Consider the following 57,671-nt stretch of genomic DNA (forward strand, 5'->3'; position numbering starts at 1 on the left):
TAAAAACGTCCGCTGTCGGCCGCAAAATGCAGCGCAATCCGGCCTGCCGCGAGTTCCTCACCGTACTGCGCGCCGAGGGTCGGCGCCAGCACCTTGCCGCGCAAGGCCGGATCGGGCGAATGCCAGTCGACATCGAAATGGCGTGCGTACGTGCTATGCCGGCCCCATTCGAGGATATCGAGCCACCATGCATTACTCGAGCCACCGACGCCCATATGGTTCGGCACCACGTCGACGATCAGCCCCATGTTGCGCGCGCGCAGTGCATCGACGAGGCGTTTCAAGCCCGCCTCGCCGCCGCATTCGGCATTGACCTGGGTGTAGTCGACGGTATCGTAGCCATGCATCGAGCCCGGCTCGGCCGTGGTGATGGGCGACGCGTACACATGGCTGATGCCGAGCGCGGCGAAGTATTCGACATGCTTGACGGCATTGTCGAAGGTAAAGCCTCGATGGAATTGGAGGCGAAGCGTGGAGCGCGGGACGGTCATGGCGTATCAGGCTCCGAAGACGCGTTGGAAGAAGCAGCAGGAACGGTTGCGCCGCGACGCGCGCGGTCGACAGCCAGCAGACGATCGCTGAAGGTGTCGTCCTCGAACAATTCGGCGATGGGCAAGGTCACCCGGCGGCGCCAGTTCGGATGCTCGTCGATCGAGCCCGGCAGATTCGGCTGCTCGACCAGCGCGAGCAGATCTTCGAGCGGGAACGTGACGAGCGGCCCGGGCGTCGCGGCGACGAAGGCGAGTGCTTCGTCCACGGGCGCCTCGTCGGGCGGCGGCGCTGCCACGTCCGGCGCGGCGACGCCGGCGTCCTGGAACGCGCGCCATAACAGCGCGCGATCGGCGGCGCGTTCTGCCTGCGCCACTTCCTCGGCGTCGCGGCCATCGGCACGCGCCATCGTCTGACCGATCCGGTTACGCCAGGTGATGTCGCTGCCGCGCCACCAGCCGGCCACCGTCGGCAGATCGTGGGTGGTCGTGGTGCCGACGGCGTTGCGGTCCCACGCGTGCGGCGGCTTGAAGCCCCTGCCGCTTTCCGCGCCTTCGAACCACAGCACGCGAATGCCGGCGAGTCCGTGCTCGTGGAGCCGCTCGCGAAAGCCGGGCGGCACGGTGCCGAGATCTTCGCCGATCACGATCGCGCGATGCCGCCACGATTCGAGCGCGATCAGCCGCAGCAGATCTTCGAGCGGATAGCGCAGATAGGCGCCATTACGCGCGCTCTCGCCTTCGGGCACGAGCCATAGACGCCGCAAGCCGAGAATGTGATCGATCCGGATGCCGCCCGCATGCGCGAATGCTGCGCGCAGCATGTCGATAAAAGCGGAGAAGCCCTGCGTACGCATCGCGCGCGGCGAGAAGGTGGTCAGGCCCCAAGCCTGTCCCGCCTGGTTGAACAGATCGGGCGGTGCGCCAACGGAAATGCCTTGCAGCATGTCGTCGCGGTACGACCATGCATGGCTGCCGGCACTATCGCACCCTACGGCCAAGTCTGCGATCAGCCCGACGGCCATGCCGGCATCGCTCGCCGCATGCTGCGCGTGCGACAAACCCTTGGCGGCAAGCCATTGCAGAAACAGATGAAAGTCGACTTCATGCCGATGCGCTTCGGCAAAGGCTTCGACTTCCGGGCTGCGCGGATCGCGCAACGCCTCGGGCCAGTTGCGCCAGTGGCCATTGCCGCCCTCTTGAGCTAACTGCACCGCCTGCAGCGCTTCGAAACGCGCATGATCTTCGAGCGCACGGCCGGCACGTTCGCAGAAGCCATGAAATTCGAGTGCACGTGGTGTGTCGTGTGCGCGTTCCTGCGAGCAGAAGTTCTCATAGAGCACGCGTAAGACCTTCAGCTTCAGCACGACCGCGTTCGGCCAATCGATCAGCGGTAAGTCTTCGAGTGTCGACCATGCGCCGGTGGCCTGCGCGGTGTCGAGCGCGGTGTCGAGCGCGGTGCGCGCGGCGTCCGCGCCGAACACCGCAGCGGGATCGATATGCGTGACGTTCAGCCACAAACGCGACGACGGCGAATACGGACTGAAGCGATTCGGCTCGGCGCTGAACATTGCGTGCGTCGGACTGACGGCGAGCGCATGCGCGCCGTGCTTCGCGCTTTCGGCGGCCATTTGCGCGAGAGCCGTATAGTCGCCGATGCCGCCATCACCCGTGCGTCGCAAGCCGTATAACTGCGCGGCAATACCCCATAGCGGCGGCGTTTGCGCCGCGGCGCCGTCGTGCAGCGTGCGCCATGCATCCGCGACGGTATAGCAGCGTGAGGGCGCCACGGCCAATGTCATGCGTTGCTCGTTGATCACCAGCGTGTGATAGCCCGGCTCGTCGATCGGCGCGAGCAACGCTTCCTCGCCTTTAGGCGCCGTGAAGCGGCCGTCGATGATCGAGCCGCTTTCGAGCTCGATCCGATAGTGACTGCCGGATTTGATCGCCGCAGCGGGCAGCGCAATGCCGCGCTCAACTTCAGCGGTCATCAACGGCGGCAGTTTTTTGCCGGACAGTTCGGCTTCGAGCGCAGCCGTGCTGTGCCGGATTTGCGTGGCGTTACCGCAAGGCAAGCCCATCCGTTCGAGCAGCACGGCGAGCGTGCTCTCCGGCACGTGCTGGGTCGTATGGTGCGCATCGCGCCACTCGACTTCGAAGCCGGCGCGAGTGGCAAGGGTATCGATCGTATCGGTGGGGCGTCGGGTACTCACGCGTGGCGCTCCTGTTGGCCTGCGATGCGAGCATCGTGGCCGATGGCATAGTCGCTGACGTCGCCGCTCACCCACGCGACGAACGCGTATGACGGCAACACCTTGACGTCGATCTGCTCGCGCACGCGCGGCGGCGTTTCGAAAATCACCTTGCCGGCAGGCAGATCGGGGAACGCCACGCTCTCCTTCGAGAGATTCAACGCGATTGACAAGGTTTCGCCGTCGCCGAGTTTCCAGCGGGCGATCAGCGCATTGGCGTCCCCGCCATTTGCGGCGGTCAGCACGGTAGAGCCGCGCGCTTTGGCATGTTTCAGGCGCGGTGTGATCAGCTTCGCCCGCACGGCGAGCGCGGATTTGTAGAAGTGCATCCAGTCGAGGCGGTCCTTCGCGTCGTCATCCGCGGCGGGGCCTTGAGCAGGCTCGGGCGGTGACGATGCGGCAAAGGTCTTCACGTCGTTCGGATCGGGAATCTGGGCCCGACGCTTTTCGTCGCTGAACGCCGAAAAGCGTGCGAATTCCCGGCGCCGTCCTTCGCGCACGGCGTCGGCGAGCTCGCCGGTGTGGTCGGTAAAAAACAGGAACGGCTGGGTCGAGCCGTACTCCTCGTCCATGAACAGCATGGGGATGTGCGGCGACAGCAGCAGCAAACCGGTGGCGGCGCGCAGGGCATTGTCCGACGTCAGCTTGCGCAGGCGCTCGCCGAAGGCGCGATTGCCGATCTGATCGTGATTCTGCAAGAACATCACGAACGAGGTGGGTGGCAGATGCTGGCTCGATTCGCCACGTGGCGCACCTTTGTGAATCGGCGACGCGTCGCCCTGATACGCGAAACCTTCCGACAGCACACGCGCGAGGCGACGGATCGGCTGATCTTCATACGCGTGGTAATAGCCTTCGGTTTCGCCCGTCAGCAGAACGTGCAGCGTGTTGTGCGCGTCGTCGTTCCATTGCGCGTCGAAATGGGTTTCCAGCAGGCTCGCGCTGTTGTGCTCGTTTTCCAGCACCAGATGCACATGCCGCCCGTGCTGCACTCTCGCGCGGATATGGTCGGACAATTCGCGCAGCCACGCATGATTGTCGATGGCATGCACCGCATCGAAACGCAGGCCGTCGAGGCGATATTCGTTAATCCAGTAGACGGCGTTGTCGGTGAAGAAGTCGCTCACTTCGCTACGGTTGAAATCGATCGCGGGGCCCCAGGGCGTGTGCGTGCCTTCGCGGAAAAACGAGCGGGCGTATTCGTGCAGATAATTGCCGTCCGGGCCGAAGTGGTTATAGACCACGTCGAGAAATACCATCAGTCCGAGGCCGTGCGCGGCGTCGATCAGCGCTTTCAGTTCTTCGGGCCGGCCGTACGCGGAATCGGGCGCATACGGCAACACGCCGTCGTAGCCCCAGTTGTGCTTGCCGGGAAAGTCGTTCAACGGCATCAATTCGATGGCTGTCACCCCGAGCGCGGCAAGCGCGGGCAAACGTTTCTGCACACCCGCATAGCCGCCCATTGCGCCGACGTGCAACTCGTACAACACCGTTTCTTCCCACGGGCGGCCATGCCAGTTCGTATGTTCCCAGCGATACGCGCGCGGGTCGATCACTTCGCTCGGACCATGCACGTCTTGCGGCTGAAAGCGCGACGCAGGATCGGGCACCGCGTGCTCACCATCGAGCCGGAAGCGGTACAGCGTGCCCGCGCCGCAGTCGACGGTCGCTTCGAACCAGCCGTTGCCGGCGGACGTCATGTCGTGCGCGCCTTGGGTCGGTCCGTTTTCGATCGCCACCTGGACGGTCTTGCACGAAGGCGCCCAGAAACGGAACCGGGTGCGCGGGTTCGCGCCCGTAGCGCCCAGCAGCTGTGCGCTGAACGGCAGGCAATGCGCGTGATGATGCGCGTGAGGATCAATCGGACTTTCGGACATGATTCATCACCATTCGGTTTTGCTTCCCGCCTACGTGGTCGGCGACGTATCGCTGATCGGCGGATGCGCACCTGGATCGGGCGGCAGGGCGGTCAACAGCCGCGGCCCGTGCTGCGCGCCGGCCTTCCAGCCTGCCTGCCAATCCGCTTCGCCGACGGGTTGCGCCGCCAGCATGACGAGGCTATGCGCGGCCACTTCGACCTCCGGCACCGCCAACCGGTGTGGCGCGCTTTCCGGCTCAGCAGTATCCAGCAGCACATGCCATTCCAGATGCGGTGCGGGTGGCGCGAAACGCACCGTTTCCGCCGAGGCGTTGAGCATCATCAACAATACTTCTGTTTCGCCATTCAAGCCTGGACCTGCGCGCCGCAGCGTGAACGCGCGGCCTTCGGGGTCCTGCCAGGCCTCGATGGTGAGTGGATCGCCGTGTTCATCGAACCAGCCGACATCGAACAGGCCCGGCAATACTTCGCGATCGCCGAACAGAAAGCGCGTTTCGCGCAGCAGCGGATGCTGTTTGCGCAGTGCGATCACGCGCGCGACGAAGGCGGTCATCTGACGGCCTTCGAGCGACTCCGCGCGCTCCCAGTCAAGCCATGATAGTTCGTTATCCTGGCAGTACGCATTGTTGTTGCCGTTCTGCGTACGCAGTGACTCGTCGCCTGCCAGCATCATGGGCGTGCCGAGCGCCATCAGCAGCGTGGTAATCAACGAGCGGGCCACGCGCTTGCGAGTTTCGAGAACGGCCGGATCGTCGGTTGGGCCTTCCACACCCCAATTGCGACTGCAGTTTTCGTTGTGGCCGTCGTTGTTGTCTTCGCCATTCGCCTCGTTATGCTTGTGTTCGTACGCGGTGACATCGGCGAGCGTAAAGCCGTCATGCGACGTGACAAAGTTGACCGATGCCCACGGCTTCCTGAACCGCCGGTTGAACAGATCGGCGGAGCCGGTCAGGCGCGCGGCAAGGTCGGGGCGCAGGCCCGCATCGCCGCGCCAGAAGCGGCGCACCGTGTCGCGGAAACGATCGTTCCATTCGGCGAAGCCCGGCGGATGATTGCCGAGTTGGTAACCGCCCGGGCCGATATCCCACGGCTCGGAAATCAGCTTGCGCTGCGACAGAATCGGGTCCTGGCGCAATGCGTCGAAGAAACCGGAGCCGGGATCGAAACCATGCTGCTCACGACCGAGCGTCACGCCGAGATCGAAACGGAAGCCGTCGATATTGAACTTGGTCGACCAGTAGCGCAGCGAATCCATCACCATCTGCAGCACGCGTGGATGCGCCAGGTTCACGGTGTTGCCGCAGCCGGTGTCGTTGATCTGGTGGCGTTCGTCGCCGGGAATCAGGCGGTAGTAACTCGCATTGTCGAGGCCGCGCCATGCGACGGTCGGGCCCATCTCGTTGCCTTCGCAGGTGTGGTTGTAGACCACGTCGAGAATCACTTCGATGCCGGCCGCGTGCAATTGACGCACGGCGATGCGCATTTCATCGAGCCGGTGCGTGCTCAGATACGACGGCTCCGGTGCAAAAAATGCCGCGGTGTTGTAACCCCAGTAATTGCGCAGGCCGCGCTCCACCAGAAAGCGGTCATTCAGAAACGCATGCACGGGCAGCAATTCGACAGCGGTCACGCCGAGTTTCAGTAAATGGTCGATGAATTCCGGCGAAGCCAGTGCGGCAAACGTGCCACGTTCGTGCTGGCGCAAATCGGGGCGCAACATCGACACGCCGCGCACATGCGCCTCATAGACGACGGTTTCGCCCCAAGGCACATTCGGACGCTTGTCGTGCGACCAGTCGAAGGCTTCGTCGATCACGACGCACTTCGGCATGGCCGGCGCCGAATCGCGGCGGTCGATGGAAAGGTCGGCTCGATTCGAATGCACGCGATAGCTGAACAGCGCGTCGGACCAGCGGAACTGCCCGACCAGTTTGCGTGCATACGGATCGAGCAACAGTTTGTGCGGATTGAAGCGATGCCCATGTTGCGGCTGATACGGCCCATGCGCGCGAAACCCGTACGCGGTGCCGGGGTGCGCATTGGGCAAATAGCCGTGCCAGATTTCGTCGGTGCATTCGGGCAGCGTGAAGCGTCGGATCTCTTTGCGACCGGTGGGGTCGAACAGGCAAAGCTCGATTTTCTGCGCATTCGCCGAGAACACTGCAAAGTTGACGCCGAGGCCGTCCCAGCTGGCGCCGAGCGGATAGGGCGAGCCGGGCAGAAGCCGGTCGGGCAGTGCATGCGACATGATTCCCCTTCCTTGTTCTGTTTTATGAACGCTATCGTGGGACTTCATGCAACGAGCGCGCGGCCTGGCGGCCGCGCGCTTGCCTTACAACACATCCATCAATCCGCGCGCAAAACGATCGTCGCCAAAGGCGGCAGCGTCAGCGCAGCGGAATGCGGCCAGCCGTGGTTCGAGATTTCGTCGGTATGAATCAGGCCGCCATTACCCATGTTCGAGCCACCGTACACGCCGGCATCCGTATTCAGCACTTCCACCCAGCGGCCGCCGCGCGTCATGCCGATCCGGTATCCGATCCGCGGCACCGGCGTCATATTGCACACGACGACGAGTTCGCGGCCTTCGCCATCAGTGCGGCGGTAGGCGTACACGCTGTTGCCGTTGTCGTCGCCGACCAGCCATTGGAAACCGCCCGGCTCGCTGTCGAGCCGATGTAGCGCAGGTTCCTCGTTATACAGATGGTTGAGGTCGCGCACGAGTTTCTGAACGCCGTGATGGTTCGGATCGTCGAGCAGATGCCAGTGCGGCGACGTGTCGTGATCGAACTCGGCCATCTGGCCGAATTCGCCGCCCATGAACAGCAGTTTCTTGCCCGGATGCGTCCACATGAAGCCGAAGTACGCGCGCAGATTGGCGAACTTCTGCCATCTGTCGCCGGGCATCTTGCCGAGCAGCGAGCCTTTGCCGTGAACGACTTCGTCATGCGAGAGCGGCAGCACGAAACGCTCGGAATACGCGTACACCATCCCGAACGTCATCATGTGGTGATGGTATTGGCGGTAGACCGGGTCCTCTTCCATGTAATGGAGCGTGTCGTGCATCCAGCCCATGTTCCACTTGAACTGGAAACCGAGGCCGCCGTCTTCGATGCGCGCCGTCACGCCAGGCCACGCGGTCGATTCTTCGGCGATCGTGATCGCGCCCGGTACGCCCGGCACATAGCCGACTTCATGATTCAGCCGCTTCAGAAACGCGATCGATTCGAGGTTTTCGCGCCCGCCGTAGATATTCGGCACCCACTGACCAGGCTCGCGCGAATAGTCGCGATATAGCATCGAGGCGACCGCATCCACGCGCAGGCCGTCGACGTGATAGCGCTTCAACCACGCGAGACCCGATGCCACCAGGAACGCGCTCACCTCGTTGCGACCGAGGTTGTAGATCATCGTGTTCCAGTCCTGGTGATAACCTTCGCGCGGATCGGCGTGCTCGTAGAGCGGCGTGCCGTCGAAGTCGACCAGGCCATGCGCGTCGTTCGGAAAGTGCGCCGGCACCCAGTCGAGAATCACGCCGAGACCGGCCTCGTGCGCCTTGTCGACGAACAGGGCGAATTGCTCAGGCTTGCCGAAGCGTGCGGATGGCGCGAACTGTCCGAGCGGCTGATAGCCCCACGAACCGCCGAACGGATGCTCGGCAACCGGCATGAACTCCACGTGCGTGAAGCCCATGCTTTTCACGTAAGGAATCAGCCGCTCGGCGAGTTCTTCCCAGGTGAGCCCGCGCTGACCTTCTTCGGCGACGCGCAGCCACGATTCGGCATGTACTTCGTAGATCGAGATCGGCGAGCGAGGGGTTTGTTTGGCGGCGCGCGACTGAATCCAATCGTGATCGGTCCATGCAAACTGTTCGATCTCGTCGACGTGCGCGACCACTGACGCAGTGCCCGGCGGCTTTTCCGTTTGCATCGCGCACGGATCGGCTTTCAACGGCAGCGGATGACCGTCGCGCGACAGCAACTCGTATTTGTAGCGCGTGCCCGGACCGACGCGCGGTACGAACAATTCCCATACACCGGCTTGATGACGCAGCCGCATCGGATGACGGCGACCGTCCCACGAATTGAAGTCGCCGACCACCGACACGCGCCGCGCGTTCGGCGCCCATACGGCGAAGCGCACGCCCGGCACGCCGTCCACTTCCATTGGGCGCGCGCCGAGGCATTCGAGCACCGCGTACGGGTCGCCACCGGCGAGGCGGCCCAACGGCTCGTCGCCGAGAACGGGGCCGAACGAATACGTGTCCTCGATTTCCTGCACGGTGCCGTGCCAGTCGATGCGCAAGCGATAGGGCGCCGCCGACGTGACGCGCCCCGCAAACAGCCCCGGCCTGAGTTGCTTGAGCTCGCCGAGCGTGGCGCCATCCGCGCGTGAAATCACCGTGACGTGCGAGGCGTTGGGTAACAGCGCGCGCACCACCGGACCCGCATCCGTCTGATGCATGCCGAGCTGCGAGAAAGGATCGGGGTGACGCGCTTCGACGAGCGCGTCGATTTCGAGCGGTTGAAGGCCTGCGGCCGGATCGTGCTCACTCATAGTCGCCCTCGGCCGGAGTAGGCGGTGTGGCGGCGCCTGGCGCCTGGGTTGATGGATCGTGCTGCGAGTGGCCGGTGTCGCCGAGCAACCGGCTGGTGAGCGCGGCGAGGCCGCGTACCGGCAAACTGAGCCACGTCGGACGGTTGGCCGCTTCGTAACGGATTTCGTACGCGGCTTTCTCGATCAGGAACAGATCGAGCAAGGATTGTTCGGCTTCGGGCGCGACCAGTTGCGTCGGCGAATCCGCGACGGCGGCGCGGTACTCCTTCAGGAACGTTTCGGTCGCGTGGGCCCGGAAGCGGTCGAACAGCACGCGTTTGCGATCGGCAGTTTGCTGCGGCGCGCTTTCCATCGTGGACTGCGCCGCTGCGCTCGCATACGAGAGCGAGCGCATCAAGCCGGCCACGTCGCGCAACGGGCTCGACTTCTGACGCCGCTCCTCGAGCGTGCGCGCCGGCTCGCCTTCGAAGTCGATCAGATAGGCGTCGCCCTGCGCGACCAGCACCTGACCCAGATGGAAGTCGCCGTGAATGCGAGTGCGCAGTGCGCCCGCATCGCCCGACACCAGCTTGCTGACCGCGGCGACCAACGCGGCGCGGCGGTCGATCAGGCTTTGCGCCAACGCTTTCGTGTCCGGATCGCTCATCTGCTCGATGCGCGGGGCGAGCAGATCGAGCGCGCCGGCGAGCATGGACTGCGTGCCGTCGACCCACGCCTTCACCTGGTCGGCGCTGGCGAGTTCCGGTGCGAATGCCGGGTCGTCGGAAGGTGACGCAAGCGCCATGTGCAGTTCGCCGAGCCGCTTACCGATGGTGCCGGCCAGCGCGCTGTAGCCTTCCATGAGAATCGCTTCGTTGTCGCGATCCGGCGATTGCCCGTCCGTGTCGACGGCGATGGCGAGTTCGTCCACCGAGCGGCGCAGGTAGTCGAGCGACCAGTTCCAGGCGTCGCCCTGATTGTCGATATAGCCTTGCAAGATAGCGAGCGTATGGGGCACGCCTTCGGGATCGACGCGCACCACTTCACCATACAGTGGCGCGGTGTTCGCGTAGCCGAGCTGGGTCAGATAGCGGCTGATTTCCGCTTCCGGATGAATGCCGCTTACCAGACGCCGCACGAGTTTGAGCACCGCGGCATCGGCGATGATCAGCGAGCTGTTGCTTTGTTCGGCTGCCAGCCAGCGGATCTCAGGCCGTTCGCCGAGATCGTCGAGTTCGGAGAAGCGCTCGGTCGGTATGAACCTGATTTCGCTCTTCTGCACGGTCGGAATGACCGCGCGTTCGCGCAGTTTGCGCAGCACGCCATGCGCGAAGATCGGCAGCGCGAACGCGTCCGTCAGATGGCCGACGTTGCGGCCGCGGCGCACGCGCGCCAGCGCCAGTTGCATGAACAGCGGTGTAGTGGTTTCGCCGCCCCACGTGATTGCGATCGGCACCACGTAGCGCTCGGTGTGATCGCCCACGTCCGCTTCGATCTCGGTAAATGCGAAACCGCCGTTCGGGATCGTGGTCAATGCGGCAAGGTGCACGGCGTGCATCTTCTGATCCTTCGATGCAAACCAGCGGCGCCGGCTCAGCCATGACGGCAGCACTTCGGATTCGAGCAGGCGGACGTTTTCCGGCGTCGGGCCGGCCTGGCCCTCGCGGATCACGATCGTAACGAATTCGGGTAGCGGCTCGGAATGTGCCTGCGCCCAGGTCGGACGCTGGCCGCCCGGGCACAGCATGAACCACAGGAAACCGTACGGCGGGAAGGTCAGCAGATAAGTGAGCTGGCCGATTGCCGGGAACACGGAATCGGCGGTCATTTCGATCGGCACCGAGCCGTTGAATTCCGATAGATCGAGTTCGACCGCTTGCGGTGCGCGCGACAGGTTGGCTACGCACAATATCGGCGGCTCGCCTGGCAGTTCGCGCAGATACGCAAGGATCTTGCGGTTTTCCGGTTTCAGGAAGCGGATCGTGCCGCGTCCGAAGGTTTGTTTCGCGCGACGCGTGGCGAGCATGCGCCGGGTCCAGTTCAACAGCGAATGCGGGTCGCGGCTTTGCGCTTCGACGTTCACGGCGTCGAAGCCGTACAACGACCCCATCACCGGCGGCAGCACCAGTTGCTCAGGATCCGCGCGCGAGAATCCGCCGTTGCGATCCGACGACCATTGCATCGGCGTGCGCACGCCGTCGCGATCGCCGAGGTGAATGTTGTCGCCCATGCCGAGCTCGTCGCCGTAGTAGATCACGGGCGTGCCGGGCATCGACAGCAGCAGCGAATTGATCAGCTCGATGCGCCGGCGGTCGCGCTCCATCAGCGGCGCGAGGCGGCGGCGAATGCCGAGGTTCAGGCGCGCGCGCCGATCGCTCGCATAGGTGTTCCACAGATAATCGCGCTCGGAATCCGTGACCATTTCCAGCGTCAGTTCATCGTGATTGCGCAGGAAAATCGCCCATTGGTTCGTTTCCGCGAGGTCCGGCGTCTGCCGCATGATGTCGGTGATCGGGAAGCGATCCTCGCTCGCAATCGACATATAGATGCGCGGCATCAGCGGGAAGTGAAACGCCATGTGGCATTCGTCTTCGTCGCCGAAATATTCCTTCACGTCTTCCGGCCACTGGTTTGCTTCGGCGAGCAGCATGCGGTTCGGATACTCGGCGTCGATGGTCGCGCGGATCTTCTTCAGTACCGCATGCGTTTCCGGCAGGTTCTCGTTGTTGGTGCCTTCGCGTTCGACCAGATACGGCACCGCGTCGAGCCGCAGCCCGTCAATGCCCATGTCGAGCCAGAAGCGCATCACTTGCAGCACTTCCTTCAGCACGGCCGGATTGTCGAAGTTCAGATCGGGCTGATGCGAATAGAAGCGATGCCAGTAGTAAGCGCCCGCGACCGGATCGTGCGTCCAGTTCGACGGCTCCGAATCGATGAAGATGATGCGCGTTTCCTGGTACTTCTGATCGGTATCGGACCACACATAGTAGTTGCGATGATTCGACCCCGGCTTCGCGCGACGGGCGCGCTGAAACCACGGGTGCTGATCCGACGTGTGGTTGATCACCAGTTCCGTAATCACGCGGATGCCGCGTGCGTGCGCTTCCTGAATGAAGCGCTTCACGTCGGAAAGCTGGCCGTAGTCCGGATGCACATTGCGGTAATCGGCGATGTCGTAGCCGTCGTCGCGACGCGGCGACGGATAGAACGGCAGCAGCCAGATCGCATTCACACCGAGCTCGGCGATGTAATCGAGCTTCGCGATCAAGCCGGGAAAATCGCCCACGCCGTCGTTGTTTGCGTCAAAGAACGACTTGATGTGCACCTGATAAATGATCGCGTCTTTGTACCAGAGTGGATCGTCGCTCAGGGCCGCGGGCTTGCCGCGCCGATGCGAGCGCGCCTTGGCCGCACTGTCGGTGGCCGCGCTCGCATGGGTTTGCGACGTGCTTTGGGCTGAATCGTCACGCTTCATGTCGCACCTTCCGTTGGGGTTGGGTTGCCAGCGTTGTCTGCGTGATAGTCGCTGTCGGCATCATCCGGGCGCTCGGCGGGCAGGCCGCCGAGCGGCGCGATGCGCCAGATCGAAAACGGCTGGCCAGAACCGAGCCGGACGTGTTGCGAGCGGCCGTGCCATTCGAAGCGTGCGCCGGTCATCTGATCGGTCACTTCCAGCGCGCCATGGTCGTGCAGATTCCAGTGCTGGAAAGTGTCCCACGACAATTCAATGTCTGCGCCCTGTTCGTTGAATGGGTCGAGATTGATTGCCACCAGGATCACGTTGTCGCGTGCCTGCGTCGCTTTTTCGAAGAACAGGATGTTGTCATTGTGCGCGGGGAGGAACGTGAGGCCCAGATGCGTTTGCAGCGCCGGGTTCGTGCTGCGAATCCGGTTCAACGCACTGATCTCGCCGACAATGTTGCCGGGCCGGTTCCAGTCCCACGCGCGCAGCTGATACTTCTCGGAATCCAGATATTCCTCGCTGTTCGGCAGCGCGGCGGCTTCGCACAATTCGAAACCGCTATACACGCCCCACAATCCGGCGAGCGTGGATGCCAACGCGGCCCGAATCAGAAAGCCGGAACGTCCGGAAGACTGCAAATGCCGCGGGTTGATGTCCGGCGTATTGACGAAGAAATTCGGCCGGTAGAAATCACGCGCGCTGGTTTGCGTGAGTTCGGTCATGTACTCGATGAAGTCGCGTTTGGACTCACGCCACGTGAAATACGTGTACGACTGCGAGAAGCCGATCTTCCCGAGCCGGTTCATCATGCGCGGCCGGGTGAAGGCTTCGGCGAGAAAGATCGTGTCGGGATAGCGCGAGCGCACGTCGGCGATTACCCATTCCCAGAACGGCAGCGGTTTGGTGTGGGGATTGTCGACCCGGAAAATGTGCACACCCGCCTCGATCCAGAACAGGAAGACGTCGCGCAGCGCGAGCCATAGACCGGGCTTGGCGTCGTGCGCATAGAAGTCGGGATTGACGATGTCCTGGTACTTCTTCGGCGGGTTTTCCGCGTAACGCAGCGTGCCGTCGGGCCGCCAGGCGAACCACGTCGGATGCTCCTTCAGCCAGGGGTGATCCGGCGAGCACTGGATCGCGAAGTCGAGCGCGATTTCGAGGCCGTGCGCGTGCGCGGCGGCCAGCATCTGCTTGAAGTCGTCGAGCGTGCCGAGTTCGGGATGCACAGCGGTGTGGCCACCTTCGGTCCCGCCGATCGCATAGGGGCTGCCTACGTCCCCCGGTTGCGCGTTCAGCGTGTTGTTGCGGCCTTTGCGGTTCGCGATGCCGATCGGGTGGATCGGCGGGAAGTACAGCACGTCGAAACCCATGTCGCGGATGCGCGGCAGTTTCGTGATGACGTCAGCGAAAGTGCCGTGGCGCGATTCGTCGTCGCTCATCGAGCGCGGGAAGATCTCGTACCAGCTGGCAAAGCGCGCGGCGGTCCGGTCGGCATCGATCTTGTAGACGATCGGATCGCGGCTCAGGAACGGCCGGTGGCGCGCGGCGGTCATCGCTTTCGCGGTGGCCGGTTCGAGCAGCAGCGCGAGCTTGGCCTCGGGGTCGGCCTTGGTGAAGAGCTTGACGATCTGTTCGAGCGGCTCGGTCACCGCGCCTTCTGCGGTTTCCACTTCGGCGAGCACCAGCGCGAACAGATGCGTGGCTTCGTCGAGTTCGAGCTCGACGGTTTGGCCTGCCTTCAGCTTCTTCTGGATATGCTCGACCAGCGACGCAAAATCGTCGCGCCATGCGATGACCGTGAATTCGTGACGGCCGAGACGCTCCAGCGGGATGCGTGCTTTCCAGATATCGAGGCCGGCCGGCTGTGCCGGGCTCATCGGTACTTCGTGCCAGGCCGTTTCGTCGGCGGCGCGCCAGATAACGGCGGCGGCAATCTTGTCGTGACCTTCCGCGAAGATCGCGGCGGTGATTTCGGCGCGTTCGCCCACTGAACGCTTGGCGGGGAAGCGTCCATCGTCGACCGAGGGCGCTACGCTCTCGATCGCCACGCGCGGCGCGTTGATCGCTTCGAGGACGGTTTTGTGGCCGCTGCGCTTGCTGTTCGCTTTGTCGATGGGCGGCGCGAGGCGGACCGGATTGTCGGCTACCGCGCGGAACAGGCGCACTGCGCCGGGTGCGAGCGTGAACGGCGTCAATGCGGCGGGCGTGGCTTGCCCAGGCGCGTCGAGCGGGGCGAAGCGGGTGAAGTTGCCCGGCACGCCCGGGAGGAAGCGCGCGGGGTCGACGCGCACAGGCGCGCCGAGGTCCGGATTGATGACGATCAGGACCGCTTCGGCAGCGTTGCGCAGATCGGGTGTGTCGGCACGCAGCAAGACGGCTGCAGGCGCGCCGGGACCGCTCAGCGGGCGCAATTCGCCATTGGCGTGCAGCGTCTTCGTATGGCGCGCCACCTCGTTCGCATGGCTGATCCGTTCCGAAAGATCGAAAGGCTTCGATTGACAGGCCAGCGCAAACTGCGAAGCGTCGCCGCGTGTCTGCGACATCGGCTCGGCGATGCCGTATTCGAAGCCCATCGGCATCATCCAGCCGGTGCCGGTCGAGGCCGACGCGAACAACGCACGCCGGTAGGCCCGTTCGACGATGGCGGCGTCGTGCGCATCGCCGAGATCGGCGGCGAGGCGGGTGCCGTAAGGCGCTTCGGGAAAGGCGATGGGTGGGGCGATGCGCGCGAGGGCGGCATGCTCTTCCACCATCCAGCTGGCGCGGAAGTCCCACCAGCGCACCGACGAGAACACGCTGTCGAAGCCCGCGCCTTCGAGGCCGAGCAGATCGCTCCGGGCGAGACCCGGCGTCGCGGCAAGGAAACGCACGTCAGGATGCTTTGGGCGAACCGCGTCGCCGAGTTGCCGCCAAACTGCGGCCGGCACGCGATGCGGCGAATCGAACCGGAAGCCGCCAACCCCCGCCTCGGCCAGCGCCAGCAATTGCTGCGTCCACCAGTTGACTAGCGGTGTGCTGCTGGCTGCATCGTTGAAGTTGGCATACGCGACGTTGTCCTCGTGATGCACGTGGCGTGGATCGAGCCGCGCCTCGTCAGACTCGAATGAGTGGAACCAGCCGGGATGTTCGGCGTACAGCACGCCATCGGCAGCCATCCGGTCGATCACCAGGTCGACCAGCAAGATCAAGCCATGCTGGCGGGCGGCGTGAGTAAGCGTGCGAATCGCCTCCGTGGCCGGTTGCTGAGTCTCGAACACCGGATGCAGCCGGCCGTGGTTGCCGACCACCTGTCCGTGACCCGCCCGGCCCGGCTCGAAGATGCCGCCGATCAGTGCGTGATCGAAGCCCAGTCCGGCTGCGTGAGCGAACTGCGAGGGCCATGCATCGAGCGGCCCGACGAGAAGTGAATGGAAAAAGTAAATCCGCGGCGCGTACCCGTTTGGAGATTCCATCGGTCGTTTCCAGATTCGTCCTGCTGCGGTGTGGATGCAATTTACATGCGATCACAGCGCTCATTGGGCTTCCAGAGCCGGATACCGCGCGATGCGTAAAGCGAGGGCGCGTACTGGTCAATGTAGTGCAAAGATCGTCACGCCGCTGGCCAGTAGCGGGTGATTTGACGCCAGACGGCGCTCACCCGGGGCTGGCCAGAACTATTCGCAAGACGCAGCAAACGTTGTGCCAGTGCGTTCTGGACGGAAGCGGAAAGGTGGGAAAGCGCGCGCCCAAGGGGCGGCGCGACGAATGGTCTGAAGAGCGGCAGGCGCGGTGGCGGAGCGCCCACGTGTAAAACGGACGGGCGTCGCCTGGGTTTTACACGGAGTGAAGCGAGACGTGTGTCGGGGCCGCAAAAGGCGAAGCGGCGGCCGGCGGGGCAAGCATTGCGAGGGAAAAGACTGTCAGTGAAGAAGGGCGGGTCAAGAGCCGACAAGGCCCGCTGCTATGTTCACGCACAAGCCGAGCACGGCGACGTTGAAGTAGAACGACAGAATCGATTGAGCGAGCGCGGCGCGGCGAATCGTGCGGGAGCGCAGTACGACGTCCGAGGTTTGCGAGGCTACGGCGATGGTGAACGAGAAGTACAGGAAGTCCCAGTAGTCCGGCTGAAGCTTGTGGTCGGGAAACAGCAGGGCGGTCTCCGTTGCATCCGCGTCGTAGTAAATCCGCGCATAGTGCGACGTGAAAATGGTCGGGATCATGAACCATGCGCCGATCATCGTCAGGCCGGTCAACACGTAGTGCCACGCAGTCGAGGCGCCGGCCGTGCCCTTCGCGGAGGCCAGTTCGAGCACGATCGCGGCAATGCTGGCGATCGTCGCGACGCAGATGACGAACAGCACCACACCGGCGTTTTCATCGTCGCGTCGAGCAGATTCACGGACCCGGCCTTCGTCCGCGAAGGCCATGTGAATCCAGATCAGCACGAGATAGGTCCATACGGCGGCGTCCCAGCCGACCAACCCGCGCACCATGGGGCGTGTGTGTCCGGGGAGCACCAGCGCGGCTACGACACCGACGGCGAGGCCGATCAGCATGCGTGGTCGATTGCGGAGAACCTGCGGAAAATAATTTTTGAGCATGGAGTCAAGGGTGAAGGGCCGTCTGTGTCGCGGATTCTACTCGCGCTTCAGGTGCCATTTGTCGAATGGGCGAATCACAAGCTATAGTCTTTCGCAGAGGCCTTGCGTGCCACTTTCAGTTGAAAGGCGATTGGCAGGTGGCGCGCATTTGGCCTTGCGCGCCGCGGAGTGACGCTGTTTCACAAGGTTGTCATCAGCACAACGTAATGCGGTTCGCATCGGCATCATGCAGCCACACAAGACCGCTTAAGCGGCGCCAGACCAGGTTTGGGGTAGAGAATCAACGTAACGCGCGGGCGGTATCACATCACGGCCGCGTTGCCCGTTGAGAATGACTCACGATCGACTCACCATCTGGAGCCCCCATGACAGATGTTCCTGAGAATAAAGATGCGCACCACGAAGTGACGCATTCGGCTGGGTTTTCATCGTCAACGTCGTCTTCGCTGCGGTTTTCGCAGTCGCCTTCGCTTCGAGTCTCGCGTTCGTTTTCGTTTTCGGCCTCGCGCAGAGCATGGGTGCTGGGCGCGTGCGCCACCGCCGCCGCGCTTGCGTTTGCCAGCGCGGGCCGCTCGCTCTCGTGGATCGCCCCGGCGTTCGCCGATGCGCCCGCCGGCGGCGGACTGGACGCCTTCCTCGCGCTCTCGCAGCGTCTCACCGGCCACACGGGCTTCGACACCGTGCTCGGCAAGCGCGTCTATGACGCCCTTGCCAAATCCGACAGTCAGTTCTCCCAGAACATCGCCGCACTCAACACGTGGCTGCAAGCCCATGGCGGCGTGCCGTCCGATACTGTCACGCAGGCATTGCAGGCCGACCAGCCGGCGCTCGCGAAATCCGTGAGCGCGATCATGCGCGCGTGGTATCTCGGTCTCGTGGGCGACATGCCGCATGTGGACGTGGTCGCCTATGAAAAGGCGCTGATGTTCGAGCCGGTCAAGGACGTGCTGACGATTCCGTCCTATTGCCGCGATGTGCCGTTCTACTGGACGCAGAAGCCGGTGAGCGCCTGAACGACGTTGCTCTCGCGCGTGCCGCATCGGCGTATCGCCTGATTGAGTCGTTCGACGAAACGCCGGCGTGCGAGAACAGCAAGCAACGATAAGCCAGTAGAAGAGAAGAGGGCAACAATGGCAAACTCAAATTCCGCCGACATCGTCGTGGTCGGGTCGGGCGTGGCAGGTGGGCTGGTTGCACACCAGATGGCGCTGGCTGGCGCATCGGTGATTCTGCTCGAAGCCGGGCCGCGCATTCCGCGCTGGCAGATCGTCGAGAACTTCCGCAACTCGCCGGTCAAATCCGACTTCGCTACACCCTATCCGTCGACGCCATACGCGCCTCATCCCGAGTACGCACCCGCCAACAATTACCTGATCCAGAAGGGCGACTATCCGTACAACTCACAGTACGTACGGCTGGTCGGTGGCACGACGTGGCACTGGGCGGCCGCTGCGTGGCGGCTGTTGCCGTCGGACTTCCAGTTGCACAAGCTATATGGCGTGGGACGTGATTGGCCCTATCCGTATGAAACGCTGGAGCCTTGGTATTTGGCGGCTGAAACGCAATTGGGCGTCTCCGGGCCGGACAGCACGATCGATCTCGGTTCGCCGCGCTCCAAGCCTTATCCGATGAGCGCGTTGCCGCTGTCGTATATGGATCAGCGCTTTAGCGACGTGCTCAACGCACAGGGCTTCAAGGTGGTGCCCGAGCCGGTCGCGCGTAACAGCCGTCCGTACGATGCGCGACCCACCTGCTGCGGCAACAACAACTGCATGCCGATCTGCCCGATCGCGGCGATGTACAACGGCGTGGTGCATGCGGAGAAGGCCGAACAGGCCGGCGCGAAGCTGATTCCCGAGGCGGTCGTGTACCGCGTCGAGGCGGACAACAAAGGGCTCATCACGGCAGTCCACTACAAGGACCCGAATGGCAACAGCACACGCGTGACCGGCAAGCTGTTCGTGCTTGCCGCGAACGGCATCGAAACGCCGAAGCTGATGCTGATGTCGACCACCGATAAATTCCCGCACGGCGTTGGCAACAGCTCCGACCAGGTGGGCCGTAACCTGATGGACCATCCGGGCACGGGTGTCACCTTCCTCGCCAACGAACCGCTGTGGCCCGGACGCGGGCCGATGGAGATGACCTCGATCGTCAACTTCCGCGACGGCGCGTTCCGCTCCGACTACGCGGCGAAGAAGCTGCATCTGTCGAATGGTGTGCCGACCATGGGCGTGACCGCCGATCTGCTGAAAAAAGGCCTCACCGGCGCCGAGCTCGACCGGCAGATCCGCGACCGCGCCGCGCGCACGCTGAACATCAACAGCTTTCACGAGCATCTGGCGGAGCCGCAGAATCGCATAGTGCCTTCGGCAGATCATAAGGATGCGCTCGGCATTCCGCAGCCCGAGATTTACTACTCGATCAACGACTACGTGAAGAAGAGCGCGGCGAACACGCATGAACTGTATGCGCAGATCGCCTCGCTGTTCGGCGGCGCCGAGGTTTCGTTCGACGACACTTTCGCGCCGAACAATCACATCATGGGTACCACCATCATGGGCAGCGATCCAGGGGATTCGGTCGTCGACGCGGACTGCCGGACGCACGATCACTCGAATCTGTTCATCGCGAGCAGCGGCGTGATGCCGACTGCTGCCTCCGTGAATTGCACGCTGACGATCGCAGCCTTGTCGCTGAAACTGGCCGACAAGCTCAAGCGTGAAATCTGAGCCCTGAACGGAGAGCCACAATGACGAAAAACACCTCTCGCGTGCAGCCGGCCGATGCGCTTGTTCATAGTACGCGTCGTCGCCGTTTCGGGGTGGCGACGCTGGCGGCCGTGTTTTCGCTGTCCGCGCTGTATGTCGCCTGGCACGAAGCGCATGGGCCTGGTGCGCGGCATAACGACGAGCTGCCGATCACGCAGGCCCACGCGGACGACGCCTCGCAACCGGCCGATGCCGCGGCCACGCCGACTGCGGTGGCCAGCAGCGATCTCGTGAAACGCGGTGAATACCTGGCGCGCGCCGGCGACTGCGTCGCGTGCCACACGGCCGACAAAACACGCCCGTTCGCGGGCGGCCTGCCGATCAACACGCCGTTCGGCACGATCGTGACGCCGAACATCACGCCCGATCCCGACACCGGCATCGGCCAATGGAGCGACGCCGATTTTCTGCGCGCGATGCATGAAGGCGTCGGCAAGAGCGGCGAGCGGCTGTATCCGGCTTTCCCGTACGCGGAATACACCAAGGTGACCGATCAGGACGTGCTGGCAATTCGCGCGTATCTGAACACGCTGACGCCGATCCACTACGCGCCGCCGAGCAATAGCCTGAAATTCCCCTTCAATCTGCGCTGGCTGATGGTGTTCTGGAACCTGTTCAATTTCGACGAAGGCCGCTTCGTCCCCGATCCGAAGCAGAGCGCCGAGTGGAATCGCGGCGCGTATCTGGTCCAAGGTCTCGCGCATTGCGAGGAATGCCATACGCCGCGTAATTTCACGCAGGGCTTGAAGACGAGTTCGCGCTTCTCCGGCGCGATCCAGGCAGGCTGGCATGCGTACAACATCACGCCGGACAAGAACAGCGGCGTGGGCAACTGGAGCGATGACGAACTGGCAGCGTATCTGTCGACCGGCGCAGCGCCGGGCCGCGCCAATGCGGCGGGCCCGATGGCCGAAGTGGTGACCGACAGCACGCAGTATCTGACGCACGAGGACATCGGCTCGATCGTCACGTACCTGCGCTCGGTGCCGCCGATCAACGGCGGAGAATCGCGTCCGCGTGACCAGTGGGGCAATCCCGCCGTCGACGACGTGACCGCGTTGCGCGGCACCACGATCAATGCGGTGAACGGTGCGCAACTGTTCATCGCCAATTGCGCGACGTGTCATAACTGGACCGGCCAGGGTGTCGGTGCAAGCGCGCCGGGTGCATATCCGTCGCTGATCCACAACTCGGCGGTCGGCGCGAGCGACGCCAATAATCTGGCGATGGTGATCCTGCACGGCGTCAGTCGTACGACGAAACAGGCTGATGTGCTGATGCCCGCGTTCAGCACCCAACTTACCGACGATCAAGTGGCCGCCATCACCAACTATGTGACCAAACAGTTCGGCAATCCGCAGTCCACCGTGACGGCGGATCAGGTCGCCAAATTGCGCGTACAGCAATAACGACTGCGCTGACGGCGCATTTACCGGTAAGTCCTGCCGGAAATGCGCCGTTTTCGCGTCATTTCTACAGCATTTCCGCGAAGCGAGACGCCAGGAAAAGAGAGGGAACGCGCATACACACTTGCGGCTGCAGCACTATCATGAGCGGATGGCTTCCGTCCTCATCAATTCCGTTCAGCATCATCCGGCCAATCGGAGCGGCCGCGACTTTGTCGTGGGCGATTTGCATGGCTGCGTCGATGCGCTGCGCTATCTGCTGCGCGACATCGCGTTCGATCCGGCGCGTGACCGGCTCTTTTCGGTCGGCGACCTGGTCGACCGCGGCGAACATTCCGAGCAGGCTTTGACCTTGCTCGAAAAGCCGTGGTTTTACGCGGTGCTCGGCAATCACGAAGACACCCTGTGTGCCGTCGCCGACGGGCGTATGCGGCGCCAGTGGTGGTATGGCATCGGCGGCACATGGGCGGAGAATTTGACCGACGAACGCTTGCAGCACTACGCCGAACAGCTGCGGACACTGCCGCTCGTACGCGTGGTGGGCAGCGGCAAGGAGCGCTTCAATATTCTGCATGCCGAATTCTTCGGCACGGACGCCGAACTCGACGCCGGGAATTTTTCCGCTGAAACGCGCCAGCAATTGCTGTGGGGGCGCGATCTGGCCTTGGGTAATGGCGACCCGCTGCGGCAGCGTGGCCTCTCGCTGACCTATTGCGGACATACGCCGATGCGCGATATTCACCAGATCGGCTCACAGATTTTCATCGACACCGGCGCATTCGGGCCCGGTGGCAAGCTGACAATTGTGGCGCCTCAAGCATTGCGGCGCTGGTCGATCTCGGTTGAGGAGGCGCGGGAGAGCGGGGCGGCGGAGTTGGCCTTGCCTTGATGGTTTCTTAGCCTACCTGATTGAGTTCGAACACCATATCGATGCTCGTGCCATTCCAGTTGTATTCCAGATACGCCGCGTGATGGCAATCGCGCAGCAGCGTCGTTCTGAACGCGGCGAGGCACTCGCCTTCGTCACCCCGCACCGACGGATACACGATGCCCGGCGCACCAGCCTCGCGCACGGCACGGCCGAGCGATTGTCCGGCGCCATAGTCGTCGGGTGACAGCACCGCGAGATCGAGCGAGACGTCGCCTCGGATATCGACCACGTTGCCTTGCGCCACAACGGTGTAGAGCCGCATCTGCTGCCGCATGGGCGGCTCGGCAGTCGCCTCCAGAAATTTCCCCGTGTGGTAGCGCGTCTCCGCGATCGCAGTGGCACGCGAGCGGGCGCAATAGAACACGCCATACGTGCCGTTGGAGAAGCGGCTGCCGAGCGGATTCAGGTGCGTCAACGCGGCCATGATCGGTCCGTATCCCGGGCCGAAACGGCGCTCGTCACGTGGCACGAGATCGAGCTCGCCGACTTCGGTTCGCAAGCGGTCGTTGGTCATCGCTTCGAGCGCGTAGAGGGCGTCGAAATCTTCCGGCGATGCAACCCGGTCGAACAGATTGACGGCCGGAAATCGCGTCGGAATCACGCGATACGCGGGCGACCAGTCGAGCGGCGCGGTGCGCCAGCGGTCCTGCCAATGCGGTTCTGTCACGCCCAGCCGCCTCGCATCGCGTCGAGATACTGGCGCACGGCTACGAGATCGCTGATATTGCCGGCCAGCATGCGGTCTAGCGCGCGGCGGCCGCCGAATGGTGGTGCGCTGTTGGGGCGTTTGATCCAGGTGTCGGCGGCGCTGGGCTGCGGCAGCAGGATTTGCAGCGCCTTATAGATGCCGAGCAGCAGCGAGAGGCGTTCCAGCGTGTCGCGCCCCAGACGTGCTGTCTCGGGTGCGGATTTCCATTTGAAGTAGGTGGAGCGGCCCGGCGAACCGAGCAATACGATCTGCTCTTCTGCGCCCAAATCCCAGTCTCGCGCGATGTTGAAGAACGCGCGCAGACCCGCCGCCGACATTTCCGTGAGCGTGGGCTCCGACACCGGCCGGCGGATCGGCGGTTCGGGCTGGGTGACGCGAGCAGCGTGAGCCATGAGTGGACAAGTCCTTATCTGTACTTGATATTGATATTAGTCTAAAAATGGATTTTTGCAAGAGAATATAATCCCGGCTCGTTATGAAGTCGAAGATCAGGAGAAGCAGGAGATGTGGGTTCGAGCAGTAGCAACAGCAGTTGCAGTGTGGTGTGTGTCCGGTGCGGCAATGGCAGCGGGTTATGCGGAAGTGTGGAATCCGCCCGAATCGACCGGGCATACCGCGAAGCACGCAAAGAAAACGACGGGTGCCACCAAGGCCAAGCCTACCGCCGGCGTGAAGGGGGTGTCGAAGCACGCGGCGAAGGGTCAACATGGCGCGCAGCGGGTCGCGTCGGCGTCGAAGAACGGTGCCAAGCCGGCGGCGCACGGCAGCGTAAAGACGGTCTCGGCCAGGAATGCTCACCACAGTGGCGTGGTGAAGAGCGCGGGCAAGCCGCAGTCGAAGTCAAAGGCAGCCGTGATGGCGCAGGGTAAAAAGTCTCACGCACAAATTGCTCAGGCGAAACCCGCTCAAGGCAGGATCATGCACGCCAACCTGGTTCAAGGCCATACAGCGCATGCCCACGCGGTCAAGGTGGCGGCGAAAACCGGCCCGGCCAAACCGGCTGTGGTCCACACGAACGCGCCTGCCAAGGCCTCAAACGTAACGGCGAGTCCCGCTGCGGCCGTAACCGCTAATCCTGCAATTGCCAGCAGCGGCTCGTTGCCGCCGATCCTCCACTAACCTCAGGTTCAGGCGGCGCGTTTGCGTTTGACCTTTGCACCCGGCGGACCCAAGGCAGTGCGGCCGAGTTCGACGATGCGCGCCGAGAGCTTTTCGAGGCGCGGCGACTGGACCTTCCAGGCGTGCCAGTACAACTCGACATCGGTGGGCTGCTTCGGCGCAAGGTCGATCAGTTCGCCGCGCTCCACGGCATCGCCGAATTCCAGCTCGGGCACCATGCCGTAAGCCAGGCCTCGCTGGATCGCCATATAACGCGGCACCGGCGCGGGCACGTAATGGCACGGATAAGCTTCCGGCGGCAGGCCGAAGCGCGTCTCGAGAAAGCGCGCCTGCAACGCGTCCTTGCGTGAGGACAGGATCACCGGCGCGCGCCGCGCGCTTTCACGCGTCAATCCATTCGGAAACCATCGCTCGACGAACGCTGCCGATGCCACCAGCCGGTAGCGCATCGCGCCCAGCCGTTCGGCGAAACAGCCGCGCATCGGCGCCGGTTCCGTGGTGATGCAGCCGATTGCGAGGCCTGAGGCGAGTAGCGCGTGGGTGTGATCCTGGTCGTCGACGGTCAGATCGAGCAGCACGTTTTCCTGCAGCAGGATCTCGGAGAGCGCGGGGAAGAACCACGTGGACAGCGTGTCCGCATTCACAGCCGCGACGACGTTCAGCAATGCTTCGTTGGCGCCCGCGAGATCGCTGGCGAAGTCGTCTTCGAGCAGGGCGGCGCGCCTTAGATATTGCAATAGACGCTGGCCCATCTGCGTCGCGCGGCACGGGCGCGTGCGCACGATCAGCGGATTGCCCAGGCGCGTTTCGAGTGCCCGCACTCGCTGCGATACTGCCGACGAGGTGATGTTCAGGCGCACGGCGGCTTGCTCGAAGCTGCCGGTTTCGATGACCGCGCGGACGGCGGCGGTTTGTCGGGGGTCGAGGTCCACTGATCTACTTTTAAATGAAATGGTTAGTTTTTCAGCTTAAGCGAAAGCCGGCGAACCTTATGCACGGTTTAGGGTGAGAAGTTGTTTTTTTCATTGCGTTGCCAACCCATTCGTCACCAACCGCAACGTCTCCACCGACCGCTTATCCCTCACCCGTGAATGCAAGGTCACACGTGATTCCGGCAGCGGCGGCAAACCCAACCGGGCGCCGACGTCGATCAATCCACGCGGCGCCACTCTGCGCGCCAGCGGCGACACCGCCAGACCGGCTGCAACCGCGGCGCCAACCGCAGCCACACCGCCGCCGACGAACACTTCCTGCCATGCAACCCCAGCCTCATTCAGCGTATGCAGCGCGACATCGCGCACATTGCACGGCGGACTCAGCAACGCGAGCGCCAGTGGTTCGCCGACGCGCGGCAGCCATTCCGGTGTCGCAAGCCAGCCAAGCGGCTCGCTGAACAGCGCCTGTGCGTCGTCACGTGGCGGCTCATCGGCGCCATAGCGAACGATCACCGCGTCAAGGCGCCGTTCATCGAACTGCGCGAGCAGCGCTGCCGACGTGCCCAGATGCAATTCGACGACCAGACCCGGATCGTGCGCGTTGAGCCGCGCGAGCAATTGCGGCAAGTTCGTTCCCGCGACATGCTCGCTCAGCCCCAAGGTGAGCCGCCGATGCTCCACTGAGAGCGAACCCAGCGCCCGCTCATGCGCGTTCAGCAGATCGCGGGCCGCGCCAAGGAACGCGTTGCCGTCCGCGGAAAGACGCACGACGCGTGGCGTGCGCTCCATCAACTGCTTGCCGAGGTGCGCCTCCAGCCGCTTCAGCTTCAGGCTGACGGCCGATTGTGTGGTGTCGAGCGCGTCGGCGGCCCGCGTGAAGCTGTGCAGATCGGCGACCAGTACGAAGGCGCGCACCGCGTCGAGATCGAGGACTTTCATTTCAGTTGAATATAGATGAAATAGCCGGTGATGGCTGTTCATTATGACTGAGCGCGCCTAAGCTGTGTTTACCCAATCACGGCAACCAAGGAGTTTCATCATGCCGCTCACACGAATCGCATTGCGCGCCGGCAAGCCGGCGGAATACCGGAAGGCACTGACGGACAGTATTCAGCGTTCGCTGGTGGACACGTGCAATGTGCCGAAAGACGACATCTTCATGCTTATCACCGAGCACGAAGCCGGCAATTTTGTGTACGACAAGCAGTATCTGAACATCGAACGTAGCGACGATCTCGTGGTGATTCAGATCACGTTCAACAACACGCGCACGCTCGAACAAAAGAAGGCGCTGTACAAGCGCATGGCGGACGAACTGGCGGAGTCGCCGGGACTGCGACGAGAGGATGTGTTCATCAATCTCGTCGAAGTGCTGAAGGAAAACTGGTCGTTCGGAAATGGGATCGCGCAGTACGCGGTTTGAGTGACTGACACACCCGGCGGCCTGCGTTTTTTTTGCGGCAGATCGGAATGCGCAGGGCCATGCATGGGGTCGCCGAAGCTTGCGGCGCGCCGCGCGCGCGGCCGTTACGGGGCACTGTATCGCTATAATGGTTCGCTGTCCTTTCCTAACCCACCGACCCTCCTGCCGCCATGACATCCGACCGCATCGATCCGTCCCACGAAGCCCTCGAACTCGGCGGCTCCGTCTGGTTTCAGGCCGGCGCGCAAACGCTCGGCGGTGCGTCGCGGATCGCGCTGCTCGCGGCGATCGGCGAGACCGGTTCGATCACCAGTGCGGCGAAAGCCGTCGGCATGAGCTACAAAGGCGCGTGGGACGCCGTCGACACCATGAACAACCTCGCCGGCGAGCCGCTCGTCGTGCGCTCGACGGGCGGCAAAGGCGGTGGCGGCACGACGCTCACGCCGCGCGCGGTGAAATTGATCGAGACATTTCGAGCGGTCGAACGCGAGCATCGGCGTTTTCTCGAACGCGCGGGTGCGGCGATCGAAGGCTTTGCGACGGATTGGGATCTGATCGGCCGCATCGGCGTGAAAACGAGCGCGCGCAATCAGCTTTATGGAACGGTGTCGGCAATCACGCGCGGCACGATCAACGATGAAGTGTCGCTGGCGCTGCCGGGTGGTCATACGATCGTCGCGGTCGTCACGCATGAAAGCACTGAGACGTTGGGGCTCGCGGCGGGGGCGGCGGCGTTTGCGTTGATCAAGGCGTCGTGGGTGGTGCTGCTCGTGGAGGATGAAAGTGGCACGCCGCTGAAGCTCTCGGCGCGTAATCAGTTGCGCGGCACGGTGCAGAGCGTGAAGCGCGGGGCGGTCAACGCGGAGGTGTCGTTGGTGCTGGAAGGCGGTTCGGTGATTACCGCGGTCGTCACGAATCAAAGCGTCGATACGCTCGGCCTTGTGGAGGGTGGGACCGCGGTCGCGGTATTCAAGGCGTCGAGCGTGATTCTTGGCGTGAAGGATTGAGTACTTCACGGCTATAGGGCTGCGCGAACCGGGGCTGTGAAGGTTCTGAAGGTTCTGAGGGCCCTGAAGACGCGCGTTGACGTTAAGGCACGCTGCGCTCGTACCCGGCAAACGGATGGTTCTCGCGCACACAACCATCGCTGACTTGCACAACCTGATCACCGAACACGGCAACATCGTCGGGATCGTGCGTGATCAACACCATCGGAATATCGAGCCGCGTTTGCAGGTCCGACAGCTCGCGCCGCATACGCTCACGCAGCGCGCTATCGAGCGCGGAAAACGGCTCGTCCAGCAACAGCAACTGAGGTTGTGCGACCAGCGCCCGCGCCAGCGCCACGCGCTGCTTCTGTCCGCCCGAAAGCTGCGCCGGATGATTACCCGCCACGCTTTTCAACTCGAGCGCATCGAGCCAATAATCGACTTGCGGGTGCGAGATCCGCGCGCGCGGATTGAGCCAACCCTGCTGCAAGCCGAAGCCGATGTTCTGCCGCACGTTCAGATGTGGGAACAGCGCGTAGTCCTGAAACAGATACGCAATCTTGCGTGCCTGCGGCTTCAGATCGACGCCGCGCGCGCTGTCGAATAAAGCGTTGCCGTGGAGCGTAACAGTCCCTTCGTCAGGGCGAAGCAAGCCGGCGACGGCCTGTAGCGTCAAACTCTTTCCCGCCCCGGACGGCCCGAACAGCACGACGCGCTGCGTGGTCGCCTTGAACGCGACGTCGAGCGTGAAACGGCGCTCGGCGCTCTCGAAGGTCTTGCGGATGTCAACAGCGAGCGGCATATCAGCGGGACGTCAAAAGCGTGTGCTGCGGCACCAGACGGCCCGCGAGCAACAGGATCACGACACACGTCACGGAAGTCACGAGCACGAGAAAATTGGCGTGCTGTCGTCGCCGGCCTGCACGGCTGAATAGACCGCGACCGAGAGCGTCTGCGTGCGTCCTGGCAAGTTGCCCGCGATCATCAGCGTCGCGCCGAATTCGCCGAGCGCCCGCGCAAACGCCAACAATCCGCCGGCGAGAATACCGCGCGCGGCGAGCGGCAGCGTCACGCGAAAGAAGATGGCTGTCTCGCTGACGCCAAGCGTGCGCGCGGCCCGTTCGAGCTGTGGATCGACCGCTTCGAAAGCGGCGCGCGCCGACTTCAGCACGAGCGGAAACGCCACCACCGTCGAGGCGATCACCGCGCCCTGCCAGGTGAACACCAACTGGATATCGAGGCGATCGAGCCACGCGCCGATCACGCCGCGCCGTCCTAACAACACGAGCAGGTAGTAGCCAAGCACGGTGGGCGGCATCACGAGTGGCAATGTGAGCAGCGAATCGATCAGGTCGCGCGCGCCCGAGCGCCAGCGCGACAAGCCGAAGCCGGCCGCGACGCCGAACACCAGATTGAGCGCGGTGGCCCAGCCCGCTACTTTCAGCGACAGCAGGAGCGGAATCCAGGCCTGTTGCATGAGCGTGCAGTACCTAAGTTAATGTGCGGGCTTGAAGCCGTACTTCGCGAGCACGGCCTGGCCGGCCGGCGACAGCACGAAGTTCATGAAGGCTTGCGCGTCGGCCGCGTGACGGCTGCCTTCGACTTGCGCGATCGGATAGGTAATCGGCGTTTGCGTCGGCACGTTCATCGCGACCTTGACTTTGTCCGGCATGACCGCGGCGTCGGTGCTGAATACGAAGCCGGCGTCGACTTCACCGCGCGACACGTAGTCCAGGCTCTGGCGTACGTTCGATGCCAGAACGGCCTTCGCGTTGACCGCGTCCCACACGCCCGCGGCTTGCAGCGCGCCTTGCGCATAGCGGCCAATCGGTACCGAAGCCGGGTCGCCGTAGGCCACACGCTTCACATTCGCCGACGCCAGATCGTTCAGCGAGGCCGGCGCGAAATGGCTGTCAGCCGGCACGATCAGCACCAGCGAATTGGCGGCGAAGTCGCGGCGCGTGGCCGGAACGATGACTTTTTCCGCGGCGCCCTTGTCCATCGCTTTTTGATCAGCGGAGGCGAACACGTCGGCGGGCGCACCCTTGGCGATTTGCTGCATCAGCACGTCGGACGCGCCGAAGTTCAGCAGCACCTTGGTGCCAGGATGCTGCTGTTCGAAGACTTCGCTCACCGCTTTGAACGCGTTGGTCAGGCTGGCGGCGGCGGAAACCACCAGTTCGTCGGCACGTGCGTTGACGCTGACGACAACGGAGACGGCGCTGGCGATGAACAGCGCATGTTTCACAAGGCGGCGGGACAGTGTCATGAGGTCTTGAATGTCCGGTGTGAGCCGGAACGGCGGGTTAAAACGCTATCGTAGTATATGAAAGGTTATAACGATACCCATGACGATTATTCAGTTGCGCGCATAGAGTGGCGCGCGGATCGGCGGACGTGGACTTCGGTTGCCGGACGAGCAATCGGTTGAGTTTGCTTCAGACGTCCGGCGAGTGAGGCGGCGTAAGCGTGTTGAGCGTCTGCGACAGCGGCGCCGTGGCGGGGCGTACATCACGCACGGCCTTCCACTTGGCGCGGATGAACGGCCTGTCGTGACCGGACACCTTTAACGCGATATGCGTGACCCAGCGTTGCGTCGGCACGTGCACGCCGTGCATCAGCACCGCGAGGACCATCAGACTCGCGGTGACGGGCAAGGCCGACAACCGGCCCGGCTGGAGATTCCACGCCATGCGCACGAAGACCAGCGCCGCCAGCGCGCCGACCAGGCAGCCAGTGACAGCTTCAGACGGCGAGTGAGCGCTCAGCACGACGCGCGACAAACCGACCGCGATGCCCGCGGCCAGGCCCAGTAAGACGCCAAGCAGACGAATCGCCGGACGCGCCGGCAGCAACATCAGGAACAGCACGACCGGATAGACGGCAGTAGACAGCATGGCGTGACCGCTGACGCCGGTGAAATCCAGTTCGCGCACGCCGACGCCCCAGCCGAGGAAGGCCAGCTTGGTTACGGTCACAATGCCGATGGCCGCGCCAAGCAGCAGCAACCAGCCCGCTGCCATGCGCCACGTGTAGCCGATCGCCAGCCAAAGTGCAATGGCGAACGCGAGCGGCAGCGTCATGCCGGCGCCGCCGAGGCTGGTGATCGAGTACCACAGATGGACAGGTAAATCGGGCATGGCAAAAGCGCGACCAAGGCCGCGTAGAATCGGGTTGGTAATGGTTTAACGCGCGAGCGGCGAGAATCGCCGACGCCGCAAAGACGTGTACCGAAATTATTTACTCGTCAGTATAGACGGGTGCTTCGGGCCAGGCTCGCCACGCGCCAGGCTTTTTGTGACGGGACGTTGGCTGGCGAACAAGCCTTGCAATCGTTTGACGTTGTTGCTGCTACAAGGTTCGCCGGGCGGAAAATTCGGCGCTCGGCAGCGGTTAAGGCCTCCAGCATCGCATGAGGATTGGTGTTATTGTGCATTGCACAACAAAGCGTCGTTCTATCGAACGGCACCTGTCCCTTTTTGCGAGGTTATCCGCCGATGGCAAAAAGTCTATCGAAAATCTGGCTGCGCGGTCTCAAGCGGCTGCTCGCCATTCAAACCGAGCAGGCCCACACAACCAAGCGTGCCACCACGCGGCCGGCGCGAACTGCTACCAGCAAGCCGTCGGCCAAGGTCCGTCCTATCAAGCCAGTGGCCGCGCTGCGCGTACCCGCGAAACGCGAGGCTCCGCGCGCTGCCCCAAGGGAATCGCGGGTTCGTCCGCGTGCTTCGGCATGGGCGAGCGGTTCGTGGACGCGCTCGTTCCATTCTGCGCCTGCTTCCCCTGGGCGGCTCGTCAATCACCTGCAGTACGGTTTGTACATCCCGTCCGGCCATGCACACGAGGCGATGCCGCTAGTGGTGATGCTGCACGGCTGCACCCAGTCGGTTGGCGAATTCGCGGAAGGCACGCGGATGAACGTGCTCGCGGACCGATTCGGCTTTGCCGTGGTTTATCCGGAACAGTCGAAGCACGTGCATTCGCATCGCTGCTGGCATTGGTATGACGCCAGCGACAGCGCCGGCGGCGCTGAGGCGCGTGCGGTCGTCTCGCTGGTGGATTCGCTGGTTGCACAGCATGGCTTCGACAGCGAGCGCGTGTATGTCGCCGGAATCTCCGCCGGGGCTGGCCTGGCGGCGCTTCTGGCCGTCAACTATCCGGAGCGTTTCGCCGCGGTCGCGCTGCACTCCGGCCCCGCTTTCGGCGAGGCCCGTTCCGGTATTACGGCGATGGACGTGATGCGGCGCGGTGCGCGCCGCGAGCCGGCCGAGCTCGTCGACGAACTCGTTAATGTGGCTGAATACCCCGGCATGCCGGCCATCATCGTCCATGGCGACGCTGACCATGTGGTCGCGCCGGTCAATGCTGACCAGTTGGCGGAGCAGTTTCTCCGTCTAAACCGGATCGTCGACGAGAAAGGCGCGCGCAAATCCGGCGAGGTCAAGGAAGAGCGCAAAGGTGGTGTAGTAATGCGCGACTACGTGCGCGGCGGGCGGCGCGTGGTGCGGTTGTGCCGTGTGCAAGGGCTCGCGCACGCTTGGAGCGGCGGCGACGATGCCGTGCCGTTCCATTCCGCCAAAGGTCCGGACGCAAGCGCCATGGTGTGGGAATTCTTCAAGCACCAGCGTCGCACGGCTACCGGCCGTATCGCTGAAAGCACGGTCGCAGAAGCCTCGGCAGGCGTCCGGTGACGGTGGAGCAACACTTCGAAATGAGTATTGGCGCATTCCTAGGGTTTTCCCTATAATACGGGTTATCACCTAGGCGTTAACGCCTAAACTCATAGTCGAGGTTGACCATGTATCTGCTTAGCCGCCTGTTTCTGTTTCTGACCAAATCGCCCGATCAACTTGCGAAAGAACGCGCTGACGCCTTCCTCGCAGAAGCAACCGATCTGTACGATCTGGAATTCCGTATGCGCAAGCTGGACCGTGAGGCGACCACCCGCCAGCCGTCGTGGATGAGCCAGCACTAAGCTGCGCCAGTTTGAAGCGTCGGTACATCGTCCAGGCGTTCCTGATCAAAACAACGTGAGCGGGCGCTTACTTGCCGAAACGGGCAAGTGTACGTTGTCGCGCTTCGGCATGGTCGACGATCGGTGCGGGATAGTCCTTGCCCAATGTCACGCCGAATTCCGCGAGCCGTTCCGCACCCGCCAGCCATGGCGCGTGAACCCATTTGGCCGGCAGTTTCGCAAGCTGCGGTAGATAGCGTTTGATAAAGCGCCCTTCGGCGTCGAATTTTTCGGATTGCGTGATCGGGTTGAAAATCCGGAAATACGGTTGCGCGTCGCATCCCGTCGATGCCGCCCATTGCCAGCCGCCGTTATTCGCCGAGAAATCGAAGTCGTTCAGTTGTTCGGCGAAGTAGTGCTCGCCGAGCCGCCAGTCGACGCCCAGATCCTTCACCAGAAAACTCGCCGTTACCATCCGCAGGCGGTTGTGCATGTAGCCGGTGCGGTTCAGTTGCAGCATCGCGGCGTCGACCAGCGGGTAGCCAGTGCGGCCCTCGCACCACGCGGCATACGCCTCGTCCGCTTCCGGGCCTTGCTCCCAGCGCAGCCGGTCGTACTCTTCCTTGAACGACGCGCCACCCGCCAGCCTCGGATGATGCGCGAGGATCATGAAGTAAAAATCCCGCCAGATCAGCTCCGAAAGCCACGTGGCCGAGCCTTGCCCGTCGGGCTGCAGTGAGCTCTCGTGCGCGAACCGCGCAAGCGTGCGGATCGAGACAGTACCAAAGCGCAGATGCATCGACAGGTAGCTCGGGCCTTTGACGGCGGGAAAGTCACGCCGCTCCTTATAGCTGTCGATGCGTGTCACGAAATCGTCGAGCAGACGTTGCGCGCCGCTCATGCCGGTGGGCAAGTTGAGCTCCGCAAGATTGCTCGGTGCGAAGCCGAGCTGGTCGAGCGCCGGCAACTGGCGGTCCAGCCTGGGCGGCAGTGCTGTCAGATGCTTCGCGTAAGTCTCGACCGGATACGGTTTCAGATCGAAGGCCGTCAGCTGCTTGAGCCAAGCGTTCTTGTACGGCGTGAACACCGTGAACGGTTTGTTCTGGGCTGTCAGCACCTCATCGCGCTCGAAAATCACCTGGTCTTTGAACGTCAGCCACTGGCGTCCGTCAACGGCCAGCCGCTCCCGCACCGTCTCGTCACGCTCGATCGCGACTGGCTCGTAATCGTGATTCGCAAACACCGCATTCACGCCGAGTTCGTCGGCGAGCCTGGGTACGAGATCTGCCGGATCGCCGTACAGCACGACGAGCCCACCGCCTTTGGCGCGCAATGCTTCGTCCAACTCATCCAACGCAGCGAGAATGAACTCGATACGGCGGTCCTGCGCTTGCGTATCAGGATGACGAGTTTGCCAGGCGTCGAACAGTGGTTGCAGGATCGTTGTGTCGAATACGAACACGCACCAGACACGCTCGCAATGCTTGAGCGCGTAGTAGAGCGCGGCGTTGTCCGTGCTGCGCAGGTCGCGGCGAAACCAGACCAGACCGGTGTCGAAGGTGTTGTTCAGGCGTCGGACGCGTGTCATCGGAATCGCGGAGCGGGGTGAATGGTTGCGCGGCGAAGCATCGACCGGCGCATAGGCTGTGAGGTGACGATATTACTGAACGGCGCGCTTATTCACAGGCCGGCGAGCGATAGCCGTCGGCACATGGTTCGGTGTTGCACATTGCATGCCGCATCCGCAGTACGGCATAACGCCCGCTCCTGATTGGCAGGGTGCGGGCGCTCTCCATGGCGGCGCGGTTTAGCCGCGCCGCGTTGGCGTATTCATCAGCTATTCATTGAAGCCGCGGCTTACGCGACTTGCAAACGGACCGCGACGTTGTTGCGCGTGGCGTTCGAGTACGGGCAGACCTGATGCGCTGCGTCGACCAGTTCCTTGGCCGCATCTGCGGCGAGACCCGGCAACGAGACGCGCAGATCGATGTCGAGCGCGAAGCCGCCGTTGTCGTTCGGGCCGATCCCCACTTCTGCCGTCACTTGCGTGTCCGCCGGCAAAGTCTGCTTCTTCTGGCCGGCGACGAACTTCATCGCGCTCAGGAAACACGCCGAGTAGCCGGCTGCAAAGAGTTGTTCAGGGTTTGTGCCTGCTGCGCCGTTGCCGCCGAGTTCACGCGGTGCTGCCAGCTTCACGTCCAACGCATTGTCCGACGACACTGCACGGCCGTCACGGCCACCGGTGCTGGTTGCGCTTGCTTTGTAGAGGATGTTCATGGTGCTACTCCTTAATCTGGGTTGTCAGGATCTGCATGCTTGCCGCGGCTTGCTCGCCCGCCGTTCCGGCGGAGCGCTATCGAAGCGGCATGTGACAAAGATAGTACCCAAATCATTTGTGTGCAAATGAATTTTCGTATCGTATCGATAGCGTGCTTTTTGAAACAAGGCCGGCTAGTGGCCCATGTAATCGTTGAGTGTGGTGCGCAGGCGCGTTAGATCGTCACGCAGACGGAGCAGGAATTCCGGTGTTTGCTGGGTTGCGCAGAAGATTTCTGCCGGTACTTCGCGTGCCTGGCGCTTCAGAGCGGTGCCTGCTTTGGTGAGCCGGATATAGACGAGCCGCTCATCTTCAACGCCGCGTACCCGTTCCAGATATCCCTGCGTTTCGAGACGTTTGAGCAGCGGCGTGACCGTTGCCGAGTCGAGATTCAGTCGCGCGGCGAGATCTTTGACTGTGATGTCGTCGGCTTCCCAGAGCACCAGCATCGCCAGATATTGCGGATACGTGAGGCCGAGTTTGTCGAGCAGCGGCTTGTACGCTTTCGTCATCGCAAGCGAGGTCGAATAGAGCGCGAAGCAGAGTTGCTCGTCGAGCGTGAAGGGCAAGGCGGGGCGCTGGGTCATGATGCATCTCGCGTAAAAAGAGCGTGCAAATCGATTGCGTGCAAACCATTGTGCCGCAAGTCGAGGCAAGTTGACGAGCGTGGCAAGGAATTCGGCGAAGTAACAGGGGGCGGATGGCGCCCTGAGACGGGAGTGCGGAGGCCGCTATAGGGCGAGAATGCAGAGGGCGCTCACGCGGAAGCGGGCCGCGTTCGGCATTGAAACCGCGCGGGCGCTAAAAAGGCGCCCGCGCCTGAACAGCGCTCAAGCCCGCTTTCAAGCCGCCGGCGTGGTCGGCAGGTCTGGCGTTTCGGGCGTTTGCACGCCGAAGCAGCCGCGATAGGTCGCGTAGAACGAGCAATACAGCATGGTCGTGACGATCATCGTGGCGGGCATCAGGATCGCGAACGCGAAGTCGCCCGCGCCCAGCGCCTGCATCAGCGCGGACAAGCCGAACGAGACGGTTGTCGCCACCGCGAACCACAATGCGCCGAACACGATGAACGCACCGCGATTGCGCCAGCAACTGACGATGCTGAAGAACATCGCCTTGACGGGCGGCACCTCGTGCCACGCGATAAGAATCGGCGAGAACCAGAAAATCATTGCTACCGGAATGTAGAACGCGAACGCGGCGATCACTGCCAGCGGGATATTGCTGTTGGCGATCGCGTCCTGATCCATCGTGGCCGTGCCGAGCATGACCTTCAGCAGCATGCCGCCGTCGGCGAGTGCCGAGCCGGCCAGCACCAGCGCCATCGCGACCACGTAGAGCACGCCCAGTACTAGCAGACGTTTGGCGACCGCAGGGCCGTACGAGTGAAAGCCGTCTACCAGAATGGTCGGGAACACCGGCTTGCCCGCGATCGTGTTGCGGCACGCCGCCATGAAGCCCACCGCGACACCCGGAATGAAGACCAGCGGCAGCACGCCGCCGATGACCGGAATCTGCGACGCCAGTGTCATGACCAGCAGATAGGTGAAGAACAGCGTCAGAAACGCGAGCGGGTTCTTACGGAACAGCCAGATACCCTGCCGGAACCAGACATAGCCGGTTTTCGCGGGGACTTCGATCAGTTGCATGGGATATGAATGCCTGGAAGTGCAACGCCGGACAGGCGTTCGCGCAGAATGCGCTCGAAATGGCCGGGGTCGTGCGGTTTGAGCAGTTCGGCCGCGCGCGGCAAATGAAAATCATACAGGCGCGAGACCCAGAAGCGGTAAGCGCCCGCGCGCAGCATGTCGCCCCAGCGGCGGTTTTCTTCGACGGTGAACGGGCGCACGGTCTGGTAGGCGCGCAGCATGGCTTCGGTGCGCGTTTCGTCCAGCTTGCCGGTGGCGAGGTTGACGCACCAGTCGTTGACCGTTACCGCGACGTCGAACAGCCACTTGTCGCAGCCGGCGAAATAAAAGTCGAAGAAGCCACCCAGGCGCACCTCGTGGCCGGTTTCCGGCGCAGCATGCGCGAACAGCACGTTGTCGCGGAACAGGTCGGCGTGGCAGGGGCCTTCGGGTAACTCCGCGTAATCCGCCGAAGCGAAGAAAGCCTCCTGATGCGCCAGTTCGGACGACAGCAAGTCGCGCTGCGCGCCCTCCAGAAACGGCAGGATAGCCGGCACGGTTTCCTTCCACCACGGCAGGCTGCGCAGATTCGGCTGATGCCGTGCGTAATCGCGCCCCGCCAGATGCATGCGCGCGAGCATTTGCCCGACCTCGACGCAATGCTCGACTTGCGGCGCCAACTCCGGCGCGCCTTCGAGCTTGGTCACGATGGCGGCGGGCTTGCCGTGCAGCGTGCCGAACAGCGCGCCGTCTTCGCGCGGCATGGGGTCCGGCACCGGCACGCGGTGCGCGGCCAAATGCTGCATCAGATCGAGATAGAACGGCAGTTGTTCGGCCGTCAGCTTTTCGAAAATCGTGAGGACGTATTCGCCGCGCGTCGTCGTCAGAAAGAAGTTGCTGTTCTCAATACCGGAGGGGATGCCGCGAAACTCGACGACATCGCCGAGATCGTAATGACGCATCCATTCTGCTAGTTGGGGTTCGGTGACAGCGGTGAAGACAGCCATGCGGGAAACGTCGGATCAGGTTAGTCGGGCTGGCGCGATGCGGCCAGTGCGAGGTGTGGCAAATGCGTTGCAGAAAGCGCGATCAAGGTCAATCAGGTCAGCGAATCCTGGCCGCCGACCTGGCCGCCAGGCTGGGCAGCAAAGCGCTGCGGCAATTCAACGCGGTTTCGCCGCGCTGCAGGCGGTGCTGAAAACGGCCACGCAGGCTCAAAGCCCGAGGCGACGCCCGCGGGCCGCGCAGATCCGGGGGAGCGGCCCACGCCGCCCCCGCATGCATCAATAAGTCAGATTCACCGACGGCAACCGCGTGCTTGCACGGCCGTTGTCGCGCACGGCGGGCGACGTGTCGAGCGGCGCGCTCATCTGATAGCGCGTGCCGAGATTCGAATGCACGTTGATTTCAACCGGCTTGCCTTTGTCGCGATATTCGGTGATTTCGGTGCCGTTAGCACTGCGTTCGTAGAAGCTTGGCGTGCGCGGGACGTTGATTTCGACCTTCGAGCTGACCTCGGCGGCCGGACGATTGATCTTCTCCAGGTCAGGCAGACCGGCCCGTTCGTTGGCGGACTGGGGCGCGCCGGGGGCCGGAGTGTCATCGACAGGCTGGGCAGCCATCGCGGCGTTGCCAAAGGCGAGGGCCAGTGCAACGGCGACGGGAAGGAGCGGCTTCATGGTGATTCTCCAATATGGTGCCCCGATTCTAGCAAATCCAGCCTTGCCTACGGGCGCGATCGCCTTATTTTGCGCCGCTTTCGCACGATGTGCGCGCAATCTTGCAACCGCTGTTGCGGCCGCTGTGGTAAGCGCCGCGCGGTCATTTGGCGATCACGGGTTCCGTGGTAATGTCGTCTCATCAATCGAGGCGAATGACGATGAACAACGATACCAATCAACGCGCGGTGCAGACTCCCGCCAACAGCTTCCCGACCGAATCCTTTGACGACGCGACCGAGGCCGTCACGCGTCTGTCGGCGATCTACGAAGCAAACACTTCGTTCCTGCGCGACGCCTTCGCGCGTTACCGCCGCAACGAATTGTTCGAGCGCCGGGTGCGCGCCTGCTACCCGTTCGTCCGGGTGTGCACCGAAGTCAACACGCATATCGACTCACGCCGCTCATACGGTTTTGTCGCGGGGCCAGGCGTGTTCGAGACCACGGTCACGCGGCCGGATCTGTTCGGCGACTACTATCGCGAGCAGTTGCGCCTGCTGGCCAAGAACCATCACGTGCAGATCGAAGTTGGCGTGTCCGATCAGCCGATTCCGATTCACTTCGCATTCGCCGAGGGCATTCACCTCGAGGGCGATCTGGATCGCGAGCGCCTGTTCCTGATGCGCGACGTGTTCGACACACCGGACCTCGCGCTGCTCGACGACCGCATTGTCAACGGCACGTATGAGCCGCTGCCGGGCGAGCCGCATCCGTTGGCGCTGTTCACGGCGGCACGGGTGGATTTTTCGCTGCATCGGCTGAAGCACTATACGGCGACGTCGCCCACCCATTGCCAGAACTACGTGTTGTACACGAACTACCAGTTCTATATCGACGAGTTCGTCAAACTCGGCCGCACGATGATGGCCCATACCGACGACGAAGAACTGCGCGCCTATCGCAGCGAATACACGTCGTTCGTCGAACCGGGCGACGTGATCACATACAACGAGAATCTCGGCGAGCAGGCGCAGGAAGGAACGGCGCCGCCGCGTCTGCCGCAGATGCCTGCGTACCACCTGAAGCGTGCAGACGGCAGCGGCATCACGATGGTCAACATCGGCGTCGGGCCGTCGAACGCGAAGACGATCACGGACCACATCGCCGTGCTGCGTCCGCATGCGTGGATCATGCTCGGCCACTGCGCGGGTCTGCGCAATACGCAGCGTTTGGGCGACTACGTACTGGCACACGGCTATGTGCGCGAAGATCATGTGCTCGACGACGATTTGCCGCTGTGGGTGCCGATTCCCGCACTTGCCGAAGTGCAGGTGGCGTTGGAACGCGCGGTTGCGCAGGTCACGCAACTGGATGGCGTCGAGTTGAAGCGCGTGATGCGCACGGGCACGGTGGCGAGTGTGGATAACCGTAACTGGGAGTTGCGCGATCATCGTGAGCCGGTGCAGCGGCTGTCGCAAAGCCGCGCGGTTGCGCTTGATATGGAAAGCGCGACGATCGCCGCCAATGGGTTCCGCTTCCGCGTGCCTTACGGCACGTTGTTATGCGTGTCGGACAAGCCCTTGCATGGCGAATTGAAACTTCCCGGCATGGCGGATCAGTTCTATCGCGCGCAAGTCGATCAGCATTTGCAGATCGGGGTGAAGGCGATGGAGTTGTTGCGCATGAACGGCTTGCATCGGCTGCATAGCCGCAAGTTGCGCAGCTTCGCGGAAGTGGCGTTTCAGTAAGCGGTATGGGTTTGAGTGTCGGCGCCGGTGTATAGCCGCGCTGAAGCGTCCGGGGGGGCACGCCCTTCGGACGGATAGTTTCGTGCGGCAGCCAGGATCGCACGAGCCGGTTGGCATACGCGCCGCTGAAGCCACCGAAGCGGCGCAGACAGCGCAATCCAGCCCCCGGTTGTTGCGCTTCATCCAGCGACAATTCAACCGGCCCAGCGCCGATGCGATCCATGTCCCGCGCGCGTGCGTTGGTGGCGGGAACAAATTCCAGTGTCCCGGTGCCCTCGAGTATGACGCGCACCTGCTCAGCGGTGCGGATCCACGTTTCGTTCATGTCGATGATCATCCGTTGATGATCAACCACCCTCCATAGCCTGCCGCCCACCGGCAGTCGACTACGTGACGGCCTCGCTTTACTCCGGGCTCGTCCTCCCGTGGAAATGCAGCGGAAATCGCTCGTTCAGGCTCACCCGCCGTTGGACAGCGCTGTTCGATAGCGGCAATTGTTTTTCGGAATTGTCCTATTTCGGGCGCGTTCGCAGTGACGATATTTTTGTAAACGCAGCGAAAACTACATTTACAAACGGCGATAGCCATCCAACTACATAGAGACACGATGACGACTAGGCGATTATTTTTACGAACAAGCTTGTTATCTTTTGTTGGCATCACGTCCCAAATCGCAAGGGCGACTCCCACATCCCCCCAAATTGCAGCCACTTCGCTACGCGGATATGCGCTAACAAACGGCGCGACTGCATTGAGGCGCGACGACGGGTCATGGGTATTCTGGGTGCGCATCATAAATTTTGACAGCCCGAATAGTGATATTACGGCTAGTCTTCAAATGGCGACGGATAAAAACTTCTCACAAATTATTGATGTACTACCTGTCAATCTCACAAAGACAAAATCATTTATCGCCCAGACGGTGTACACGCCAAAAACAGGCAATACACAGCTCTATTATCGTTATGTTGTCGGATCGAGTCCGTCTATCGCACCATCCGTCAGTTCCTCAGTAAGCTCGATTGCCCCGTGGGATACAGAGTCAAAGGCTGAATAAAATGGCAAAAGTGGAAATGACGTTGCAGTTCATCGAGAATGGTTCCAATTCGATGGTTACTTATCAGGCGTTTGTGTCCGCGGCAAATAGCCGGAATGACTCTCTGTCAATTATTCAGAATGGCACAAATCTCATTGCGACCATATCAAATGTCGCTCCGATGCTGAAACCGGTGCGCATCATGACAAACCAAATGTCTGCGACGTCTGCATTAATAAGGGTCGTGACGGATTGGCAAAATCCGGACAAAAGAATCCAGCCAGGCGATGTGCTGACCATTATCAGTGCTGCTGGAACAATTGCAGTTACAGTGCTTGTTTTGGCTGAAATCGGCCCTGGCGCCGCAGTGGCAATCGGTGCACTCGTCCTGGCTGCCGACTTGCAATCGACCTTTCAGCCATATATAAACTCTGCGAAAATATGGTTGGGTAATTACATGTCGAACTTGCTGCAAATCTCGCAACCTGCATCGGTTGCTAGTGCATCGCTTTATTGGTCAAGTCTTCAAACCGGGAGTGGATATGTGCTTGCCTCATACGACGAAATATTGACGCAAAAAGGGTTGTTCATTTGTCTGAGCGACAAGGGGGTTTCAGGTACCGGCTTGATGCCTATGGCAACCCCCGTTCCAGGTAGCTTCACACCGGTCAACGAGGCCCAATATAAGGAAAACTACTGCCAATATTTGAGTGTTAAGCAGGGTTGGAGCGATATTGTCAGTGGAATGGATTATTGCAAAAACGTGCAATTCAGATAGCTATGACAGAAATGCCGCGTTGTATTCGGATTTTCATTATTGGATTTTTTCTCGCTTTCCTGTGCGAGGCTTGGGTGGAAGTCGCCTTGCTTCAATCCGGCTCTCTGCCGTGGGACGGTTATTTGGCCGTGTTCGCAAGTCTTGTGGCGAATCCCCTAGCGTTCGTGTATGGGATAAAGAGAAGGAGATGGGCTTATGACCTGCTTAAGTGGATCGGGGTTTTTGGTCTTGTATGGACTATATTCGGCCACTCATATTTGCAAGAATTGGGATTGTGGGCTATCGCGCTCATTACCGTTTGCGTGTGGCTGCGACTCGGCGCGCTGCTCATATTGCGGCGCGAAGCGGCGAAAGATTGGATCGAAGCGAATACTACCGGCGACGGACTGCGGCGGCGTAGATGAATGACGAATAAGCGGCCTTTCGCTTCTGCCGTCACTTACCGCATTGCGCGGTAGGTGATGGCAGAAATTTTCGCCACAGTCATCCCTGTGATTTTGAAATTACCCAGACATTTAGGGTTTCAGCAACCTGTAGACCTTCGCCGATTTCCGCCAGGAGAATAGCGTCCAGGCGTTCATCGCTCCGACCGCGATCATCCAAACTACGACGCGCGCACTGGCGTCACCGCTGTGAGCTTCATTTATCCATTTAAGGTAAAGGAGGGCTGACATCAGAATGCCAGCCACAAACCACCAGAAGGAAACCTCGGGTGAATCGACACCGCAAATCTCGCCCGTGGCGTGGTTTAACCATCCCACGAGTGTTTGCCAGTTATCCGTATCGCGCAGTACGGCCGTCACGACCATGCCGTTTTCAAGTCGAGGCGCGCCACGCATTTGTACAGCGTACTGACGTTTGCCCGCAACTGTGACGTTAAAGGCTGTTCCGATTGTTCTCCTGCCATATTTGTCTTTATCGGCCACTATCCCGCCGATGTTTTCAAGCGTGACAGTAATGGCATGGTAGGTCATGAGCAGATGGCGCAGTAGCTGAATCCATAAGCATAGCTGTCCTCCGTAATCCCGAGACACTGACGGTACGGGTTTTTGGCACCACGTTGCGTTTCGTCAATGCACTTCTCGATCTGCTTTGTTTGCAGGAGTTCTGTGCGCCAGGCACTTCATCACGTCTCCGCTGGAGTCCGAAAGATCCCTGCTTACCAAAGTAACGCTGGCAGGTCCCCCCAGAGAATTTCAGAACTGCCCAAACCCCGTCAGCCCAATCAAACTCCCCGCCGCCAACAACCACAGCGGATGAATGCGCGTTTTCAACGCCAGCACGGCGGTAAAAGCGGTGATTGCCCATGCAATCGCCGTCGGGTTCGACGCTTCGGCGATCAGGGCCGCGCTCGCCGCGACGATGCCGGCCGTCACCGGCACCAGTCCCATTTGCGCGTAACGCCGCCACGGACGGTCCTTGAACCGGTCCCATGCATGCAGCGCGAGTATCGTCACGAGCGAAGACGGCCCGAACTTCGCCACTGAAGTCACCAGCATCCCCGCCCAACCTGCCACGTGCCAGCCGACCAGCGTCACGATCATCAGGTTCGGCCCCGGCGCCGCTTGTGCGAGCGCGAACAGCGCGCTGAATTCGCTGGCCGGCATCCAGTGATGCACGTCCACGACCTGACGTTGCATCTCCGGAAGAATCGTGTTGCCGCCACCGAACGCCAGCAGCGAAAGCTGACTGAAAATGATGGCGAGAGAAATGAGCGTGTCGTTCATCGTACAGCTCTCGACGCGATGTAGATGCTTAGCGGCGTGAGCACCAGCATCGTAGGCAGAAGCGGCAGGCGCATGATTGCGATCGCGATGAAGCCAAGCGCGGCGATGAGCGCAGCCATTGGTTTATCCCGCAACGGCAGGAGGATCTTCACGGCCATCGAGATCAACAGGCCGGACGCAGCCGCCGCGAGACCGGCAAACAGATGGCGAACGTGCGGGTTGTTTTGCGTGTGTTCGTAAAGCACGCCAAGGCCGATCACGACCAGCGAAGGCCCAGCGATCAACCCGAGCAGACCGGCCAACGCACCCGGTACGCCGCGAAAGCGCATCCCGATCGCCACCGAAAGATTGATCACGTTGCCGCCCGGCAAGAATTGGCACAGGCCCAGCAAGTCGGTGAATTCCGCGCCGGTCAGCCAGCGCCTTTGGTCGACCACGGCGCGCCGCGCCAGCGGCAGTGCGCCGCCGAACGAGATCAGTCCGAGGCCGAGAAAGCCGCCAAAAATCTCCCGCAACGTGGGCGTGGGCGCCTGTGCGGCTTCGGTTGAGGTGAGGTTGTGATCCATATCGCCAAGCTTCCAGTTCAAGCTCTGGAGGTTAGCGCCGAACAGGCTCAAGGCAAAACGATTTTTGAGCGCGCCTTTGTGATCTAGAATCACAAGCATGGCTCGTAATCTTCCTCCCTTTCCGGCGCTGCGTGCCTTCGAAGCTGCCGCGCGGCATGAAAGCTTCACCGCCGCGGCGAACGAATTGCATGTGACGCACGGTGCAATCAGCCGGCAAGTCGCAGCTTTCGAAACCTGGCTCGGCGTGCAGGTGTTCCATCGCCGCGGCAAGCGCGTGCGCCTGACCGACGACGGCCGCCGCTATCTGGCCACCGTGCAGGCCGCATTCGACAGCATCGCGCTGGCCACGGACCAACTGCGCGACACCGGCGTCGTTCATGTGCTGCGGGTGAATGCACTGCCGACCTTCGCGATGAAATGGCTGCTGCCGCGGCTCCATCAGTTCCAGCGCAAGGTGCCGAATGTGGAGCTGCGCTTATCGACTTCAAACGCGCCGGTCGAAACACTGGACAGCTTCGACGTCGCGGTGCGGCGCGGTCCGGCGCATTGGCCGAACTGCGTGAGCGGCCATTTTCTTGGCGAAAGCGAGATTCCGGTCTGCAGTCCCACGCTCCTGCAACGCTCGCCGATCAACGCGGCCGACGATCTCGCGAAACATGTGCTGCTGCATTCGGATACGCGGCCCGATGCGTGGGGCAACTGGTTATCGGCAGCGGGAGTCATGGCGAAATGCCGGAAGAAGCAGTCGTTCGATCACTTCTACCTGGCCTTGCAGGCCGCGGTGGATGGCCTCGGCGTGGCGCTCGGTCCGTTGCCCTTGCTGGCGGACGAGCTGGCATCGGGACGGCTCGTCGTGCCGTTGGCCGGCCCGCGGATCGATGCACGCGGCTATTGGTGGGTGGCGAGGCGGGAGGTCGCGCAGGCGCCTTTGGTGGCGCAGTTCTGCGAATGGTTGCAAGCGCAGGGTGATCAGACCGATGTAGCGGAAGCGAGCGACCTGGAGGCCGCCCGCTAGAACCTGTGTGCGTTGCTCAATGCCCATTGAACAACGCACGCTGACTTCGCGCACGGGGCGCGAAGCTTCAACATTACAAATAGAACATCCGGTCTTCATCCGACTTGGCCGGATGCGGCTCAGCTTCTTCGCGGTCTTCGTAGAACTTCAACACTGCTTCGAGCACCTGATCCGGGTCGTCGATCACCTGCATCAAGTCCATATCAGTCGGATTGATCAGCCCCATCGGCGTGAGCGAGTTCTTGAACCAGGCAAGCAGGCCTTCCCAGAACTCGCCGCCCACCAGAATGATCGGCACGTGGCGCGACTTCTTGGTTTGAATCAGCGTGAGGACTTCGGCGAGTTCATCCAGCGTGCCGAAGCCGCCCGGCATGACGATCACCGCATCCGAGTTCTTCACGAACGTGACCTTGCGCGTGAAGAAATGGCGGAAGCGCAGCGAGATGTCCTGCCACTGGTTGCCCGATTGCTCGTGCGGCAGTTCGATGTTCAGGCCGACCGACGGGGCCTTGCCCGCATGGGCGCCTTTGTTGGCTGCTTCCATGATGCCGGGGCCGCCGCCCGAGATGACCGCGAAGCCTGCGTCGGACAGCTTGCGCGCGATCTGCGTGGCGAGTTTGTAGTAAGGCGAGTTCGGTTTCAGGCGCGCTGAACCATAGATGCTGACAGCCGGGCGAATCTCCGAGAGGTACTCGGTCGCCTCGATAAACTCTGCCATAATCGTGAACATCTGCCACGATGCGCGGGCCTTCTTAGCCGTTGCGCGCTCTTGATCTGCGAGTGATCGCAGACTCGGAATCACTTTTCTCTTAGTCATAATGCCTGAAGAACGAAGCCTTGAAGGTAAGACCCTGCTATTGGTCGACGGTTCGAGTTATCTGTACCGGGCCTACCATGCGATGCCTGATCTGCGCGGACCCGAGGGTGGCCCGACGGGTGCGCTCTACGGAATGATCAACATGCTGCGGCGCATGCGCAAGGAAGTCACTGCAGAGTATAGCGCCTGCGTGTTCGACGCCAAGGGCAAAACGTTCCGCGATGACTGGTATGCCGACTATAAGGCGAATCGTCCGTCGATGCCGGACGATCTCGCGCGCCAGATCGAGCCAATTCATGTCGCCGTGCGCGCGCTTGGCTGGCCGCTCCTGATGATCGAAGGCGTCGAGGCTGACGACGTGATCGGCACGCTCAGCACCGCCGCGGAGAAGCGCGGCATGAATGTGATCGTGTCGACTGGGGACAAGGATCTGGCGCAGCTCGTGTCGGATCATGTCACCCTCATCAATACGATGACTAACGAGAAGCTCGACCGCGAAGGCGTGATCGCCAAATTCGGCGTGCCGCCGGAGCGCATCATCGACTACCTGTCGTTGATCGGCGATACCGTCGACAACGTGCCTGGCGTCGAGAAATGCGGGCCGAAAACGGCGATCAAATGGCTGACGCAGTACGAAACCCTCGATGGCATCGTCGCACATGCGGACGAGATCAAAGGTGCGGTAGGAGACAATCTGCGACGTGCGCTCGATTTTCTGCCGATGGCGAAGAAACTCGTCACCGTCGAGCGCCAATGCGATCTGACCGGCCATATCGTGTCGATCGAAGAAAGCCTGGAAAGCCGGCCGGAATCGCGCGAGGAACTGCGCGACGTGTTCACGCGCAACGGTTTCAAGACCTGGCTGCGCGAAGTGGAAAGCGCGGAAGCGGTGGCGGGTCCCGAGACCGACGTGCCGCCGGCGCTCACCGTGGATCACGAACGTCACTACGACACCGTGCAGACCTGGGAACAATTCGACGCCTGGCTCGAAAAAATCAACGCCGCCGAGCTGACTGCGTTCGATACCGAAACCACCTCGCTCGATCCGATGACCGCGCAAATCGTGGGCTTGTCGTTCTCGGTCGAGCCTGGCTATGCCGCGTATGTACCGGTCGCGCATCGCGGTCCGGACGCACCCGTGCAATTGCCGCGCGATGAAGTGCTGGCGAAGCTCAGGCCCTGGCTCGAAAGTGCCGGCCACAAGAAGGTCGGCCAGCACATGAAGTACGACGAACAGGTGCTGGCGAACTACGGCATCGAAATGCGCGGCATCGAACACGACACGCTGCTGGAATCGTACGTGCTCGAATCGCATCGTACGCACGATATGGACAGCCTCGCGCTGCGTCATCTCGGCATCAAGACGATCAAGTACGAAGAGGTTGCGGGTAAGGGCGCGTCGCAAATCGGCTTCGACGAAGTCGCGCTGGAAACGGCCGCCGAATACGCGGCGGAAGACGCCGACATCACTTTGCGTCTGCATCAGGCTTTGTATCCGCAAGTGGCCGCGGAGAAGACACTCGACTACGTGTATCGCGACATCGAAGTGCCGACCTCGCGAGTGTTGCGCAAGATGGAGCGTACCGGCGTGCTGATCGACGCCGAGAAGCTGCGCGCGCAAAGTAGCGAAATCGCCACGCGTCTGATTCAACTGGAAAGCGAAGCGTACGTGCTGGCCGGCGGTGAATTCAATCTGGGTTCGCCGAAGCAGATTGGTCAGATTTTCTTTGAGAAGCTCGAATTGCCGGTGGTCAAGAAGACCCCGAGCGGCGCGCCGTCCACCGATGAAGAAGTGCTGCAAAAGCTCGCCGAAGACTATCCGCTGCCGAAGATCCTGCTCGAACACCGCGGCTTGTCGAAGCTGAAATCGACCTATACGGACAAGCTGCCGCGCATGGTCAACGCCACCACCGGCCGTGTGCATACGAACTATGCACAGGCGGTTGCGGTCACGGGTCGGCTGGCGTCGAACGATCCGAACCTGCAGAACATTCCCGTGCGTACCGGCGAAGGCCGCCGCATTCGCGAGGCGTTTATCGCCCCGCCGGGCCACAAGCTCGTCTCCGCCGACTATTCGCAGATCGAATTGCGCATCATGGCGCACATTTCCGGCGACGAATCCCTGCTGCGTGCGTTCTCGCAAGGCGAAGACATTCACCGCGCCACTGCGGCGGAGATTTTCAGCGTGACACCGCTCGAAGTCTCGAACGATCAACGGCGTGTAGCGAAGGTCATCAACTTCGGTCTGATCTACGGCATGAGCGCGTTCGGTCTCGCCGCGAACCTCGGCATCACGCGCGATGCAGCCAAGCTGTATATCGACCGCTACTTCGCGCGGTATCCGGGCGTCGCGCGTTATATGGACGAAACGCGTCTGAGCGCGAAGGCCAAGGGCTACGTGGAAACGGCGTTCGGCCGCCGCCTGTGGCTGCCGGAGATCAACGGCGGCAACGGCCCGCGCCGTCAGGCAGCGGAGCGCGCGGCCATTAACGCGCCGATGCAAGGCACGGCCGCCGATCTGATCAAGCTGTCGATGATCGCGGTGCAGAAGTGGATCGAAGAGTCGAAGATCGGTACGCGCATGATCATGCAAGTGCACGACGAACTGATTCTCGAAGTGCCGGACGCGGAATTGTCCGATGTACGCAAGCGCTTACCGGAACTGATGTGCGGTGTCGCCGCGCTGAAAGTGCCGCTGGTCGCTGAAGTGGGCGCCGGCCTGAACTGGGAAGAAGCGCATTGACGTACATGTGACGAAGCGCTCAATAGGCGATAACGTCGTGCGCATGTCACATATGCGTATTGATAGCTTGTGACAACCCGTGCCGCTCGCGGACAATCGCTACGATAGACGGCGCGCGTTCATGTTTGACGACGCGCCGTCGCGACGCATGACCCATCGGCAAATACGGAGAGTTCAATGCATCGGTTTATCGTCGTTGGCGGGGGCGCAGGGGGGCTGGAGTTGGCGACACGCTTGGGCGACCGCTACGCGCCTCACAAGAACAAAAGCGGTGTGCGCGCGCAAGTGACGCTCGTCGACCGCAATCCAACCCATATCTGGAAGCCGCTGCTGCATGAAGTGGCAGCCGGCAGCATGGACCCGTTCACCCAGGAACTCGAATATGCGGCGCAAGCGCGCTGGCATGGCTTTGAGTTTCAGCAGGGTGATCTGACCGGTCTGGACCGTGCGAACAAGCGTCTTACGCTCGGCACCGTGCTCGACGACGATGGCGCCGAATTGCTGCCCGCGCGCGAACTCGAATACGACACGCTGATCATCGCGATCGGCAGCACCACGGCGTTCTTCGGCGTGAAGGGCGCACCTGAGTTTTCTCTCGCGCTCGATACGGTTAGCCAGGCGGAGCGTTTCCGCAAGCGCTTGATCGCGGCCTGTATGCGTGCGGAGCATCAGGTGCATGAACCTGTCGAATCGGGGCCCGACACGTCGTCGACCTCCACTGAGCCGCGCATCCAGGTGGCGATTGTCGGCGGCGGCGCGACGGGCGTCGAACTCTCGGCTGAGTTGCGCAATACGGCCCAGGTGTTGTCCGCGTATGGCTTGCATAAGCTCGATCCGCGGCACGACGTCGGCATCGTGCTGATCGAGGCGGGGCCGCGCATTTTGCCGGCCTTGCAGGAGCGTGTATCGACGGCTACTGCCGAATTGCTCACCAAGCTCGGTGTGAAGCTGATGATCGGCGAGACCGTGGCCGAGGTCGCGCCCGGCATGATCCGCACGGCCAGCGGTAAAACCGTGCGCGCCGATCTGACGGTGTGGGCGGCGGGCATCAAGGCGCCCGCCATTCTGAGCCAGCTCGACGGCCTGCCGGTCAACCGTTTGGGGCAACTCATCGTGCGTCGCACGTTGCAAACTGAAATCGACGACAACATCTTCGCACTCGGCGATTGCGCGGCTTGCCCATGGCCGGGCAATGAGCGCAACGTGCCGCCGCGTGCGCAAGCGGCTCACCAGCAGGCAAGCTTCCTGATGAAGGCGCTGGCGGCCCGGCTCGAGAACAAGCCGCTGCCCGAATTTACCTACCGCGACTTTGGCTCGCTGGTGTCGCTCGGGCACTTCAGCGCGGTCGGCAATCTGATGGGCGGCGTGATCGGCGGGAATATGTTGATCGAGGGGCTGTTCGCGCGCTTCATGTACATGTCGCTGTACCGGCTGCATATCGCGGCGCTGCACGGCTATGCGCGGATGGTGCTCGACACCTTTGCGCACTGGTTGCGGCGCACCACGCTGCCGCGGGTCAAGCTGCACTGAAGGCCGGCCGCGCTTGAGACGGTTGGTTGCTTGTGCAACAGGATGCGGGTGAAGCGTATCCTGTTGCATCCAACCTTCACCCGAGGAGCGCCGCATGCTGAAACCTGATATCGACAGCCTGGTCCCGCACGTTCCCTTCAATCGGCGTACCTTCATCAAGGCTGCGCTCGGCACCGGTTTCGCTGCGGCCGTGCTGCCGGTGTCGGCGCAAACCATCCATACCGATAGCGACGGTCTTGAAGCCGGCGAGGTCGCTGTGCGTTCAGGCGACACGCTGGTGCCGGCTTATCGCGCGCAGCCGAAGGGCAAAACGCATTTGCCGGTGATCATCGTCGTTCACGAGGCCTTTGGCGTGCACGAACATATCGCCGACGTGTGCCGGCGCTTTGCGAAGCTGGGCTATCTGGCGATCGCCCCGAACCTGTTCGAGCGGGAGGGCGATCCTTCGGTGCTGCCGACCATCCAGCAGATCGACGATCAGATCCTGAGCAAGGTGCCGGACGAGCAGGCCGTGGCCGATCTCGATGCGACCGTCATGTGGGCTGGCGAACATGGCGGCGATCTGAACCGGCTCGGTGTGAACGGGTTTTGCTGGGGCGGGCGTATTTCGTGGCTGTATGCGGAACACAATCCACGGCTGAAGGCTGCCGTGGCCTGGTATGGGCGCGTAGTGGGCGCGAAGAACGCAATGACGCCGGCCAATCCGCTTGACCTGGTGGCGGATCTGCATGCGCCGGTGCTGGGTTTATATGGGCTCCAGGACAAGAGCATCCCGCAAGACACGCTCGAGCAGATGAAACAGGCCATCGCACAAGGTCCCCAGGTGGGCCGCGGCTCGCAATTCGTCGTGTACGACGATGCGGGCCACGCGTTTTTCGCTGACTACCGGCCGAGCTACAAGAAGGCTGATGCCGAGGATGGCTGGCGACGTACGCTCGTGTGGTTCAAGCAGCATGGAGTCGTATAAAGGCACACGCTTGATGGGCTGGCACGTTCGATACTTTCGATGACTCGCCAAAACGGCGTGCCGATGCGCTCGGCTCAAAGGATGAAAAAAGGCTGTGGCTGCCAGAAAAAGCAGCCACAGCCTTTTTGCTATTCGTCCTGCTTGATGGGACGCTTAAGGATTCGGGCCCGTTGCAACCGGCCGCTTCGGGTCAGAACTCCATTCGCTCCACGATCCCGCATACAGCGCCGCGCCGTGCATGCCGGCGATCTCCATCGCGAGCGCGTTCACGCATGCCGTTACACCCGAGCCGCATTGCAGTACGACGTGCTCCGGTGGCGTGTCGCCCAGCAACGCATGGAATTCCTCGCGCAGCGTGTGGGCCGGTTTATAGCGGCCGTCGGCGGTGAGGTTGTCCTTGAAGAACCGGTTGAGCGCGCCCGGAATATGGCCGCCGACGCGATCCAGCGTTTCGTTTTCGCCGCGATAGCGATCGTTCGCGCGCGCATCGACCACGACGCGTTCTTTCGTGCCGAGATTGCGCTCGACAGTCTGCGCATCGACGGTGACAGAAAGCGGCGCACCCGCTTTGAAGTCGCCTGTATTCTGCGCCGGCGCGTCTTGCGTCAGCGGACCGCCAGCGGCCTGCCAGGCTTGCAGTCCGCCATCAAGCAACGCGACGGCATCGTGGCCTAGCCAGCGCAGCAGCCACCAGGCACGGGCGGCGTACATGCCGCCTTGCGCGTCATAGGCGACCACTTGTTGACCCTGCTTCAGGCCGCGCGACTCGAGCGTTTCCACGAGGCGCGCGCGATCCGGCAGCGGATGGCGGCCATTGTGGCCGTTCTTCGGCCCCGACAGATCGCGATCGAGATTCAGATAATGTGCGCCCGGCAAATGCCCGGCCAGATAGGCTTTCTCGCCCGCCTCGGTGTCGGCCAGATCAAAACGGCAATCGATGACGAACACGCTGCCCGGCGCGGCGGTCAGCCTTTCCGCGAGATTGGTCGCGGAGATGAGTGTGGTGTAGTGAGTGTGCGGCATGACGTCTCCTGTGTCGACCGGAGTGAGCGCTGTGGAACCAAAGTAAGCGAATGGCCGAACGATACTGATAGTCTAAACAAAAAAAGACGGGCCGAAGCCCGTCTTTCCATGCTTTGATGCGGTTCGCGCAAGGACCTGCTCAAACGGCGGTCGAGGCGCACCGTGCGCGGATCAGATCGCCCCGAGTTCGCGCCGCAAGAATTCGTGGAAGTGCTGCATGCCGTCTTCCATCGGGCTCTGGTACGGGCCGACCTGCGATTCACCGCGGCTCATCAGCGCGCGGCGCCCCGCGTCCATACGTTCGGCGATCTCGTCGTCTTCGCGAGCCGTTTCCATATAGGCGGCACGCTCGGCTTCGACGAATTCGCGTTCGAACAGCGCGATTTCCTCAGGGTAATAGAACTCCACCACATTGGTGGTTTTCTGCGGACCGCGCGGAATCAGCCACGACACGACCAGCACGTGCGGATACCACTCGATCATGATGCCCGGGTAGTACACCATCCAGATCGCGCCGAATTCCGGCGGATTGCCGTCACGGAAGCGCAGAACTTCGTCGTGCCATTTGCGGTACGTCGGGCTGCCGGGCTGCTCCAGATCCTTGTGAACGCCGACTGTCTGCACGCTGTACCATTCGCCGAATTCCCACGTCAGATCGTCGCAATTGACGAAGCTGCCGAGGCCCGGATGGAACGGCGCGACGTGGTAGTCCTCCAGATAGACCTCAATAAAGGTCTTCCAGTTGTAATTGCACTCGTGCACTTCGACGTGATCGAACATGAAGCCCGAAAAATCGAAGTGTTGCTTGGTGCCGAGGCGTGCCAGATCGCGCGCGACGTCACGCCCCTGCGCTTCGAACAGCAAGCCTTGCCAGTTCTGCAGCGGCGTGCCGCCGAGATTCAGGCAGGGGTTATCCGCAAAATGAGGTGCACCGAGGAGCTGGCCGTTCAGATCGTACGTCCAACGGTGCAGGGGGCAGACGATGTTCTCCGTCTGGCCGCGGCCGTTGAGCATGATGGCTTGCCGGTGGCGGCACACGTTCGACAGCAGTTCGACTTGCGACTGCTGGTTACGGACGAGCACACGCCCTTCGCTCTCGCTGGGCAAAGCAAAATAATTCCCCGCTTCGGGCACCATGAGATCGTGGCCGATGTAGCGAGGACCTTTCTTGAAAAGGGTTTCGATTTCGCGCGTTAGAAGCGCTTCGTCAAAGTAAGCCGTGACTGGCAGCTGGCTGTGGACAGACCGCAACTGCAATGCATTGCTCAGATTGGACATTCCCACTCCCGTGAAGACGTGAAAGCAGTGAACAACCCAACCATCGATAGATTCGATTTAGGGAGCCAGCGATTATACCTGTTTCCCCTTCCTTGGGGCGCTTAAGTGCCTGATTTGGGTCAAAAATGTCAAGTAAGTTCACGGTTTTCGCCACGGACCAATCGTTTTTTTTCTGCGAGACTGAGGGTCGGACGCGAAGGGCAAAGGCGGGGCGCGGGCTGGCGATGGGATCGGAAATGTCGCTTTTGCCGTAGAATGTCCGACTTGTTTTAATTTTGCGACTATTCATGGCGAAGACCGCGTCGAAAGATACTGCTGCCGCGCCTGCTGAAGGCGTCGATACCACGCCGCTGCCCGCGAACTACGAGGCGGCCCAGGCCGAGCTGGAAGGTCTGGTTGCGCGTATGGAAAGCGGCAATCTCAGCCTCGAGGAGTCGCTCACCGCGTACCGGCGCGGTGCGGCTCTCGTAGCGTTTTGCCAGCAGCAGCTCGAGAAGGTCGAGCAGCAAGTGCGCGTGCTCGATGGCGAGACGCTCAAGCCGCTGCCTATGAATACCGCAGGCACAGCCGCTACTGAAAGCGGGGACGACCTATGACATTCGAACAATGGACGCGCTCGGTACTCGAGCGCGTCGAATCGGCACTAGAACACTACCTGCCTACGGAAGCGACCGAGCCAGCCAAACTGCATGAAGCCATGCGCTATGCGGTGCTGGGCGGCGGCAAGCGGGTGCGCCCGCTGCTGTGCCATGCGGCCGGAGAGCTGACCGGCGCGCGCGCCGAGTGCCTGGATGCGGCGGCGGCGGCGCTGGAAATGATTCACGTGTACTCGCTCGTGCACGACGACATGCCCTGCATGGACGACGACGCGCTGCGTCGCGGCAAACCCACGGTACACGTCAAATATGACGAGGCCACGGCGTTGCTGGTCGGCGACGCGCTGCAGTCGCAGGCGTTCGTCGCGCTGACGTCCGATGTTCTGGCCCCGGCTCAGCAGGCTTCGCTGGTCCGCGAGTTGGCGTTGGCAAGCGGCTCGATCGGCATGTGCGGCGGTCAGGCGATCGATCTGGCGAGCGTCGGCCATACGCTGACGCGCACGCAACTGGAAACCATGCACCGCATGAAGACTGGCGCGTTGCTACGTGCGGCAGTGCGCATGGGCGCGCTGGCCGGCGAAACGCCTGATGCGGACGCGATGCGCTCGCTCGACGCGTATTCGGCCGCAGTCGGCCTCGCGTTTCAGGTCGTCGACGATATTCTCGACGTCACGACCGATTCCGCGACGCTTGGCAAGACGGCAGGCAAAGACGCGAAGGACGGCAAGCCGACCTACGTGTCGATTATTGGGCTAGAGGCGTCGCGTGCGCTCGCAGCGCAACTGCGCAGCGACGCTCACGCTGCGATTGCGCCGTTCGGCGCCCGCGCGCAGCGTCTTGCAGAATTGGCCGACCTGGTGGTGAACCGGGTTAGCTGAACGCGAAAGCTCGCCGCCGCGCACCTTTGCTACGGGTGCGTGTATGAAGTGCGGGCGCGTAAGTTTTCCTACAATGGAACGACGATGTACGACTTGCTGAAAACTATCGACGACCCGGCAGCCTTGCGCCGCCTCGATCGCCGCCAATTGCAACCGCTTGCAGACGAGTTGCGCGCCTTTGTGCTCGACAGCGTATCGCAGACGGGCGGCCATCTTTCGTCCAACCTCGGCACGGTCGAGTTGACCATTGCTCTGCACTACGTGTTCGACACGCCACGTGACCGGATCGTCTGGGACGTCGGCCACCAAACCTATCCGCACAAGATCCTGACGGGTCGCCGCGACAAGATGCACACGCTGCGTCAGCTCGGCGGCATCTCGGGCTTTCCGAAGCGCGACGAGTCGGAATACGACACCTTCGGCACCGCGCATTCCAGCACCTCGATCTCGGCCGCGCTCGGCATGGCAGTCGCCAGCAAGCTGCAGGGCGAGAACCGCACGGGCATCGCCGTGATCGGCGACGGCGCGATGACGGCCGGCATGGCCTTCGAGGCGATGAACAACGCCGGCGTCGAAGACGACGTGCCGCTGCTGGTCATCCTCAACGACAACGACATGTCGATTTCGCCGCCGGTCGGCGCGCTGAATCGCCATCTGGCGCGCCTGATGTCGGGCCGCTTCTACGCTGCCGCGCGTGCGGGCGTCGAACGGGTGCTGCGTGTCGCGCCGCCTATGCTCGATCTGGCCCGCAAGCTCGAAGAGCACGCGAAGGGCATGATCGTGCCGGCCACGTTGTTCGAAGAATTCGGTTTCAACTACATCGGTCCGATCGACGGTCACGACCTCGATTCGCTGATCCCGACGCTGCAGAACATCAAGGAACTGCGCGGTCCGCAATTCCTGCACGTCGTCACGAAGAAAGGCCAGGGCTACAAGCTGGCCGAAGCCGATCCGGTGCTGTACCACGGCCCGGGCAAGTTCAATCCGGCTGAAGGCATCAAGCCTGCCACCACGCCGTCGAAAAAGACGTACACGCAAGTGTTCGGCGAATGGCTGTGCGACGCGGCTGAGCTGGACGCGCGCGTGGTCGGCATCACGCCTGCCATGCGTGAAGGCTCGGGCATGGTCGAGTTCGAGAAGCGCTTCCCGGATCGTTACTTCGACGTCGGCATCGCCGAGCAGCACGCGGTGACGTTCGCCGGCGGTCTGGCTGCCGAAGGCATGAAGCCGGTGGTCGCGATCTACTCGACCTTCCTGCAACGTGCTTACGACCAATTGATTCACGACGTCGCGCTGCAAAACCTGCCGGTGGTGTTCGCTATCGACCGCGCCGGTCTGGTCGGCGCGGACGGCGCCACGCACGCGGGCGCTTACGATCTGGCGTTCATGCGCTGCATCCCGAACATGACGGTGATGGCTGCTTCGGACGAAAACGAATGCCGTCAGATGCTGTACACCGCTTTGCAACAGCCGAACCCGACGGCGGTGCGCTATCCGCGCGGCGCCGGCACGGGCGTGGCGACGGTCAAACAAATGACGGCGCTGCCGCTCGGCAAGGGCGAGATCCGCCGCGAAACGTCGCAGCCGGCCGGCAAGCGGATTGCGATTCTGGCATTCGGCACGATGGTTGCGCCGTCGCTGGCGGCCGCTGAGCAACTGGACGCCACGGTGGCGAACATGCGCTTCGTGAAGCCGCTGGACGCCGAGCTGGTCCGCCAGCTGGCCGAAACGCACGACGCCATCGTGACGGTCGAAGAAGGCTGCGTGATGGGCGGCGCGGGCTCGGCTTGCGTCGAAGCCCTGCTTGAAAGTGGGGTTATGCGACCCGTACTACAATTGGGCCTCCCGGATCGCTTCATCGATCATGGGGATCCGGCCAAGCTGCTCGCCGCGTGTGGTCTGGACGCAGCGGGCATCGCCAAGTCGATTCGCGAGCGCTTTCTTTCCGGCGGCGCAGTCGCCGGTCAATCGTCGGTGAAGCGCGTCGCTTAGTTGCGTTGCTCGACGGCGTCACTTAACTGCGTAACTTAACTGCGTCGATTGGCTGGTCGTTCAGCTGCTCTGCCGTGCGCTGTGCCGCGGCTATGGCGGCCATAGCAATCTCCAACTTGAATCGATGGACCTTCGGGCCCATCATCCGACGCCGGCAGGGGCCGGCGTTCGCCGTTGCGCACCCTGATTCGCACGGTCGCTGAGAGCCCCCAAACCTGTCGCTTTGCGACAACCCCGATGGGGCAATCCCCCCAATCCCCCAAATGGACTTCCTTCGGAGCGGGGGACTTCCCGAGGAGCGGAAAGCCTTGGGGCGGCCCGGCGTTTTCTTGAAAGGACAAGAATATGAACCAGATGAATCCCGCCTTTGTGATGCCCGACGTGCAGAGCACGCCCGATACGCGTCAGATTCCGATTCAACGCGTCGGCGTCAAGGCAGTGCGCCATCCGTTGACGGTGCGCACGCAAGGCGGCGAAGTGCAGCCTTCGGTGGGCACGTGGAATCTCGACGTACATCTGCCAGCCGATCAGAAGGGCACGCACATGTCGCGCTTCGTCGCGCTGCTTGAAGAGAACAAGGCACCGCTCGAGGCGGCCACGTTCCGCACCATGCTCGCCGCGATGCTCGAAAAGCTCGAAGCCGAGGCCGGTCGTATCGAAGTGTCGTTCCCGTACTTTGTGAACAAGACCGCGCCGGTGTCGGGCGTGCAAAGTCTGCTCGACTATGAAGTGACGTTGACGGGCGAGACTCGCAACGGCGCGACGCGTCTGTTCCTGAAGGTGCTGGTGCCGGTCACGAGCCTGTGCCCGTGCTCGAAGAAGATTTCGCAGTACGGCGCGCACAACCAGCGCTCGCACGTCACGATCAACGCCGAGCTGGCGGGCGACGTGGCGGTGGAGGAACTGGTTCGTATCGCTGAAGAAGAGGCCTCGTGCGAA

General features: G+C 62.3%; 47 protein-coding genes and 1 pseudogene (2 of these 48 running past the window's edge). 20 read left to right on the forward strand and 28 right to left on the reverse strand.

Annotation, left to right across the window (positions count from 1 at the left end):
* From treY to KHO31_RS13145, 8 genes are all read right to left on the reverse strand, one after another.
* On the reverse strand, positions 1-491 hold the beginning of the coding sequence (gene treY / locus KHO31_RS13110; RefSeq protein WP_211623499.1) for a malto-oligosyltrehalose synthase. It extends 2,371 nt beyond the left edge of the window; 491 of the gene's 2,862 nt are visible here — the first part of the coding sequence; the start codon lies at positions 489-491; its stop codon lies beyond the left edge, outside the window.
* Positions 488-2,701, reverse strand: a complete 2,214-nt coding sequence (gene malQ / locus KHO31_RS13115) for a 4-alpha-glucanotransferase (protein ID WP_211623501.1) — start codon at positions 2,699-2,701, stop codon at positions 488-490. The genes treY and malQ overlap by 4 nt, the downstream gene beginning before the upstream one ends.
* Positions 2,698-4,617 (reverse strand): malto-oligosyltrehalose trehalohydrolase, encoded by a 1,920-nt coding sequence (gene treZ, locus KHO31_RS13120; RefSeq protein WP_201085191.1) that lies wholly within the window; start codon positions 4,615-4,617, stop codon positions 2,698-2,700. The genes malQ and treZ overlap by 4 nt, the downstream gene beginning before the upstream one ends.
* A 30-nt stretch (positions 4,618-4,647) precedes the next feature.
* Positions 4,648-6,867, reverse strand: coding sequence for a glycogen debranching protein GlgX (gene glgX / locus KHO31_RS13125; protein ID WP_201077827.1), 2,220 nt, complete (start codon positions 6,865-6,867; stop codon positions 4,648-4,650).
* Positions 6,868-6,965: 98 nt separating this feature from the next.
* Positions 6,966-9,176 carry a 1,4-alpha-glucan branching protein GlgB gene (gene glgB, locus KHO31_RS13130; protein ID WP_201122292.1) on the reverse strand — a complete coding sequence of 737 codons (2,211 nt, stop codon included), beginning with the start codon at positions 9,174-9,176 and terminating at the stop codon, positions 6,966-6,968.
* Entirely contained in the window at positions 9,169-12,630 is a 3,462-nt protein-coding gene (gene treS / locus KHO31_RS13135) for a maltose alpha-D-glucosyltransferase (protein WP_211623503.1), read from the reverse strand. The genes glgB and treS overlap by 8 nt, the downstream gene beginning before the upstream one ends.
* Complete coding sequence (locus tag KHO31_RS13140) at positions 12,627-16,070, reverse strand: maltotransferase domain-containing protein (protein ID WP_211623505.1); 3,444 nt, start codon at positions 16,068-16,070, stop codon at positions 12,627-12,629. Before KHO31_RS13140 ends, treS begins: the two co-directional genes overlap by 4 nt.
* A 465-nt stretch (positions 16,071-16,535) precedes the next feature.
* Entirely contained in the window at positions 16,536-17,198 is a 663-nt protein-coding gene (locus tag KHO31_RS13145) for a DUF1345 domain-containing protein (RefSeq protein ID WP_201077841.1), read from the reverse strand.
* 365 nt (positions 17,199-17,563) lie between these two features.
* On the opposite strand from KHO31_RS13145, the gene KHO31_RS13150 reads away from it, so the two are divergent.
* The 4 genes from KHO31_RS13150 to KHO31_RS13165 all read left to right on the forward strand — a co-directional run bounded on the left by KHO31_RS13150 (position 17,564) and on the right by KHO31_RS13165 (position 22,264).
* Complete coding sequence (locus tag KHO31_RS13150; protein ID WP_211623507.1) at positions 17,564-18,211, forward strand: sugar dehydrogenase complex small subunit; 648 nt, start codon at positions 17,564-17,566, stop codon at positions 18,209-18,211.
* Between the two features lie 117 nt (positions 18,212-18,328).
* The gene (locus KHO31_RS13155) at positions 18,329-19,930 is read left to right on the forward strand and encodes a GMC family oxidoreductase (protein ID WP_201077845.1); all 1,602 of its coding nucleotides are present in this window, start codon (positions 18,329-18,331) and stop codon (positions 19,928-19,930) included.
* 20 nt (positions 19,931-19,950) lie between these two features.
* Positions 19,951-21,378 (forward strand): cytochrome c, encoded by a 1,428-nt coding sequence (locus KHO31_RS13160; protein WP_201085196.1) that lies wholly within the window; start codon positions 19,951-19,953, stop codon positions 21,376-21,378.
* 148 nt (positions 21,379-21,526) lie between these two features.
* Positions 21,527-22,264, forward strand: a complete 738-nt coding sequence (locus KHO31_RS13165) for a metallophosphoesterase (protein WP_211623509.1) — start codon at positions 21,527-21,529, stop codon at positions 22,262-22,264.
* Between the two features lie 7 nt (positions 22,265-22,271).
* Here the strand turns inward: KHO31_RS13165 and KHO31_RS13170 are convergent, their stop codons facing one another.
* The gene (locus tag KHO31_RS13170) at positions 22,272-22,973 is read right to left on the reverse strand and encodes an RES family NAD+ phosphorylase (protein WP_201077851.1); all 702 of its coding nucleotides are present in this window, start codon (positions 22,971-22,973) and stop codon (positions 22,272-22,274) included.
* Positions 22,970-23,407 (reverse strand): MbcA/ParS/Xre antitoxin family protein, encoded by a 438-nt coding sequence (locus KHO31_RS13175; protein WP_321207303.1) that lies wholly within the window; start codon positions 23,405-23,407, stop codon positions 22,970-22,972. The genes KHO31_RS13170 and KHO31_RS13175 overlap by 4 nt, the downstream gene beginning before the upstream one ends.
* 112 nt (positions 23,408-23,519) lie before the next feature.
* Between KHO31_RS13175 and KHO31_RS13180 the strand changes: the two genes are divergently transcribed.
* Positions 23,520-24,134: a hypothetical protein gene (locus KHO31_RS13180; protein WP_201077853.1), complete on the forward strand. Its 615-nt coding sequence runs from the start codon at positions 23,520-23,522 to the stop codon at positions 24,132-24,134.
* Positions 24,135-24,142: 8 nt separating this feature from the next.
* Here KHO31_RS13180 and KHO31_RS13185 read toward each other — a convergent pair whose 3' ends face one another.
* Positions 24,143-25,066 (reverse strand): HTH-type transcriptional regulator ArgP, encoded by a 924-nt coding sequence (locus KHO31_RS13185; protein ID WP_201077855.1) that lies wholly within the window; start codon positions 25,064-25,066, stop codon positions 24,143-24,145.
* A 90-nt stretch (positions 25,067-25,156) separates the two neighbouring features.
* Positions 25,157-26,008, reverse strand: a complete 852-nt coding sequence (locus KHO31_RS13190; RefSeq protein WP_201077857.1) for a LysR family transcriptional regulator — start codon at positions 26,006-26,008, stop codon at positions 25,157-25,159.
* A 100-nt stretch (positions 26,009-26,108) separates the two neighbouring features.
* Between KHO31_RS13190 and KHO31_RS13195 the strand changes: the two genes are divergently transcribed.
* Together KHO31_RS13195 and KHO31_RS13200 are read left to right on the forward strand one after the other, a co-directional pair.
* Entirely contained in the window at positions 26,109-26,492 is a 384-nt protein-coding gene (locus KHO31_RS13195; RefSeq protein ID WP_074288990.1) for a tautomerase family protein, read from the forward strand.
* 170 nt (positions 26,493-26,662) lie between these two features.
* Positions 26,663-27,499, forward strand: a complete 837-nt coding sequence (locus KHO31_RS13200) for a TOBE domain-containing protein (protein ID WP_211623511.1) — start codon at positions 26,663-26,665, stop codon at positions 27,497-27,499.
* Between the two features lie 82 nt (positions 27,500-27,581).
* On the opposite strand, the gene KHO31_RS13205 is transcribed toward KHO31_RS13200, so the two are convergent.
* The 4 genes and pseudogenes from KHO31_RS13205 to KHO31_RS13220 form a co-directional block, all read right to left on the reverse strand.
* Positions 27,582-28,283 (reverse strand): ATP-binding cassette domain-containing protein, encoded by a 702-nt coding sequence (locus tag KHO31_RS13205; RefSeq protein ID WP_201077869.1) that lies wholly within the window; start codon positions 28,281-28,283, stop codon positions 27,582-27,584.
* Between the two features lies 1 nt (position 28,284).
* Positions 28,285-28,958, reverse strand: a pseudogene (gene modB / locus KHO31_RS13210) (molybdate ABC transporter permease subunit).
* An 18-nt stretch (positions 28,959-28,976) separates the two neighbouring features.
* Positions 28,977-29,750, reverse strand: a complete 774-nt coding sequence (modA, locus tag KHO31_RS13215; RefSeq protein ID WP_211623513.1) for a molybdate ABC transporter substrate-binding protein — start codon at positions 29,748-29,750, stop codon at positions 28,977-28,979.
* Between the two features lie 169 nt (positions 29,751-29,919).
* The gene (locus KHO31_RS13220; protein WP_201077888.1) at positions 29,920-30,621 is read right to left on the reverse strand and encodes a phosphatase PAP2 family protein; all 702 of its coding nucleotides are present in this window, start codon (positions 30,619-30,621) and stop codon (positions 29,920-29,922) included.
* A 357-nt stretch (positions 30,622-30,978) separates the two neighbouring features.
* Here KHO31_RS13220 and KHO31_RS13225 point away from each other — a divergent pair, with 357 nt between their 5' ends.
* Positions 30,979-32,172 carry an extracellular catalytic domain type 1 short-chain-length polyhydroxyalkanoate depolymerase gene (locus KHO31_RS13225; RefSeq protein ID WP_211623514.1) on the forward strand — a complete coding sequence of 398 codons (1,194 nt, stop codon included), beginning with the start codon at positions 30,979-30,981 and terminating at the stop codon, positions 32,170-32,172.
* 107 nt (positions 32,173-32,279) lie between these two features.
* Complete coding sequence (locus KHO31_RS13230) at positions 32,280-32,456, forward strand: DUF3563 family protein (RefSeq protein WP_120306126.1); 177 nt, start codon at positions 32,280-32,282, stop codon at positions 32,454-32,456.
* Between the two features lie 67 nt (positions 32,457-32,523).
* On the opposite strand, the gene KHO31_RS13235 is transcribed toward KHO31_RS13230, so the two are convergent.
* From KHO31_RS13235 to KHO31_RS13260, 6 genes are all read right to left on the reverse strand, one after another.
* Positions 32,524-34,023 (reverse strand): cryptochrome/photolyase family protein, encoded by a 1,500-nt coding sequence (locus tag KHO31_RS13235; RefSeq protein WP_201077892.1) that lies wholly within the window; start codon positions 34,021-34,023, stop codon positions 32,524-32,526.
* Between the two features lie 269 nt (positions 34,024-34,292).
* Positions 34,293-34,712, reverse strand: coding sequence for an organic hydroperoxide resistance protein (locus KHO31_RS13240; protein ID WP_201077894.1), 420 nt, complete (start codon positions 34,710-34,712; stop codon positions 34,293-34,295).
* Positions 34,713-34,886: 174 nt separating this feature from the next.
* Positions 34,887-35,339, reverse strand: a complete 453-nt coding sequence (locus tag KHO31_RS13245; RefSeq protein WP_201077896.1) for a MarR family winged helix-turn-helix transcriptional regulator — start codon at positions 35,337-35,339, stop codon at positions 34,887-34,889.
* A gap of 255 nt (positions 35,340-35,594) precedes the next feature.
* A complete protein-coding gene (locus KHO31_RS13250; RefSeq protein WP_201077897.1) occupies positions 35,595-36,401 on the reverse strand; it encodes a BPSS1780 family membrane protein in 807 nt (268 codons plus the stop codon).
* On the reverse strand, positions 36,392-37,387 hold the full coding sequence (locus KHO31_RS13255) for a homoserine kinase (protein ID WP_201085198.1): 996 nt from the start codon (positions 37,385-37,387) through the stop codon (positions 36,392-36,394). Before KHO31_RS13255 ends, KHO31_RS13250 begins: the two co-directional genes overlap by 10 nt.
* 276 nt (positions 37,388-37,663) lie before the next feature.
* Entirely contained in the window at positions 37,664-38,059 is a 396-nt protein-coding gene (locus tag KHO31_RS13260; protein ID WP_201077901.1) for a hypothetical protein, read from the reverse strand.
* 200 nt (positions 38,060-38,259) lie between these two features.
* On the opposite strand from KHO31_RS13260, the gene KHO31_RS13265 reads away from it, so the two are divergent.
* From KHO31_RS13265 to KHO31_RS13275, 3 genes are all read left to right on the forward strand, one after another.
* Positions 38,260-39,786, forward strand: a complete 1,527-nt coding sequence (locus tag KHO31_RS13265; RefSeq protein ID WP_201077903.1) for an AMP nucleosidase — start codon at positions 38,260-38,262, stop codon at positions 39,784-39,786.
* A 1,058-nt stretch (positions 39,787-40,844) separates the two neighbouring features.
* Complete coding sequence (locus tag KHO31_RS13270; protein ID WP_201077905.1) at positions 40,845-41,600, forward strand: hypothetical protein; 756 nt, start codon at positions 40,845-40,847, stop codon at positions 41,598-41,600.
* A 2-nt stretch (positions 41,601-41,602) separates the two neighbouring features.
* Positions 41,603-42,004 (forward strand): hypothetical protein, encoded by a 402-nt coding sequence (locus KHO31_RS13275; protein WP_201077907.1) that lies wholly within the window; start codon positions 41,603-41,605, stop codon positions 42,002-42,004.
* A 111-nt stretch (positions 42,005-42,115) separates the two neighbouring features.
* Here the strand turns inward: KHO31_RS13275 and KHO31_RS13280 are convergent, their stop codons facing one another.
* The 3 genes from KHO31_RS13280 to KHO31_RS13290 form a co-directional block, all read right to left on the reverse strand.
* Positions 42,116-42,574 carry a hypothetical protein gene (locus tag KHO31_RS13280; RefSeq protein WP_201077908.1) on the reverse strand — a complete coding sequence of 153 codons (459 nt, stop codon included), beginning with the start codon at positions 42,572-42,574 and terminating at the stop codon, positions 42,116-42,118.
* A 222-nt stretch (positions 42,575-42,796) separates the two neighbouring features.
* On the reverse strand, positions 42,797-43,327 hold the full coding sequence (locus KHO31_RS13285; protein WP_201077910.1) for a chromate transporter: 531 nt from the start codon (positions 43,325-43,327) through the stop codon (positions 42,797-42,799).
* On the reverse strand, positions 43,324-43,893 hold the full coding sequence (locus KHO31_RS13290; protein ID WP_201078067.1) for a chromate transporter: 570 nt from the start codon (positions 43,891-43,893) through the stop codon (positions 43,324-43,326). The genes KHO31_RS13285 and KHO31_RS13290 overlap by 4 nt, the downstream gene beginning before the upstream one ends.
* Positions 43,894-43,990: 97 nt before the next feature.
* On the opposite strand from KHO31_RS13290, the gene KHO31_RS13295 reads away from it, so the two are divergent.
* Positions 43,991-44,908 (forward strand): transcriptional regulator GcvA, encoded by a 918-nt coding sequence (locus KHO31_RS13295; protein ID WP_201077911.1) that lies wholly within the window; start codon positions 43,991-43,993, stop codon positions 44,906-44,908.
* A 73-nt stretch (positions 44,909-44,981) separates the two neighbouring features.
* Here the strand turns inward: KHO31_RS13295 and KHO31_RS13300 are convergent, their stop codons facing one another.
* Positions 44,982-45,725 (reverse strand): LOG family protein, encoded by a 744-nt coding sequence (locus KHO31_RS13300; protein ID WP_054034825.1) that lies wholly within the window; start codon positions 45,723-45,725, stop codon positions 44,982-44,984.
* Between the two features lies 1 nt (position 45,726).
* On the opposite strand from KHO31_RS13300, the gene polA reads away from it, so the two are divergent.
* The 3 genes from polA (at position 45,727) to KHO31_RS13315 (ending at position 50,965) form a co-directional block, all read left to right on the forward strand.
* Complete coding sequence (gene polA / locus KHO31_RS13305; RefSeq protein WP_201085200.1) at positions 45,727-48,468, forward strand: DNA polymerase I; 2,742 nt, start codon at positions 45,727-45,729, stop codon at positions 48,466-48,468.
* Between the two features lie 177 nt (positions 48,469-48,645).
* Positions 48,646-49,998: an NAD(P)/FAD-dependent oxidoreductase gene (locus KHO31_RS13310; protein WP_201077915.1), complete on the forward strand. Its 1,353-nt coding sequence runs from the start codon at positions 48,646-48,648 to the stop codon at positions 49,996-49,998.
* Positions 49,999-50,092: 94 nt separating this feature from the next.
* Complete coding sequence (locus tag KHO31_RS13315) at positions 50,093-50,965, forward strand: dienelactone hydrolase family protein (protein WP_201077917.1); 873 nt, start codon at positions 50,093-50,095, stop codon at positions 50,963-50,965.
* A 153-nt stretch (positions 50,966-51,118) separates the two neighbouring features.
* Here KHO31_RS13315 and KHO31_RS13320 read toward each other — a convergent pair whose 3' ends face one another.
* Both KHO31_RS13320 and KHO31_RS13325 read right to left on the reverse strand, forming a co-directional pair.
* Positions 51,119-51,988, reverse strand: coding sequence for a sulfurtransferase (locus tag KHO31_RS13320; protein ID WP_201077919.1), 870 nt, complete (start codon positions 51,986-51,988; stop codon positions 51,119-51,121).
* 171 nt (positions 51,989-52,159) lie between these two features.
* Positions 52,160-53,266: an aromatic ring-hydroxylating oxygenase subunit alpha gene (locus KHO31_RS13325; RefSeq protein WP_201077920.1), complete on the reverse strand. Its 1,107-nt coding sequence runs from the start codon at positions 53,264-53,266 to the stop codon at positions 52,160-52,162.
* Positions 53,267-53,553: 287 nt separating this feature from the next.
* Here KHO31_RS13325 and KHO31_RS13330 point away from each other — a divergent pair, with 287 nt between their 5' ends.
* The 4 genes from KHO31_RS13330 to folE2 form a co-directional block, all read left to right on the forward strand.
* On the forward strand, positions 53,554-53,862 hold the full coding sequence (locus KHO31_RS13330) for an exodeoxyribonuclease VII small subunit (protein ID WP_201077922.1): 309 nt from the start codon (positions 53,554-53,556) through the stop codon (positions 53,860-53,862).
* Positions 53,859-54,740 (forward strand): polyprenyl synthetase family protein, encoded by an 882-nt coding sequence (locus KHO31_RS13335; RefSeq protein ID WP_201077924.1) that lies wholly within the window; start codon positions 53,859-53,861, stop codon positions 54,738-54,740. The genes KHO31_RS13330 and KHO31_RS13335 overlap by 4 nt, the downstream gene beginning before the upstream one ends.
* Positions 54,741-54,824: 84 nt before the next feature.
* Positions 54,825-56,732, forward strand: coding sequence for a 1-deoxy-D-xylulose-5-phosphate synthase (dxs, locus tag KHO31_RS13340; protein ID WP_201077925.1), 1,908 nt, complete (start codon positions 54,825-54,827; stop codon positions 56,730-56,732).
* A 345-nt stretch (positions 56,733-57,077) separates the two neighbouring features.
* Positions 57,078-57,671, forward strand: the 5' portion of a protein-coding gene (folE2, locus tag KHO31_RS13345; RefSeq protein ID WP_054034830.1) for a GTP cyclohydrolase FolE2. The gene runs 213 nt beyond the window's last position; 594 of the gene's 807 nt are visible here — the first part of the coding sequence; it begins with the start codon at positions 57,078-57,080; the stop codon falls past the right edge of the window.

This window comes from Paraburkholderia domus, from assembly GCF_905220705.1.
Lineage (GTDB): Bacteria > Pseudomonadota > Gammaproteobacteria > Burkholderiales > Burkholderiaceae > Paraburkholderia > Paraburkholderia domus.

Excerpts from the sequence above, each read along its gene's own strand:
- KHO31_RS13315 (WP_201077917.1), top strand. The coding sequence starts at position 50,093 with ATGCTGAAACCTGATATCGACAGCCTGGTCCCGCACGTTCCCTTCAAT.
- KHO31_RS13285 (WP_201077910.1), bottom strand. The coding sequence starts at position 43,327 with ATGAACGACACGCTCATTTCTCTCGCCATCATTTTCAGTCAGCTTTCG.
- dxs (WP_201077925.1), top strand. The coding sequence starts at position 54,825 with ATGTACGACTTGCTGAAAACTATCGACGACCCGGCAGCCTTGCGCCGC.
- KHO31_RS13295 (WP_201077911.1), top strand. The coding sequence starts at position 43,991 with ATGGCTCGTAATCTTCCTCCCTTTCCGGCGCTGCGTGCCTTCGAAGCT.
- modA (WP_211623513.1), bottom strand. The coding sequence starts at position 29,750 with ATGACACTGTCCCGCCGCCTTGTGAAACATGCGCTGTTCATCGCCAGC.
- glgB (WP_201122292.1), bottom strand. The coding sequence starts at position 9,176 with ATGAGTGAGCACGATCCGGCCGCAGGCCTTCAACCGCTCGAAATCGAC.
- KHO31_RS13140 (WP_211623505.1), bottom strand. The coding sequence starts at position 16,070 with ATGGAATCTCCAAACGGGTACGCGCCGCGGATTTACTTTTTCCATTCA.
- KHO31_RS13330 (WP_201077922.1), top strand. The coding sequence starts at position 53,554 with ATGGCGAAGACCGCGTCGAAAGATACTGCTGCCGCGCCTGCTGAAGGC.
- KHO31_RS13270 (WP_201077905.1), top strand. The coding sequence starts at position 40,845 with ATGGCAAAAGTGGAAATGACGTTGCAGTTCATCGAGAATGGTTCCAAT.
- KHO31_RS13265 (WP_201077903.1), top strand. The coding sequence starts at position 38,260 with ATGAACAACGATACCAATCAACGCGCGGTGCAGACTCCCGCCAACAGC.
- KHO31_RS13175 (WP_321207303.1), bottom strand. The coding sequence starts at position 23,407 with ATGGCTCACGCTGCTCGCGTCACCCAGCCCGAACCGCCGATCCGCCGG.
- KHO31_RS13250 (WP_201077897.1), bottom strand. The coding sequence starts at position 36,401 with ATGCAACTGATCGAAGTCCCCGCGAAAACCGGCTATGTCTGGTTCCGG.
- KHO31_RS13245 (WP_201077896.1), bottom strand. The coding sequence starts at position 35,339 with ATGACCCAGCGCCCCGCCTTGCCCTTCACGCTCGACGAGCAACTCTGC.
- KHO31_RS13150 (WP_211623507.1), top strand. The coding sequence starts at position 17,564 with ATGACAGATGTTCCTGAGAATAAAGATGCGCACCACGAAGTGACGCAT.
- KHO31_RS13325 (WP_201077920.1), bottom strand. The coding sequence starts at position 53,266 with ATGTCCAATCTGAGCAATGCATTGCAGTTGCGGTCTGTCCACAGCCAG.
- KHO31_RS13165 (WP_211623509.1), top strand. The coding sequence starts at position 21,527 with ATGGCTTCCGTCCTCATCAATTCCGTTCAGCATCATCCGGCCAATCGG.
- KHO31_RS13290 (WP_201078067.1), bottom strand. The coding sequence starts at position 43,893 with ATGGATCACAACCTCACCTCAACCGAAGCCGCACAGGCGCCCACGCCC.
- KHO31_RS13195 (WP_074288990.1), top strand. The coding sequence starts at position 26,109 with ATGCCGCTCACACGAATCGCATTGCGCGCCGGCAAGCCGGCGGAATAC.
- KHO31_RS13275 (WP_201077907.1), top strand. The coding sequence starts at position 41,603 with ATGACAGAAATGCCGCGTTGTATTCGGATTTTCATTATTGGATTTTTT.
- KHO31_RS13320 (WP_201077919.1), bottom strand. The coding sequence starts at position 51,988 with ATGCCGCACACTCACTACACCACACTCATCTCCGCGACCAATCTCGCG.
- KHO31_RS13205 (WP_201077869.1), bottom strand. The coding sequence starts at position 28,283 with ATGCCGCTCGCTGTTGACATCCGCAAGACCTTCGAGAGCGCCGAGCGC.
- KHO31_RS13200 (WP_211623511.1), top strand. The coding sequence starts at position 26,663 with ATGACATCCGACCGCATCGATCCGTCCCACGAAGCCCTCGAACTCGGC.
- KHO31_RS13235 (WP_201077892.1), bottom strand. The coding sequence starts at position 34,023 with ATGACACGCGTCCGACGCCTGAACAACACCTTCGACACCGGTCTGGTC.
- KHO31_RS13160 (WP_201085196.1), top strand. The coding sequence starts at position 19,951 with ATGACGAAAAACACCTCTCGCGTGCAGCCGGCCGATGCGCTTGTTCAT.
- treZ (WP_201085191.1), bottom strand. The coding sequence starts at position 4,617 with ATGTCCGAAAGTCCGATTGATCCTCACGCGCATCATCACGCGCATTGC.
- KHO31_RS13300 (WP_054034825.1), bottom strand. The coding sequence starts at position 45,725 with ATGACTAAGAGAAAAGTGATTCCGAGTCTGCGATCACTCGCAGATCAA.
- KHO31_RS13280 (WP_201077908.1), bottom strand. The coding sequence starts at position 42,574 with ATGACCTACCATGCCATTACTGTCACGCTTGAAAACATCGGCGGGATA.
- glgX (WP_201077827.1), bottom strand. The coding sequence starts at position 6,867 with ATGTCGCATGCACTGCCCGACCGGCTTCTGCCCGGCTCGCCCTATCCG.
- KHO31_RS13260 (WP_201077901.1), bottom strand. The coding sequence starts at position 38,059 with ATGAAGCCGCTCCTTCCCGTCGCCGTTGCACTGGCCCTCGCCTTTGGC.
- KHO31_RS13335 (WP_201077924.1), top strand. The coding sequence starts at position 53,859 with ATGACATTCGAACAATGGACGCGCTCGGTACTCGAGCGCGTCGAATCG.
- KHO31_RS13190 (WP_201077857.1), bottom strand. The coding sequence starts at position 26,008 with ATGAAAGTCCTCGATCTCGACGCGGTGCGCGCCTTCGTACTGGTCGCC.
- treS (WP_211623503.1), bottom strand. The coding sequence starts at position 12,630 with ATGAAGCGTGACGATTCAGCCCAAAGCACGTCGCAAACCCATGCGAGC.
- KHO31_RS13145 (WP_201077841.1), bottom strand. The coding sequence starts at position 17,198 with ATGCTCAAAAATTATTTTCCGCAGGTTCTCCGCAATCGACCACGCATG.
- KHO31_RS13180 (WP_201077853.1), top strand. The coding sequence starts at position 23,520 with ATGTGGGTTCGAGCAGTAGCAACAGCAGTTGCAGTGTGGTGTGTGTCC.
- KHO31_RS13225 (WP_211623514.1), top strand. The coding sequence starts at position 30,979 with ATGGCAAAAAGTCTATCGAAAATCTGGCTGCGCGGTCTCAAGCGGCTG.
- KHO31_RS13155 (WP_201077845.1), top strand. The coding sequence starts at position 18,329 with ATGGCAAACTCAAATTCCGCCGACATCGTCGTGGTCGGGTCGGGCGTG.
- KHO31_RS13310 (WP_201077915.1), top strand. The coding sequence starts at position 48,646 with ATGCATCGGTTTATCGTCGTTGGCGGGGGCGCAGGGGGGCTGGAGTTG.
- polA (WP_201085200.1), top strand. The coding sequence starts at position 45,727 with ATGCCTGAAGAACGAAGCCTTGAAGGTAAGACCCTGCTATTGGTCGAC.
- KHO31_RS13230 (WP_120306126.1), top strand. The coding sequence starts at position 32,280 with ATGTATCTGCTTAGCCGCCTGTTTCTGTTTCTGACCAAATCGCCCGAT.
- KHO31_RS13255 (WP_201085198.1), bottom strand. The coding sequence starts at position 37,387 with ATGGCTGTCTTCACCGCTGTCACCGAACCCCAACTAGCAGAATGGATG.
- KHO31_RS13220 (WP_201077888.1), bottom strand. The coding sequence starts at position 30,621 with ATGCCCGATTTACCTGTCCATCTGTGGTACTCGATCACCAGCCTCGGC.
- KHO31_RS13240 (WP_201077894.1), bottom strand. The coding sequence starts at position 34,712 with ATGAACATCCTCTACAAAGCAAGCGCAACCAGCACCGGTGGCCGTGAC.